Below are 57,671 nucleotides of genomic sequence, written 5' to 3' on the forward strand. Positions count from 1 at the left end.
CACTACGCTGATACTCAGGCTGATGGAGGCGCTTCACATCAGTGTCACTGAAACCACCGCCCACAGTATTGCCATTCCTGTTGCTTTTCTGACTATTACGATCCTTCATATCGTTTTTGGTGAGCTGGCGCCTAAATCCATGGCCATCCGTAAGCCACTGCCTACCACACTCACGGTGGCACTGCCACTCCGTTTCTTTTTTGTTATTTTCAGGCCCTTTATCTGGCTGTTAAATGGTCTGGCCAATAGTATCCTCCGTATGGCAGGATTAACGCCTGTAGGTGAGTCTGAAATTCACTCTGAAGAGGAATTGAAACTCATCATCTCTGAAAGCCAGGAAGGTGGTGCCATTGAAGAAACCGAACGCGAGCTGATACAAAACGTCTTCGAATTCGATGACAGCCGTGTAAAAGAAATCCTGATACACCGGAAAGACATCTCTGCCCTCGATATCAGCCAGCCCTTCCAGCAGCTGGTAGACCAGGTAATCAAAGATGGCTATTCCCGCTATCCGGTTTACAACAATTCACTCGACGAACTGAAAGGTGTTATCTATACCAAAGACCTCGTTAGAGGGGTACTGGAAAAAACACTCAACAATATCCAGGACATTCTGAAACCTTGTTTTTATGTGCCCGACAGCATGAAAATCAAGGACCTCCTGCGTACTTTCCAGAGCCAGCGCCTGCAGATGGCCATCGTAACCAATGAATTTGGTGATACCGAAGGAATTGTGACCATGGAGGATATTCTGGAAGAACTGGTAGGGGATATCCAGGATGAACACGATCAGGAAACTCCTATCGTGGAGAAAAAAGAAGAAAACATCTACCTCGTGGATGCCCATGAATACCTCGCAGATATCAACGAGCTGCTGCCGGTGCCACTGCCGGAAAGTGAACATTATGAAACCCTCTCCGGTTTGATAAACTACACCCATGGTAACATCCCGAGGGAAGGAGATGTGTTGATTATTGAAAACTATGAAGTGCTGATTCTGAAGATGTTCCGAAGCTCTGTTGAAAAAGCACGTTTAACGCTGATCCGATAAAAACTGTCATTATGGAAAAGAAAATCCTGCATGTGCTGGAAGGCCGGGAGAAACGGATTACAGACACAGAAGTGGTTAGACAGTCACTGCCTACGATGCAGTTTCGTTTTGCTAATCCATTTATTGTGGTGCATCATATGCCCGCAAAATATTTCGCACCGGGATCTCCGGAAGACAGACTGCACCCCCATCCGCACCGCGGTTTTGCTCCGGTGACGTTTATGTTGCAGGGGCAAGGCTATCACCGCGATAATGCCGGCAACGCCATGACAGTTACAGCCGGTGATGTACAATGGATGTTTGCAGGTAAAGGGATACTTCATAGTGAAGGCCCTTCGGAAGATTTTCTCAGAGAAGGCGGTACCTATGAACTGCTGCAGCTCTGGTTCAACGTGCCAGCAGCCCGTAAAGGCGAAAATCCATATTATCAGTATGTAAAGGGTACAGACATGCCTCCTGTGGCCCAGGCAGACGGGGTATCACTAACCCTCGTCAGCGGTAACTATGAAGGCAAAACAGGTCCGCTGCAGAATTATACGCCCATCACTGCCATCTGGGGCAGCATACAGGCCGGTAAAAAGGTAACGCTAAAGGCTACACCGGGTTACTGGACTTTGCTGTACGCAATAGACGGACAAATCACCGTCAATGGAACTACTGTCAACGGATACCACCTGGTGGTATTTGATAAGGACGATGCCAGCCCCGACATACAGATCACTGCCGATGAAACAACCCGCCTGCTTTATCTCTGTGCAGAGCCTATCAATGAGCCTATAGCGGCAAAAGATAATTTTGTGATGAATACGGCTGAAGAAATAGAACAAGCCTTTGCTGATTATAAGAATGGACTTTTTGGCACGCTGGAAGCCTGACGTATAGCACTACATAAAAGAACCTTGCATAAAAAAGCCCTGGCAAAACCAGGGCTTTCAGCTAGTTTACATGATGGCACTATGTTTCCGCATAGAATCTCTATTCTCTTTCTTCAGGTCCTTTTTCTTGTCTTTCATTTCTTTCTTTTTCATTTTCATACTTCGGGGACTAACGCTATCCCGCATTTTGGGAGGAAATGTGTCCTGAAACAGTTTCAATCCACTTGACTGTTTTACCAGTTCATTTTCATCCACTGGGTTGGCTTGTAATCGACGGTCCAGGTTACTCTGCAGCAGGAAGAATACGGCCAGGACCATCATCAGCCCGATTGTAGCCGGAAGATTCTTCATAAAAACTATTTTAATACTGCAGAATGCATGACAGATATCGTGCTGAATTTAACCCTGCAGGGGTAGGGCATGGTATAATGTCCTGATAATAGTTGAGTTGTGTCGGCATAAAAATCACGAAGCAGAGGCTGATCCCCGGGCATAGTGTGGATTTTGACCGTCATTAAGTGGAAGCCCTGAGACAGGAGCAGCCAGTATACCTTCATGCACACCGGACCATCAGTAAGGCACTGCTTTTGTGGCATTTTCAGTATTGATCATCAAATCTCAGATTATGAAAAATACGAGAAATGAAAATACCCATCAAAGTAAACAACAACCTATTAGCAATATGCCTAAGCCGGAAATCAGAGACAACCTCGACAGCCGTAAAAATGAAGAACAGGATTTTAAAGGAACAGATACCACCCACAACCGTAAAGAGCATAAATCCGAGAAGCACAAACATTAAATAATGAAATCCTTACAGCCCTGGTGGCTAATGGTTCTTTTAGTGATACTCGCAGCGGCCTGCGGTGGCGGGAATAAGAAAAAGAACCAAGCAAATAAGATGCAGCACGTTACACCTGAAAAGAAAGTTACACGCTGCCTGGACACTATTTTTCACGAATATCATTTCAATATTTTTACCCGTGGAGATGCTACCATGAGAAACCTTTTTGTCAGCATAGGGTCTGTCAAAGATACTACCAGGGCCGACACCGTGGTGGAAAAAGATATCAAGGGTACTGTTGCGAACGTAACAGTGGCCGATCTGGATAATGATGGAAAACCGGAGGTATATGTGTTTACTACCTCTTCAGGCTCAGACCAGTACGGGAAAGTATACGGATTGGTCATTATGGACGGGAGTGCTGTAGAAATCAATACGGACGCGATCGACAGCCTGGCTGAAAAAGATTACAGAGGCCGGGATTCCTTTTATGTAAGCGGAAAGGAACTGGTTCGTACCTTCCCGGCTTTCCGGGGAGAAGAGGACGTTGAACTAAAATCTGACTCCATACGTATGGTACACTACAAACTGATAAAATCCGGCAATACCTATGTACTGAAAGAATAAGGGCTGACCAGTGAACTGATCAGCCCTCAGCTTTTATGAACCATTAGTTTCTGTGGTAATAAATGCTACGATTGCTCCATCGTGAGTAGAAGTTGTTCAGCGCTTCTTTAAACTCCTTGAAATTTTTGTTGGAGGGTTGTGTCCATCCGTCTTCTGCATAGGCAGCGAGGCGGGGATATACCATTTCTTCCATGGCCATCTCGTCGGGAATCCATTCTCCCCACATCTGACAACCGATACCCAGTATTTTGCTGTGATATTTGGCATCCAGCCCGGCAGGGATGGGGTCAAACTTATAAGCGCCTTCCACTGATATCTGGGTATAGTTGTAGTCCAGATAGGTAGCGGCATGGTAGGAGTTAACCACATCATATCCTTTGGATACCGCGTCTGTAATCAGTTTGAGATCGCCTTTCCAGAAATGTACAATTGTACCTGGTGCCAGTTGTTTAGTGCCCACATCTTTGGTATCGTTGTATTCATGCAGTTTGGCGCCCATGATCTCATTCCAGCCCATCATACGGCGTTGTTTGCCCGCCAGGAAAACAGAGATATCATTGGTAAAGGATATTTGCAAATCAGCAGGGGAGGCCAGCTGATGGGATTTCATATAGGCCTCTACGTTGGCATCGGCTTTCCATTGGTCATATTTTACCTCATCACCGCCAATATGTATCACTTTGGAGGGGAACAGGCTGATCACTTCCTGTAAAACGTCCTGCAGGAAAGTGACCACTTTGGGATCGGTAACATTAAAGACGTCATAGTGTACGCCGAATTTGCCGGGAACGCTGATCTGCTGGTGCCTTGTGCCTAACCAGGGATAGGCTGCAATGGCGGCAGAAGAGTGGCCTGGCATTTCAATCTCAGGGATAATGGTAATATGCCGGGCAGCAGCGTAAGCGATGATATCGCGGATCTGTTCCTGGGTATAAAAGCCATCATGTGGTTTACCATCATAAACGGTACTGCTCCAGCTACCGGTTTGGGTAGAATCCCTATGGCCGCCTACCTTGGTAAGCAGCGGGTATTTTTTGATTTCTATTCGCCAGCCCTGATCGTCAGTAAGATGCCAGTGAAAGGTGTTCATCTTCAGGGCAGCCATTTCTTCTAAGAGTTTTTTGACGGCTGCAGTCCCTTTAAAATGGCGGGCTTCGTCCAGCATAAAGGCTCTCCAGCCAAAGCGGGGTTTGTCCTGTATGTCCACGCCATCGATAATATAACTGTTATCCTTAAACGTTATCAGCTGTTGCAGCGACTGGATGCCATAAAATATGCCGGCATCGGAGGCTGCAGTAATGGTAGCTCCGGCCGGAGTCACTTTCAGCAGATACCCTTCCCTGCCCAGGGTAGCGTCCAGTTTTTCGTCCAGTGATAAGCGGATATAATTGGTTTGTGCGGCCGGTTGGAGGGGGAGATTTAACCGGGTCCGGTTTTTTATAGATTCCTGTAGATATTTAGCTTCCCCGGCGCTTTTGCCGCCTATAACGGCAGTGGCGCCGGAGATTTTAAATACGCCGGTAGTGGCGGTTATCTGCGAGGGCTGCGGTATAAGGCGCTGGGCCTGCAGCCTTTGGGCAGTTGTAGCCAGCAGCAATAAACTACTGAAGACCACGGATTGAAATCTGAGCATATATGTATTTTATTGTTCACAAAGCTAAGGAACGATAAAATACAAAAAAAATCTCATATTTAAATGAACTTACGCCACCTCAGCCATTTCACGGGAGATGGTCAGGTCGGTAATTGCTTCTGAATAAAACACCGGCGGCACATGCCCCAGCGGTAGCAGACAGTCTGCTGCGTCCTTATCAGTGCTTCTGAACCAACGCTGGCTGGTTTTGGTTTTGTCGATAAAATACAGCTTGCCCAGTTTGTACTGGAATCCTTCCTCTTTATATATGCTGCTCATCTCTACAATCACTTCCAGCTGGTTTTCATCATCGGTTTTGTGATAGGCATATACGTATTTGCCATCACTGCCTTCACTGAGTTTCCAGCCTTTCTGTTCCATGTGTTTGTTGAGCAGGCTGCTTTCCAGGGCGATATCCTCAAAATCATGGACCAGCGTAGTAGTAGCCTGTTGTGGTAGCAGGGAAGCCACTGGCCGCTCCAGTTGAGGGAACACAGACACAATGCCTTCTTCGGTGAAACGCTGCTGCCATTGCCGGAGTTGTGCTCCGTCGAGGTAGAGCGGATGCAGTATCCGGATGGAAGCGCCGGAAGGTATGCTCACTGCATCGCCATGAAGATCGGTCAGGGTACCGTTGTCACGGCACTGGAAACAGGTAATCAGCTGCTCCTGTTCGTTGTACAGCGCCCATAATAACCGGTTGGCATATACGAACATCACCGGGTTATGTAAGAAACATTGCTGCCATTGTTCGGGTACCCATCTGCGCTGCATCACCAGGAAGTGTTCCAGCCTGCCGGTCTGCGACTTCACCGTTTCGGTGACCGCCTTGCCCAGCTGTTTGAAAGCTTCTTTGGTAGCAGCGGGTGTGGCTGCCGGAATGGATTTCAGGCGCTTGCGTTTGTTGTTGATATAGCCCAGCTTAAAATGCTGGTCGATGAACACATGGTAAGTATCGTCTTTTACCTGGAAGGGGAGGAACAGACCATTGAACCCGAAATCAGGTATGATACGGTCTCCCAGCTCATGCATGGTAAGGCCCAGTTCAGCAGCGGCATGTTGAAGGCCGGCTAACGCTGCCGCCCCTACGTTGGATTTGCGTACCCGGTATTTGCGGGACAAAAACTCCACTGTTGCCAGGGCTTGTTTACTGCCATGGATGGCCAGCGCGCCGGCACCATGTTCTGCCATGCGGGGCCGTTTGTCGTTGATCCACTGGTAAAGGGACTGTTCCAGCAGGGTGGCCAGCTCCTGATCGCCGGTGAGGGCTGCCAGTGCCAGCAGGTATTTTACTTTGGCATCGCCATTTCTGGCGGTGTATAAGTTGAAGAGATGTTGAGCAAAAGGTCCGCTGGTTGTACGATCTACCAGGCGAAGCAACGGTCTGGCTTCAATATCAGAGCGTATTTCTTTTACGCGCGACATGCGGTACAACAGAAAACGCAGCATATCCTGGGTAAGCTGCATACCGTTGCGCAGGAACAGTGGTGGCAGGTTGCTGTCGTCGAGCCACGTTTCCAGTGGCCGGGTAAGTTTGCCTCTTTTTTTGGCAAAGGCCACCAGCTGTTGTACGGTAGTTTCGTCGTCTGTACCTGAAATGGTGTTACCCAATGTTTCCAGCATCAGGTCGCGGGCATCGTCGTTGATTTCCTTATGCAGTGCCTGTTGGAGCAGGTCTTTGGCGGCAGGAGTGTTCAGTTTGCACAGTATCTGTACAGCAGTCAGGCGTTGTTCTGCTTTTTTATGCTGCAGCAGGACACCTGCCTTTTCCAATGCCTGCGGATGGTCTGCCAGGATAACGGCTACGAGCGTACGAACAGATTTTAGCTTGTGCAGGGTAAAATCCCAGAGCTGGTCTGCATAGAACGAAATATCCGTTTGCGTCAGTAGCGGGAAGATATGTTTGGCGTCGTAATCGTTTTCGATGGCTTTCAGCAGCAGCGGTGTTGCTGAGGAATCCAGTTCCTGCCGCAACAGTTTAAATACTTCCGGATGCAGGTATCGTTTTTCACTGAGATGTTCATCCAGGTAACGCAGGGCAGGCTGTTTGTCCAGCAACAGCAACTGTGTTACGGCCATCACATCAGGGGCCGGCAGCTGAGATGGGTTGCCCATTTCAGCCTGTTGCTGGCGGAAAGCCTGGCTGGTAAGGCTGCTGTCACTTTCCTGCAGGTAGGCATAAGCGGCCTTTATGAGCAGGGGATGATAGTGATCTGGCTGATAGTGTGCCAGCAGATAAAAGCCGTTGAGTTGTGCACTATAGTCAGACAATGTGGCCAGATGGTCTACTGCCTTCTCTATCAGCACCCGGTATTTGTCGTAGTTGGTTTGCAACAGTACCCTGGACAGCTCGGCATTGACAAAACCTTTGCCGGGCTGCATCAGTACGGGCTCCAGGTATTCCATTTCCTTATCCGGGTGTCCTTTGGCGAGGAGCCGGAAGAAAAGGGAGTTCCACCCTTTTTGTTTCCAGGTCTGTACGTAAGCATCAATGATATGCCATTCTGCACTTTTGATCAGGTCTTGCAGGAATTTCCGCAGCGGCGTGAATTTCAGCGGTGAAAGATCAAAATTGTTACCATCACCGGAGTAGCCGATCATCATGGAACCGATATCTTCGGTTGAACAGCCCCTTTGTTGCAGGTAGCTGGTAAAATAGCTGAAACGCAGCACGATGGAGGAAGCGGAGCCGGGAGTGTCCAGCATGGGCACGATGTGTTGCAGAAACCGTTCCCTGCATTGCTCCCAGACGAGTGGGTCTGAGAGCAGCTGTAATACCAGGCGGTCGTTGTCGTCCCATTGGTCCGGCAGCTTCAGCAGCTGGATAAAGACGCCCATTTCCCGGGCAATAGCCACATCCGTGTATACGGGTGGGTGGATCGTTTGTCCGGTAAGGAAATCTACCCCGTCCTGAAGCAGGGCGGAGTGCCCGCTGTCTTCATAAAGCTGTTGCTGTCGTTCGATAAAAGGTAGTATAGTTTCCTTAGTATATGGCATAAGGTTTAAATAGGTTCATTATTTTTTCAGGACCATTTCCTCTCTGGCAGCCCATTGGGCGATGTCCTGTTTGCTCAGTGCCATGGCCATCATATCCGGGAATTTATCTGGTGTGCAGGCAAATACCGGGATACCCAGTGTAGCCAGGAACTGTGCATTTTCGTGGTCATATGAGGGTGCGCCTTCATCATTGAGGGCCAGTAATACTATTACCTGTACGCCGCTGGCGGCCAGTTCTGTAAAACGTTTACGCATGCCGGCTTCATCTCCGCCTTCAAAGAGGTCGGTGATCAGTACCAGTACAGTGTCAGTAGGCCGGGAAACGACCTGCTGGCAGTATTTCAACGCAGCATTGATATCGGTGCCCCCGCCCAGCTGTACGCCAAACAGCAGTTCCACCGGGTCCTGGAGCTCTTCCGTAAGATCGGCTACTGCGGTGTCGAATACCACCATTTTCGTTTGTACGGCAGGGATAGAGGCCATCACTGCGCCAAAGATGCCGGAATATACCACTGAGGTACCCATAGAACCGCTCTGGTCGAGACAGAGCACTACATCCTTGAGGGCAGACCTTTTACGGCCGTATCCAATCAGTGTTTCCGGGATGATGGTTTTGTAATCAGGTTGATAATGTTGCAGATTTTTTTGGATGGTCAGGTTCCAGTTGATCTCATGGTGGCGGGGACGCCTGTTGCGCACACTCCTGTTAAGACTGCCGCTGATAGCCTGCTGCATAGGCTGTGACAGTTTTTTCAGGAGTTCGTCCACCACTTTTTTTACTACCTGACGGGCCGTGTCTTTGGTTTTTTCCGGGATCACGCGGCTGAGCGTCATCAGCGTGGCCACCAGATGTACGTCCGGCTCCACATTTTCCAGCATCTCTTTTTCCAGCAGCATGGCGGTGAGGTCGAGCCGTTTGATGGCATCTTTCTGCATCACCTGTACTACAGAGGCAGGAAAATAGCTGCGTATATCGCCCAGCCAGCGGCTTACATTAGGAGAAGATGCGCCCAGTCCACCTTTACGGTTGCTATCATACAGCGCCTCCAGCGTTTTGTCTATCTGCTGGTCGGCCTTATTTAAAATAAAGGCGGTGCCATCATTGTTGTCTCCTCCCAGGATCAGTCGCCACCGGCGTGTATTTTCTTCCATGATCTTCATTCTGCCTGGTTATCAATATGAAAAAATCCCAACATCTTCATGACCACCGGTATGCCCATAGCAGCCCGGACTTCGTCAACTCCGGCTTCCACGGCCACGGTGACAGGGCCGTTGCCTGTTCCCCGCTTCACTTTTTCACCCAGTTTTTTTCTTTCCGGGGCCGTAAAGTTAGAAAAGGTGCGGCGTAATAACGGCAATATCTGCATGAAAATATCATTTTCCAGTTGGGCTACCCAGCTATATACCATATTCCAGAGGGTTTCATCGAGCAGCAGGAGGGTACCGCTGCCTTTGAGGAAGCCTTCCAGCCAGGCGGCGGCAACAGCCGGCGTATTGGCTACGGACATGGCTATACTGAAACGGCTGAAGAGGGTGTCGCCGTCGAGCACTTTAAAATCAAACAGCAGCCGTGAGGCATAGCCAGCTATCATGGGCGCCGATTGACTGTTGCCGGAGATGGCCTGCAGCGTGGCAGTCCAGTCAGCCGTCAGGGTTGGATGCTGGAGCAGGCCGATGGCGTCATTCAGCGCCTGGAACTGTTCCAACAGCTCCAGGGCGGCATCTTCGGCTACCGCCGTGCAGGCCGAAGGTAAACTGACGCATATCCTGCTGATCATACTCTCCGCAATGTCCATCACCAGGTCGGCGTCTGTTTTGCGCACATTCCCGTACCGGGTAATATTTACCAGGGACGGAACTACTTCGAGTAACTGCAGCACATCACCGGAAGCGGCGGCCAGGTTATTGATACGCTGGATCAGCACATCCACTACTTTGGGCAGTTCCGCTGGCAGTGCGGATTCCAGCATGCCGCATACTTCCCGCAAGGTGGAGGTTTTGCCGGCGATATCCATCACATACTGTGTGGTTGCTTCCAGGACGGTATTACCCCAGCTGCCTTTTTCAATGATGTCTACAGAAAAAGACGGGTCCCACTGCAGGCGCCACTGTTCTTTGAAAGTGCCTTTGCCTGATGTCTCAGACCTGTCGCCCCAGCGCACACCGAGTAACTGTAACCGGTGCAGGAAGATGCTCCTTTCCAGATCAGTATCCTTCCGGAGGTCGAGTGTATAGTCTTTGAAATCGGCAGTTTGCGGCAGCCGCAGTCTTTTCTGCAGCCGTTCTATATCTGCCTGCAGGGGTGGTTTGGGTATGTCTGAAGGCACCTGTCCGATACGGTTGCTGACGATCAGCTCATCCCGTATCAGTTGCATCAGCACATCTTCCCCATTGCATAATATACTGAGGGTTGCTTCATTCAGTTCTTCCAGCCCTGGCCGGGAATATTGGCGCAGAGAGGCCAGCGCATTGGCCAGGCGTACTGCTTCGAGTACATGGGCTACGGAAGTGTCCTGTTGTTTGTCCCTGAAAAGTTTGGCTACCAGGGCCATCCAGCGGGTGCCGTCATCGGAGGGATGCTCCCAGATGTGCTGGTACCATCCGGGTGATGGCACACCGGCACCATATCCGCTCTCATAACTTAAACGGCTGTACGTCCAGGGTATCCAGGTACAGTCGATTTTTACTTTAGGCAGTCCTTTCAGCAGGTCATTATCGGCCTTTTGGGTGGGCATATTTTTAAGGGCCGGAGCATGCCAGGCGCCGCATATCACGGCTATACGGGTGTACATCTCCTTTTCGGCCTGCCGTATTATTTTACGCATCCAGGCTTCCCGCAGCTGTTCCATCCGGCTGTCGCGCTGTGGCAGCTCTTCGCGTAGCGCCTGCATGGCGTCGCTCACCGCCTCAAATACCTGTTCCTGCTCCAGCCGGTATTCAAACATATGTTCCCACCACCTTTCACCATCATCGTAACCGGCGGCATGAGCCAGGTGAACGATCGGGTCGCGGTAGAAGGCTGATTCCGGTAATGGCTGCGCCGGCAGCAGGTCTGTAAAATCATCATCCGTTTCCGGAGATGGCAGCAGTGCGACTTCGCTGGCAGCCGGCAGATCATTTACCAGCGCTTGCGCTGGATCAAAGGCATGGGGCCCAGCCTGCCTGTCGGCAGTATTTTCGGTAGCCTGGGGCAACAGCCCGCTGGCTGTACCATTCAGTTTATTTTCAACAGTTGCTCCCTCGTCACCATTGGCCGGTAACGCAGCATCCACCTCTTCCGGTGTATTGCCGGCAGCTGCAGCTTTTTCCTTCTCAAGGGCAAACACATGTGCCAGGGGCAGGTCCATAAAACGGACCGGAATATGTTGCCGCTGCGCATACCCGATGGCCTGCCACTCAGGAGAGTATTCGGCAAAAGGGTAGAAGCAGGAATGCTGTGGGTTATCGGGCTGATACACCAGTATCGCCACTGGCGGTTTCAGGTCTTCATGGCCCGCCCAGGAAAGAATGGCGTCCGCTTCCGGAGGACCTTCCACCAGCACAATATCGGGCTGTAATGCTTCCAGGAATGTTTTTACATTTCTGGCGGAGCCGGGCCCATGGTGCCGGATTCCTAATATATGAACAGACATAAATACACAGTTGGGTTATTGCAAATCGCGGCAGGCACGGTACACATCTTTCCAGTCTTCTCTTGTTTTTACTACGGTTTCAAGATATTCCTGCCATACCAGTTTGTCCTGTACCGGGTCTTTCACTACGGCACCGATGATACCGGCAGCCAGGTCGGCCGCGGTGAGCCTGCCATCACCAAAATAAGCGGCGAGGGTAAGCCCGCTGTTGACAACAGAAATAGCTTCCGCCGTGCTGAGTGTACCGCCAGGCGACTTGATCTTGGTTTTTCCGTCTTCGGTAATGCCATTGCGCAGTTCCCGAAAGATGGTAACGATCCGGCGTATCTCTTCCAGTGCAGGTTTTTCGGCCGGCAGCTCCATCACTTTTTCGAAACTTTCCACTCTTCTTTTTACAATATCTATTTCTTCTTCCATGGTGCCCGGCACTGGCAGAATCACGGTGTTGAACCTACGTTTTAAAGCGCTGGACAATTCATTGACACCTTTGTCGCGGTTGTTGGCGGTGGCAATCAGGTTAAACCCTTTGGCCGCCTGCACTTCCGTGTTTAATTCCGGAATAGGCAGTGTTTTTTCGGAGAGGATGGTGATAAGGGTATCCTGCACGTCGGCGCCTATACGCGTCAGCTCTTCAATACGGGCGATTTTGCCTTCCTGCATGGCACGCAGCACCGGTGTTTCCACCAGCGCCTGACGGGAAGGGCCTTCGGCCAGCAGCCTGGCGTAGTTCCAGCCATAACGGATACTTTCTTCGCTGGTGCCGGCAGTGCCCTGCACGATACGGGTAGAGTCACCGCTGATAGCAGCTGCAAGATGTTCGCTGACCCAGCTTTTGGCGGTACCGGGAAGACCGTAAAGCAGCAGAGCTCTGTCTGTAGCCAGTGTAGCCACTGCAATTTCCATCAGTCTTTTGCTGCCAATGTATTTGGGACTTACTTCAAAACCGTTTTTCAGTTTGCCGCCCACCAGGTAGGTTACTACTGATTGAGGTGACAGCAGCCAGTTATGTGGTCGTCTGCCGCTGTCCTGTTTTTTCAGTTCTTCCAGTTCCGGTGCATAAAGGAGTTCTGCATGTTGGCGTAAAGTGTCTGACATGGTTTAAATATTTTTTGAGAATGATTGCAGGATAAATGTTTTAATCTGTAAAAGACCTACCAGATGTAAGGAAATGGACTTCCAGTAGGTCTGGTAGTTTTCATTGCCGGAAGTAATGCTCTCCAGTGCTGATTTTACTGATACAGGTACCAGCGTCACAAAATCACCGACCGTACGCTGGGAGTAGGTGTATGGGTTGCCGGCACAGTACCGTAATACCTTCAGTGCCAGCTCTTCACTCCATACCTGTTTCATCTGCCCTACATAGTTCATCACCAGGTTGCTGTGGGCATCAAAGTGCTGGAGGATATAGGTGTCCTGCTGATCAGCGGGCAGCAGTGGCAGCAGCGCCATGTGGAAGGTATTGGTATGCTGCACAAAGGCAAGAGCCCTGCTGCTGTCACCAAACCAACTGATAGCTTCCACCAGTGAGGGGAGGAAAGGCTTCAGGGATGTCTGATGATGGAACAGGGAGACCACTTCTTCAAAAGAGCAGTTGAAATGTTGTTCCCATATCCTTGGATGTACCAGTGCCACCAGTTGTGAAAGGATATGTTCTGCATCAGAAACCCGGGCATGGTTGCTCAGCTTTTCAATACCGCTTTTAAAAATCTCTTCCGGAGGCTGAATATCGGCGGCCACTGTTATCTTGCCTTTGTCATCCGCCAGGATGGCTGTTTCCAGCACCTGTTGGTATTGTTCGTGCAGGTTGGAGCCGGGAATTTTTTTCAGCAGCTTCCATGTGGCTTCTTTTACCTGTTTGCTTTTTTCTGTTAGCAGGGATTCCAGCCAGGAGGCATCTTCCAGGCTTATCTTTGTGGCGAGAGCGCCCAGTAGTTCTCCTTTAACGGCTGCACTTTCCTTGCTCCATGCTTCCTGTAGCAATGTCCTCGCTTCAGCAGGGTTTTCTTCCCGCATGCGTACCAACGCTTCCAGGCGCTGGGCGGTAGTACCATGCTGCCACAGTTCTTCTTTGGTGTCGGCTACCACAGAGAAGTTCCATTCCCGGTTATACTGTGCGAGCCATTCGCCACGTCTGCCACAGCAGGTGGCGGCCAGGTTACGCAAGGTTTTATGGCGGCTGGCATTTTCCAGAATACGGGGCAGGTATTCCGGTGGCAGCACCTGATGGCTGCCGGCACAGCATTCCAGCCAGAGGGTCAGCAACGGGGTATTGTCGCTGTCTAGTGTATGTTGTAATGCCTGCAGGGCGGTGGGGCTGCAATATTTTTTTGTCTCTGGTTCACATACCGGCAGGGTGTCGGGGCTGCCGGCTGCCGGTTGGCTTCCGCTTTGCCGGTAGTTGAATACCAGTGCGGCTATTTGCAGGAACTGGTCTTCCCGGTCCATACCGGGAGCAGCCAGTACCTCGCTGGCTGCGGCTTGCAGTGGGGCAGGCAGACTGTCGGTATCTGCCGCTTTTTTGGCCGTGCCCAGCAGGGCTGTATTAATGATATCATTCCATGATTGCATGATCGTACTGCTGTTGTTCCTTCCTTACAATATTTTATACTCCTGCTGATGCCATACGCCGAGGGGGTCGTACTCCCTCTCCCGGCCGATGAGGGCCATGGGCATCGGTTGACCGCCGCTGAGGGCCAGTAGTTTCCATATATGCCGAAACTCCTTGCGGACCTGCATCTCCTGTTGCTGAGCATCGCGCAGCCACCATTGTCCATCGCGGAGTACCGGTGTCAGGGTATCAATCGTATATACCTGATCGTTATACAGGGGGAGCCGGCTGCTGACGGCTGTTTGGGCGGCCATTACTTCTGTCCAGTTGGCGTATCCCTGGAAGCGGTGGTCTGCAGGCATGGCCTGCTGTGTTTTGATGAGCGCCCGCATAGGTGCGGCAGAAGGATAATATACCAGTTCTGCCCGGATGGTGCTGCCGGGAGCAGGCATCAGCTGGGTTTGTGGCTGGTGTCTGACGGTAAACTGCAGCAGGAGGGCTGTCTGGCGGGTATGAAGACCGTATAGCCAGTACCGTTCGGTGATCAGCCGGTCATCTTCAGTGCTTTGTTTGCCTAGTACCTGCCAGGTGTCGGTGATACCGGCTTGTGTTTTCAGTTCCTCCTGCGATTGTGGGAACCCTATCATGGTGCGGATATCCTGCTGAAGGGCCGGGTCCAAATGGTTGGAATGGCCATAGGCTCGGGCCAGCAGATAAAGGCGTAGCAACTGGTCCATGAAGGTATGCTGCCAGCCTTCGCTGTAGTAGCTGATTTCGGCCATCTCGCGCAGGATGCCCGCCAGTCCGGGGGCCTGGGCGTCTACCATGCGTCGGGCCATGTTTTCACACATATCGGCGCCCTTGTCAGGTAGACCGATAATACCGTTGCGCACCATGTCTTTTATCCAGCGCAGCAGTTCATCCAACCCATCACTGACTTTCCTGTGCCGGGCTTCCTGCCGTTTGTTTTGCGCAGCTTCATCTACCGGTTTGTCGGCATTGTCTACCGCCTGCTGGGCTTTTTTCTCTGCTTTTTCCGTCCGCTTGCTGATCCATTCGGTCACCCAGGCCGGTTGCTCCAGGAGGGTAAACGACTGTTTCTCCCGGGCGTAGTATAATAACAGGCCTACGCCATGTTTACAGGGGAATTTGCGGCTGGGACAGCTGCATTTGAAAGCCATATTGCCGGTATCTACCTGGGTCTGATAGGGTTTGCTGCCGCTGCCCTGGCATTCGCCCCAGAGGGCGGCATCACTCATGCCTATACTAACCCATTTGGCCGGCCTGGCCAGTTCTTTTCCCGCCTTACGGGATGACTCATCGGGTGCCATCGACAGCACCTGTTCTTCCGTTAGCTCCAATGATTAAAAGATTTATATGGATAGCCATTATTTAATTTGATCATAGCGCCGCACTAAATTGGTACTTAGCACATTGCAGTTGAACTAAGGTACAAATTAAATAATTTCATAAAATAAAAGCCAAATATCAAACACGACTACGCAGTGTATTTGATATTTGGCTTAAAAAAATTTTTTTCGGCAAATCCCGTTGTTCGGAAAGGATATTTTACGCCTTCTCCGGGGAGATTTAAAGGAAACCGAGTTCCAGCTTGGCTTCTTCGCTCATCATCTCCTTATTCCAGGGTGGGTCGAAAGTCAGGTGTACATCTACCTCAGATACGCCTTCGATATTTCTGACTTTTTCATCTACCTCCCGGATAATATCGCCGGCTACAGGGCAGCCAGGCGCGGTAAGCGTCATGTCTATACCAATGCGGTTGTTTTCCTTGATCTTGATTTCGTATACCAGCCCCAGTTCCCAGATGTTCACAGGAATCTCTGGATCGTATACGGTTTTGAGCTGTTCTTCTATCTTTTCCCTTAATGTTGCTTCACTCATGACTGGTTATTTTTTGCCTGATAGGCCACCGCATAAAGTTTCATCTGTTTGAGCATGCTCAGCAGCCCGTTGGAACGGGTAGGAGAGAGGTGGCTGCTCAGACCGATGGCATCGATAAAGTAGATATCGGAGGAAGCGATGTCTTTCGGAGTATGTCCGGAAAGCACATAGATCATCAGGCTGATAAGCCCTTTGGTGATCACGGCATCGCTGTCGCCGGTAAAATACAGTTTACCATCCCTGAGCTCAGTATGCAGCCACACGCGTGACTGACAGCCCTTAATCAGGTTTTCCGGTACTTTGTATTCTTCTGCAATGAGCGGTAAATCCTTACCCAGCTGGATGATATATTCATACTTATCCTCCCAGTTGCTCATTATTTCAAAGTCGGACTTTATTTCTTCCTGTCTTTCGTTGATCGTCATAATTTCTTCTCCTGTTTACCGCAGCATGGAAACGGCCCGTTTAATGCCGGCTACCAGCTTATCTATATCTTCCTTCGTATTATAGAAAGTGAGAGAGGCCCGTACCGTGCCGGGGATTTTAAATTCGTCCATCAGCGGTTCGCAGCAATGGTGTCCTGTTCTGACGGCGATGCCCTGCTGGTCCAGCAGCTCACCCAGGTCAAACGGATGAATGTCGTGTACCAGGAAGGAGATAGCTCCGCTTCTGTGGGCAGCATTTCCGATAAATCGGAGACCCTCGATCTGCCGCAGTTGTTCCAGTGCATAGGCGAGCAGTTGCTCTTCCCATTGCTGGATCTTGTCCAGACCGACTTGCTGCAGGTATTGGATAGCTGCCCCTAAACCGATGGCACCGGCAATATTGGGTGTGCCGGCTTCAAATTTATAAGGCAGTTCATTATAAGTGGTTTTGGAAAAAGTCACGGTCTTGATCATATCGCCGCCGCCCTGGTAGGGAGGCAGTTTCTCTAACCATTCGGTGGTACCGTACAGCACCCCGATACCGGTAGGACCGTAAATTTTATGGCCCGAGAAAACGAGGAAATCCGGCTGCAGGGCCTGCACGTCGATGCTCATATGCTGGATGGCCTGAGCAGCGTCCAACAGTACGGGGATCTTCCGTGCATGCGCCAGCGCGATAATATCCTCTACCGGGTTGATAGTACCCATTGTGTTGGAAACATAAGTCACTGCTACTATTTTCACCGTATCGTCCAGCAGTTCTTCATAGGCGTCCATTCTCAGCTCGCCCCGTTCGTTGATGGGGATCACTTTCAGGGTGGCACCGCTTTCTTCACAGGCTATCTGCCAGGGAACAATGTTGGAGTGGTGTTCCATGGCTGAGATGATCACACTGTCGCCGGCTTTCAGGAAACGGCGGCCCATGGTATTGGCCACCAGGTTGATGCCGTCGGTAGTGCCTTTGGTGAAGATGACCTCGTGGGTCTGTGCTGCATTGATAAAGCCGGCTACTATTTCACGAGCTTTCTCATATGCGTTGGTGGCCACCTGACTGAGGTGGTGTACGCCACGGTGCACATTGCTGTTGTACTCCTCGTAATACCGTGCTTCTGTTTCTATTACTGACAGCGGCTTCTGAGTGGTAGCCCCGTTGTCGAGGTATACCAGCGGTTTGCCATGCACCAGTTCCTGCAGGATAGGGAAGTCCTTCCTGATCTGCTTTACGTCCAATGCTGCGGTTTCTATGTTAGCAATATGTTCCATGCAAAATGGGGGATTATTTGTTCATGATAGCTACAATCTGTTCCTGCAGGTAATGCTGCAGGGCAGGGATCTTCACTTCGTCGGTGATATCATGGGAGAAGGCATTTACCATCAGTGCTTTGGCAGCGTCTTCCCCGATACCGCGGGAACGCAGGTAGAACATGGATTCTTCGCTGAACTGGCCGGCGGTGAAACCATGGCTGCATTTTACGTCGTCCGCATATATCTCCAGCTGAGGCTGGGAGTTGATATCCGCTTTAGCGCCCAGCAGCAGGTTGTTGTTTTGCTGGAAGGCATTTGTTTTCTGCGCTTCCTGGTGTACCAGGATTCTACCGGTGAAAACACCATTGGAGGAATCCATCAGTACGCCTTTGTACAGCTCGTTGCTATGGCAGTTAGGCATGATATGGTCCATGAAGGTATGGTTGTCTACATGCTGACTGTTGTTGACAACATACAGGCCGTTCAGATTCGTTTCAGTATAACTGCCGTTCAGGGCTACGCTCAGGTTGTTGCGCGTAAACGGTGTACCCGGCAGGGTGAAATTAAAGTGATGGTAACGGCTGTTGGCTTGCTGTTGAGCGGCAGTATAATGTACTTCCCGGAAATGTTCATCTCCCTGTTGTACATTGTAGTGCCACAGCTCCGCGTTTTCATCGATCACGGTTTCCAGTACGCTATTGGCGAAAGCCACAGCGTTGGTGTCCGGATGTACAGCGCTTTCGATGATGGTGGCGGCGGCGTTTTTATTCAGCACCCACAGATGGCGGGGCTGGATAAAGGCATGTTGCGTTGACGTGTATACGTGAACGATATGTACCGGTTTATCGATAACGGTATTGGCTGCCAGTTCCAGGTACAGGCCGTCAGAGAAGAGGGCTGTATTGATGGTGGCCAGTGCTTCCTTTTCCAGGTGATGCTGCTGGTTAAACCAGGTGGTGAAACCGGGTGCCTGTGTATGCGCGCTGAGAGCGCCTACGGTAATACCTTTACCGGCAGGCAGCTCAGAGAGTTCTGCCTGGAGATGACCGTTTACCAGCACAATGCGGTAGCAGTCCAGCTCAGGAATAGCGGTCTGTGCTACTACAGCAGCCGATACGGTAGCGGTGGTGGTAACCACCTCATAAGGAAATTCCTTTAGGTAGCGTTGTATATTGGAATAACGCCACGCTTCTGTTTTCAGTGTGGGAAGACCCATCACAGAGAAGCGTTCCAAAGCCTCCTGGCGGATGCCTTGCAGATCGTCCTGGCCGGGGGCCAGCGCCGATAATGCGTTTACATCTTCAGTTAACGCCTGGTATAAAGGCAATGTAATATCACTCGTCATAGTTGTATGCTTCTTATACTGATTCTTTCAATTGTAAATCTTCCTTCAGCCAGTCATAACCTCTTTCTTCCAGTTCCAGGGCCAGTTCCTTGGTGCCGGTTTTGATGATACGGCCGTTGTACAGTACGTGTACAAAGTCAGGCACGATATATTCCAGCAGACGCTGGTAGTGGGTGATGACTACGAAAGATTTTTCTGTATCGCGAAGTCTGTTAACACCGTTGGAAACGATACGCAGGGCGTCGATATCCAGACCGGAGTCAGTTTCATCGAGGATGGCCAGCTGCGGATCCAGCATAGCGAGCTGGAAGATCTCGTTACGTTTCTTTTCACCACCGCTGAAGCCTTCGTTCAGGGAACGGTTCATCAGGTTGGCGTTAAAGTCTACCAGCTGTTGTTTTTCTTTGGTCAGTTTCAGAAACTCTCTTCCTTCAATGGCAGGCAGGCCTTTGTAGGTCCTGATTTCATTGAGGGCCGTTTTCAGAAAGTTCAGGTTGGATACGCCCGGAATTTCAACAGGATATTGAAACGCCAGGAATACGCCTTCGCGGGCACGGTCTTCGGGAGACAGTTCCAGCAGGTTTTTACCATTGAACCATACTTCCCCTTCAGTTACGGTATAGTTCTCACGACCTGCGAGCACGGAGGCCAGCGAACTTTTACCGGAACCGTTAGGGCCCATGATGGCATGTGTTTCGCCTTTACCTATTTCCAGGTTAATGCCTTTCAGAATTTGTTTCCCTTCTACTTCTGCGTGCAGATTTTTAATCGTCAGCATGATTGTTTTATTTCGTTCTGTATGTAGTTAATTGGATAAACGAATTATCCAACGCTTCCTTCAAGTGTGATAGATAATAATTTCTGTGCTTCCACGGCAAATTCCATGGGGAGCTGGTTCAGTACTTCCTTCACGTAACCGTTTACGATCAGGGCTACGGCTTTCTCCGTATCGATGCCACGGGCATTCAGATAAAATATCTGATCTTCTCCGATTTTGGAGGTGGTGGCTTCGTGTTCGATCATCGCGGTTTTATTGCGGGATTCGATATACGGGAAGGTGTGGGAGCCGCACTCGTTGCCGATCAGCAGAGAGTCGCACTGGGTAAAGTTACGGGCATTGTCTGCTCTGGGTCCTACCGCTACCAGACCGCGGTAGCTGTTGTCACCTCTGCCGGCGGAGATACCTTTGGAGATGATACGGCTTTTGGTGCCTTTACCGATATGGTGGATCTTGGTGCCGGTGTCTGCGATCTGTTTGTTACGCACCACAGCCACGGAGTAAAATTCACCTTCAGAGTAATCACCCTGGAGGATAACGCTGGGGTATTTCCAGGTGATGGCGGAACCGGTTTCTACCTGTGTCCAGGAGATCTTGCTGGCATTGCCTTTACAGATACCTCTTTTGGTCACGAAGTTGTAGATACCGCCTTTACCGTCTTTATCGCCGGGGTACCAGTTCTGAACGGTAGAATATTTGATTTCTGCATGGTCCATAGCGATCAGTTCCACTACGGCGGCGTGCAGCTGGTTTTCATCACGCATCGGGGCGGTACAGCCTTCCAGGTAGCTTACGTAGCTGCCTTCGTCTGCGATGATGAGGGTACGCTCAAACTGACCGGTGTTCTGTGCATTGATACGGAAGTAAGTGCTCAGTTCCATCGGGCAGCGTACACCCTTGGGTATATAAGTGAATGAACCGTCGGAAAATACGGCGGCATTCAGTGCAGCAAAAATATTATCGGAGTGGGGAACCACAGAACCCAGGTATTTTTTAACCAGGTCAGGGTATTCCTGAACAGCTTCACCAAAAGAGCAGAAGATAACACCCATCTCTTTCAGTTTGCCTTTAAAGGTAGTAGCTACGGAAACGCTGTCGAATACCGCGTCTACAGCTACACCAGCAAGTGCTTTCTGTTCGTTCAGCGGGATGCCCAGTTTTTCAAAAGTAGCCAGCAGTTCAGGATCTACTTCATCCAGACTGTTCAGTTGTTTTTTCTTGCGGGGAGCCGCGTAGTAGGAAATTGCCTGCAGGTCCAGTGCCGGCATCTCAAAGTGCTGCCAGCTGGGATACTGCATTTTCTTGAAGGCAGCGAATCCTTTCAGTCGCCATTCCAAAAGCCATTCCGGCTCGTTCTTTTTAGCAGAAATAAAGCGGATGATATCTTCGTTTAACCCCGTTGGAGCGATATCCATTTCAATGTCGGTGGTAAAGCCAAACTCATACTCCTTGTTGGCTATATCATCAATTATTTCGTTACTGTTTATCATACAAGTTTGATATTTATACAGCGAAGCTTTCGCCACAGCTGCATGTTCTGGTTGCATTCGGGTTGTTGAAGAAAAGGCCTTTGCCGTTGAGGCCATCAGAATAGTCCAGTTCGGTGCCGTATAGGTACAGCAGGCTCTTCATCTGTACTACTACTTTAATGCCTTTGTCTTCAAATACCTGGTCACCTTCTTCTTCTGTTGCTTCAAATTTCATCACGTATTCAAGTCCGGAGCAACCACCGCCTTTGACACCTACTCTTACAAAGGTGCCCGGTTCATGATGTTCTTTTTCCATCAATGCTTTAATATATGCTCCTGCTTTTTCTGAAACGGTTATCATAATCAGAATTGTTTTAAATGCTGTGTCCGGTCGCCCGGTAATAGCCATGATTGTGGTTACGCTGTTGTTATTCCGGCTGTCACATGCGATTTGGCAGCACATAGCAGGGAAACCATCATATCCAGCTTGTTTTTATAAAATGCAGTAAACCCGCTGGTTTGCGGGTCATAGAGATTATCTTTCAGGATAGGGAGGGAGTAAGGTAATACCCAGGCCCTCAACGCTTTCGCTACTGCATCCATCGCATTTATCCCCTGCATGGCCTGCGTGCCGTCTGCCCAGGAGAGCAAAGCTACAACCTTTCCGGTTAAATATGGCCGTTGGTGTTTGCTCGTCAGCTCCAGCCAGTCCAGGCAATTTTTCATGGCGCCGGTCATGCTTCCATGATATAAAGGCGTCATCCATATCTGAAGGTCCGCTTTACAAAACGCATCACACATAGCTGTGACTGCTTCCGGCTTCTTTGCTGCCTCCAACATCGAGAAAAACGGGATTTGTTTTTCTGCCAGACTGAAAATCTCCGGGTAAAATCCCTGCTCGCTTAATGCAGTTGACATATAGGCTGCCAGGCGATTGGAAGTAGCTTCAGGCCGGGTGTCGGTTGCGCCGTTAAATATGAGTACGTTCATTAATGCCTAAGATTTAGAGATTGAAAAGATTATGAGATTAATTTTTGATGAATTAAGGTCTCATAATCATCAAAATCTCAAATTCTTTTTTTTAGCTCCTACAAAATTACGACATTTGAAAATAAAACAAGTAATAACTTGGAAAAATATCCAACACGAACCAGAAATGCTGCTGACAGGTTTTTGATGCTGATCAAGACCAGGGGCCCCCTGTCTGCTGCCGAGCTGGCTGGTGAATTGGGTATCACCACCGAAGGTGCCCGCCTCCAGCTGGTCAAACTGGCAGAGGAAGGCCTCCTGCAAGCGGAAAGTATTTCCAAAGGGGTAGGACGCCCCATGCAGATATGGAGCCTGACTCCCATGGGCAACACCCGCTTCCCGGACAGCCATACCGAACTGACAGTTGATATCATCCAGACTATCAAAACCGTCCTGGGCCCGGAAGCCTTGGCGAATGTTATTAAAGCACGCGAAAAAAATCAGCAGGAAAAATATCATGCTGCCCTCGAAGGTGTCACTGGTATAGAAAACCGCCTCACCGCCTTTGCAGCCATCAGAACCACTGAAGGATACCTGGCAGAATGGAGAAAAGAAGGCGATATCTTCCTTTTTATAGAAAATCACTGCCCGATCTGCTGTGCCGCCGCCACCTGCGATAATATCTGCACCTCCGAAATGAACACCTTCATCAGTGTCATTGGGGAAGATGTACAGGTCACACGCCTGGACCATATTATCAATGGCGCCCGCCGCTGTGTATATAAAATCCAACCAACCACTGTACCGGTAGCCTGATAGCTCCCTCCTTATTTAATAATCAGTACCAGCGTGCCCGAAATAATCAACAGGGCACCAATCGCCGTTTTCCAGGTGATAGCCTCCTGCAGAAAAACCGCTGCCAGAATAATCGTCAGTGCCACGCTCAGTTTGTCTACCGGCGCAACCTGTGATACTTTGCCCACCTGCAGGGCCTTGAAATAAAAAATCCAGGAGAAACCAGTAGCCAGGCCCGACAATACCAGAAATAACAGGGTATGCCGCGTAAGCGTTACTCCTTTATATTCTCCCCTTGCCAGCACTATACCCCAGGCTACCAGCAAAATAATAATGGTACGTATGCCGGTGGCCAGGTTTGACGGAATATCCGCCACACCTATCTTGGCAAAAATGGCCGTGAGCGCTGCAAAGGCAGCTGATAACAAAGCGTAAATCCACCACATATATGTATTTTTTAATTGCGAATGGATGCCATCCGTAATTATTTAACCTTATATCCCAGTATTTTCAGGCTTCTTTCTACCCCGTCCAGGATAGCTACATCCGGCAAATGGGCCCATTCCTGAAATCCTTTATCGATGAACAGTTTCAGGCTGGGAAGATTGTGCGCGAAGATAAGTCCCACTATGGTGTGCACCCCATATTTAGGTGCCATGTCAATGGCATGTTGCAGGATGGCTTTGCCAAAACCCTTACCCCGGGCTGTTTCCGCAAGGTAAATGCTAATCTCTACTGTGCCGCTATAGGCCGGACGACTATGAAAAGACTGAAAACTCATCCATCCGATCAGTTGCCCTTCGTGGTACACCATCCATAACGGCCGTTGCTCCGGATTATGCTCATGAAACCAGGGAATACGGCTTTCCACGCTTACCGGCGAAGTATCGGCCGTGACCATTCTCCCTGCAATGGTACTGTTGTAAATAGCTACTATCTCAGGTAAATCCTCCAGGACTGCATCTCTGTACTGCAAATTCATATATGTCTGATAAAATAAAGATTATTGCCAGATGGCCTCCCGGTTATATTCCCGGCGCAGCAGGCTGTACAGCTCTGCATCTACAAATTTTCCCTTCTCAAAAAAAGCGTCACGCAACATACCTTCATGCTGGAAGCCCAGCCTTCCCAGCAAACGTGAAGAGGCTGTATTGACAGGGTCTACAAATGCTTCTACCCGGTTCACTTGCAGGTCTTCAAATGCAAACTGCAGAATTATTCCAATCGCTTCTGTCATAATACCTTTGCCCCAGTAAGCAGGCAACAGGTCATACCCCAGCTCAATTTTGTAATGTGTTTTATTCCAGTGATGAAAACCACAGGTGCCTATCAGCTCATCCAGGCCCCTGAGGGTAATGGCCCAGCGCATGCCTTCCTGTTTTTCCCAGTTTTCTCGGAAATAAGTGATGATCTGTGTAGCTTCAGTAATATTGGAGAAAGCATCAATGTCCATATACCGTGTCACTTCTTCTTTGGAAAAGAGGGAGAACAAAGCAGCGGTATCTTTTTCTGTGATAGGCCGGAGCACCAGCTGCTCAGTGCTTAGAAAGGGTAATTGCATGATACGGTGCCTGTTTAGGTTGCTGCAAAACTAATTGATATCGTTAAATTGTACTAACAATTGAAATAAAAGTTCATAGAGAGGCCGGGCATTTTTAATGCGGCTTTAATGCCCGCCAACATAAACATTCCTAATTTTGCATAGATCATAGTATAATAATACTGAATGTATGAAAATATTGGTTATTGAAGATGAATCCAAAGTAGGTGCCTTTATTAAAAGAGGACTGGAAGAACATCATCATCAGGTGGAAGTGTATACAGACGGACTGTTGGGACAGCAGGCCGCCATAGCAGAAGACTATGATCTGGTGATCCTCGACATCATGTTGCCCGGCATCAACGGGCTCACTATCTGCAGAAACCTCCGGGCCCGCGATGTGACAGCCCCGGTACTGATGCTGACAGCCCTTAACGCTACCCATGATATTGTGGATGGTCTCAATGCCGGCGCAGATGACTATCTCGCTAAACCCTTCCACTTCTCTGAGCTGGTAGCCAGGGTGAATGCACTGTCACGCCGTAAAAACAATTTCAAACAGGAAAAGGAAATCCTTGCCCTGGCAGACCTGCGCCTGGATACCACCTCCAAAACAGCCAGCAGGGAAGGACAGGAGATCACCCTCACCGCCAAGGAATACGCATTGCTGGAATTGTTGCTCAAAAACACCGGCAAGGTGCTGTCCCGCGCTCTTATCTCCGAAGCCGTATGGGGACTGGAGTTCGACACCGGCACTAACACAATAGATGTTTACGTGAACTATCTCCGCAACAAAATAGAAAAGGGTTTCAGCGGTGAAAAGCTGATCCACACAGTGGTGGGGATGGGGTACGTCATGAAAGTTAAAGGTACCTGGCAGCAACAGCTATGAAGATAAGACATCGTTTATCACTACAGTTTACCCTTATCACTGGTATTATCCTCACCGGGGTGTTTATCCTGATATATCTCCTGTCTGCCCAGTATATCCGCAACAGCTTCTTTAAACTGTTGCAGGTAAGGGCGCTCGTAACAGCCCAGGTATACCTCGAAAAAGATGAGCTCACCAAAAAGAAATTTCTGGAGATAGAAAAAAGCTATCGCCAGAGCATCCCCGACGAATCCAGCAATATCTACGACCAGGAAGATAAACCTGTTTTCCTGGAGAATATCAAATATACCTGGCCCAACTCTCTGCTCAACACCATCCGTAAAACAGGCACCTATCGCTTTACCTTCGGGGAAAATAAATATGGTGTAGGCATGTTTTATCCCGATAATCAGGGCGACTTTGTAGTGATCGTGACGGCCAAAAACAAGCCCGGAGAACAACAGCTGCAGTACCTGGCACTGATCCTGGGCATCATCCTCTGTATATCGCTGCTGGTCACTTACGGGCTGGGGCAGTGGTTTGCCAGCAAAGCCCTGCAGCCGATCCAAAGCATCAACCGTCAGGTAAAACGTATCCGTTCCAACAACCTGCACATGCGGGTGGAACAAGGCCGCAACAAAGATGAAATTGATGAACTGGCCAGGAACTTCAATGAATTATTGCAGCACATGGAACAGGCTTTTGAAATGCAGCGTTCTTTTGTGTCTAATGCATCCCATGAGTTGCGTACTCCCTTGACCACCATTATCGGTGAAATTGAAGTAACCCTTCACCGCGAACGAAATAAAGAAGACTACATCACCACCCTCAGCACAGTGCTGGACGAGTCAGAGAAACTCAAAATGATCACCGACGGCCTGCTGCAGCTCACCAGAGTGGATGTGATCCTTACTGCTGCCAACACAGAACTGGTGCGGCTCGACGAAATGCTGTGGGAAATACAGGAACACTGGCGTTATAAGACTCCACCGCTGCAGGCAGACGTGATCATGAACGATATGCCTGAAGATGCAGCCCGCCTGACTTTGCGGGGTAACAGAGCCTTGCTCATGCTGGCACTGCAGAACATCGTAAGGAATGGCTTTAAGTTTTCGTATAACCAGCCCGTTAGTCTCCGCCTTACCTATAACAAAAGCGGCATGGTACTGTCTGTCAGCGATAAAGGCATTGGTATCGCGCCCAGTGAACAGGATAAAATATTTATGCCCCTTTACCGGGCAGACAACGCCTATACATTTTCCGGCTATGGCATCGGACTGGCTATGGCCCAGAGAATCTTCCAGCTCCATCAGGCCTCCATTACTGTCAGCAGTGTTCTCGGTCAGGGAACAACCTTTAACATTTTTTTTCCCGCTGAGATTAAAATCTAATTTTGTTTTAACTTCATTCTAATTACTGCTTAATAGCCTATCGCCATCTTTGCAACGAAAAATATGTTGTATGACGAATAGACTAGCATTACACGCCTTATCTGTACTGTTGGGCATCCTGTGGTGTAGCTGCGTTTTTGCGCAAACACCGGATACCCTGAGAATGACACTACCAGAGGCGGAACAGCAGCTCCTCCAGAAAAATATCACCCTGCTGGCCCAGCGGTTTAATGTAGACGCGGCCAAAGCAGGAGTCATCACTGCCAAACTTTGGGACAATCCCCAAGTGACTTTCGAGAATGTTTTATACAGTCACACCACCAAAAAACTGTTTGATTTCGGCTACGATGGAGAGAATTCACTCCAGGTACAGCAGTTGATTAGGATTGCCGGCCATCGCAACAATGCGATCAAAGTGGCACAGAGCAACGTGAAAATGACAGAGTACCAGTTCTTCGATTTGTTACGTACACTGCGTTTCTCACTCCATGATAACTTCATTGATCTGTACTATAAAAAACAATCCCTTCAGACTTTTGGCCGTCAGATAGCCTTCCTGCAGCAGATTGTAAAGGTGTTTGAACAACAGAAGGCCATGGGGAATATTGCTCCCAAAGAAATCATCCGTATCAAATCATTGTTATATGATCTGCAGCATGATGCACTGGAACTGTCCAATGATATCCAGCAAACTCAGTCGGATCTGGCATTGCTGATGCGGGTGCCTGCCACTACAGTCATAGAACCACAGCTGCCGGAAGCCTTGCCGGACGTGCCTGCACAGGCCTTATCTTACCAGAACCTGCTTGATGCCGCACGTGCCAACCGCTACGATCTGAAAATAGCCCAGGAAAACGTGCAGTATAATAATCTTAATCTCCGTCTGCAAAAGTCTTTAGCTATCCCTGATATACAAATGGGATTCTCCTACGATAAACAGGGTAACTTCGAAAGAAATTACAACGGCCTCAATATATCCATGCCATTGCCCATCTTTAACCGTAACCAGGGCAATATCAAAATGGCAAAGGCCACACTGGAAAACAGCAAGCTGCAACTTACCGGAACACAGGATCAGCTGGAACATGATGTGATGAACAGCCTTCAGCAGGCACTGAAAACAGATAAGCTGATGAAGGAATTTGATCCCGGCTTCGAACAGGAATACACCGCTCTGATGCATGAAGTGGAGAAAAACTACGGACTGCATTACATTGGACTGCTGGAGTTCATCGACCTCTACGATGCTTACCGGAACAACGTGCTCAAAATGAATGAGCTCAAATACAACCGACTCAATGCACTGGAGCAGATCAACTTCGCTACCGGTTCCACTATCTACCATTTCTGATAAAACATTCCCGAATCATGCAAAATATTATGAAGCGTTATATACCTGCAGCTGTTTTTATTATATCCGTTTATGGCATTACCACCAGTTGCGGCAGCAAAAAGACTCCTGAAAAGTCCACCCAGTGGGCACTGACAGATTCTATGCTCCGCACCCTGGTGGTAGATACGGCTACCGCCATGCCACTGGAAAGCGAAATTTATCTGACCGGTAAGATCAGTGAGAATGAAGATAAGACCGCCCGTATATTCCCGATGGTAAGCGGTATCGTGACAGATGTAAAAGTACATTCCGGCGACTTTGTAAAAAAAGGCCAGGTGCTCGCTGTTATCAAAAGCCCTGAAATGGCCGGATTTACAGCCGATCAGCGTATCAATGCCAATGATATGGCCACTGCCAAACGCAATATGGAAGTAGCAGAGTCTTTTTATAAAAGCGGACTTAACTCCCAGAAAGACTACGAAGAAGCCAAACGCAACTACGACAAGGCAGTAGCTGCGTACAATAAATCCAGCGCCGTACTGGAAATTAATGGTGGTGCACATCAGACCAGCTATATGGTGAAAGCGCCGGTGCCCGGATTTGTAATCAGTAAAAAAACAGCGGAAAATATGCAATGGAGGCCCGACAACTCAGACCCCATCTTTGTGGTGGCCGATCTGAACAATGTATGGGCCGTCATCAATGTCTTTGAGTCTGATATTTCCAGTATCCGGGAAGGTGATCCGGTACAGATGTCTACCTTGTCTTATCCCGATAAAACATTTACTGGTAGAATCGATAAGATCTATAATGTACTCGACCCGGAAACGAAAGTGATGAAGGCCAGGGTAGTGGTAGACAATCCCGGCTTTTTCCTCAAACCGGAAATGTTTGTTCGCGCCCAGGCCAAACGACATGCAGATTCCAACCTGGTAAGCATTTCTTCCCGGGGTGTTATTTTCGACCACGATAAATATTATGTGCTGGTGCTGACCAACGCCAAACCAGGCGTAACGATCCGCGAGGTTAAAATATCCAGAACTGTGGAAGGCCGGACCTATATCGCCTCCGGATTACAGGACGGGGAGCGTATCATCGCTTCACGGCAGGTATTTATTTATAACACACTGAGCGATCAGCAGCAGTAAACCTAAAGGCCAGCATTATGAACAAATTCATTAAGCAAGTACTTGCTTTTTCTCTTAAGAATAAATACTTCATCTTCTTTGCTGCCGGTGTCATGGCCGTCATGGGGTACATCAGCTTCAAACAGATCGGTGTGGACGCTTTCCCGGATGTGACCAACACTACTGTGACCATTATCACCCAATGGCAGGGACGCAGTGCCGAAGAAGTGGAGAAATTTGTGACGCGTCCCATCGAAATTGCGATGAACCGGGCGCAGAAAAAAACACATATCCGTTCTTCTTCCCTGTTCGGGCTGTCTGTGATAAAAGTGATCTTCGCAGATGATGTCGACGATACTTTTGCCCGGCAACAGATCAACAACAACCTCGCATCGGCCAACCTGCCAGATGGGGTAGACCCTGAAATTGAACCGCCATACGGGCCTACAGGAGAGATCTACCGTTATACCCTGGAAAGCAGCAAGCTGACGATCGAGCAGCTGAAAACACTGCAGGACTGGGTGGTAGAACGTAACCTGCTGGCAGTACCAGGCGTGGCCGACATCGTGAGCTTCGGTGGTGAAGTGAAAATCTATCAGGTGACCATGAATCCTGATAAAGCCGTGCAATACAGCATCACCGCACAGGAGATGTTTCAGGCATTGTCAAAAAGTAATATCAACGTAGGGGGTGATGTGATCGTTAAAAACGCGCAAGCATATGTAGTGCGCGGTATCGGGATACTCAACAATGTTGAGGAAATCAAAAATATCATCGTAGACCATATCGGCGGTACGCCCATCCTGGTAAAAGACGTGGCCGAGGTGACCGTATCGGCGCTGCCCCGTCTGGGCCAGGTGGGCCGCGACCGTGATAACGACATGGTAGAAGGTATCGTGGTGATGCGTAAAGGGGAAAACCCCGCCAACGTGATTGTAGGATTGAAAGAAAAAATCGAAGAGCTCAACAGCCGTATCCTGCCCGATGACGTAAAAATCAAAACATTCTATAACAGGGAAGACCTGATCGATTTTTCTACCCACACGGTACTGCACAACATGATCGAAGGGATCATCTTTGTAACAGTCATCGTATTCATCTTCATGGCTGACTGGCGTACTACCATCATTGTATCGGTGGTAATACCGCTGGCATTGCTGTTTGCCTTCATCTGCCTGCGATTGAAAGGAATGAGTGCCAACCTGCTCTCCATGGGGGCCATCGATTTTGGTATCATCATAGACGGGGCCGTGGTAATGATGGAGGGCATCTTTGTGATGCTCGACCGAAAGGCCCATCAGGTGGGCATGGAGCGGTTCAACAAACTCAGCAAGCTGGGGATGATCCGCAAGGCCTGTATGGAAAATGGTAAAGGTATCTTCTTTGCCAAGCTGATCATTATTACAGGCCTGCTGCCGATCTTCACCTTCGAAAAAGTGGAAGGTAAAATGTTCTCGCCACTGGCCTGGACACTCGGTTTTGCCCTGCTGGGTGCTCTGATCCTCACCTTTACGCTGGTACCGGCATTAGCCAGTGTACTGCTGCGGAAGGATGTGAAGGAGAAACACAACTTTTTCCTGGAATTTGTGCATCGGACCACCTTACGCATGTTTAATTACACCTTCCGCCACAGACGGTTCGTATTCACCATTTCACTGATTATCCTGGCCATTGGACTTTACTGTTTCCGCTTTCTGGGTACGGAGTTCCTGCCGCAGCTGAACGAAGGCGCCATCTACATCCGCGCTACCGGTCCGCTGAGTACTTCGCTCGGCGAGTCGGTAAAAGTAGCAGACGAATTGCGCAAGAAAATACTGACCTTCCCGGAAGTAAGACAGGTGATGTCGCAAACAGGCCGTCCTAATGATGGTACCGATGCTACCGGTTTTTACAACATAGAGTTTCACGTAGATATCTATCCGCAGGACCAGTGGAAGAGCGGTATCTCCAAGGAAGAACTGATACGCCGTATGAACGCCAAACTGGACGGAGAGCCCGGTGTTACGCTCAACTTCTCCCAGCCTATCATGGATAACGTGGAAGAAGCTGTATCAGGTGTGAAAGGATCTATTGTGGTGAAACTGTTCGGAGATGATTTTAAAGTGGTGGAAAAACATGAAGAACAGATCGAGAAAATTCTTAAGACGGTCAGAGGTATTGAAGACCTGGGTATCATGCGTAATATCGGCCAGCCGGAGCTGAGGATCAACCTGAACCAGCAGAAAATGGCCCTTTATGGTGTTACCACAGAAGATGCCAACTCCGTGATCGAAATGGCGATCGGTGGAAAGGCCGCCACCAAAATTTACGAAGGAGAGAAAAACTTCGATCTGCGTATCCGTTATCCGGAGAGCTTCCGGGAAAACGAGATAGCTATCGGCAACCTGACCATCCCCACACTGCGTGGTAATAAAATACCACTGAAAGAAATTGCAGACATCAGCCATATCATAGGTCCGAGTATGATCTATCGCGACAAACACCAGCGTTATGGCGCGATTAAGTTCTCAGTACGTGGCCGTGACCTGGGAAGCACGATAGCAGAGGCTCAGCATAAAGTACATGAACAGATCACACTGCCTAAAGGTTATTCCCTGGAGTGGGCCGGTGATTTTGAAAACCAGGAACGCGCTACCCAAAGACTTACGCAGGTGGTGCCAATCAGTCTGTTTCTGATCTTCCTGTTCCTGTTCATCCTGTTCGGTAAGGTAAAGGATTCCCTGCTGGTATTAAACAACGTGCCTTTTGCCATCATCGGAGGTATTTTCTCGCTGTGGCTGACAGGCGTCAACTTCAGTATCTCTGCCGGTATCGGCTTCATTGCATTGTTTGGTATCTGTGTACAAAACGGGGTGATACTGCTGACAAAATTCAAAACGAATATCCGGACCATGCATCAATACTCGGATTTTAATCTCTCCAAAGCTATTCAGGAGGGGGTGGAATCCCGTATCCGTCCGGTGGTCATGACGGCCATGATGGCGGCCATCGGTTTGCTGCCCGCCGCGATGAGCCATGGCATCGGTTCTGAAACAGCCCGCCCGCTGGCCCGTGTGGTAATCGGCGGTCTGATAACAGATACTCTGTTCAACCTGTTTATTTTCCCGATAGTCTTTTATTGGGTGTACAGGAGAATGTTACGTAAAGCAGAGCAGTGATAAACTGTGATAACAGATGATTAAAAGTGATGCCCCTGATAAGTTTGTTAAATACATTAACCAAACGTATCAGGGGCATTTGTATTGATCAAAATGATCCTGGTTCAAAACATATCAGGAGTATCATTTTACATTAAATGAATCAAGTTACCGGGGGGCTTGTTCTTGTCCCTGGTCCTGATCATTCTTCTTTTCCTGAATCTTATCTTCTGTTACCTCGCTGGCTTTTTTGACCACTTCTTTTTGTTCATCACCCAGCAGAATGGCCCAGGGATTCATGTAGTCCACACTCTCGCAAACGATTTTGATAATGGCGATGATAGGGATGGCGAGGAACATGCCGGGGATACCCCATAACATATTGCCCAGTACAACACCAATGATGGTAACCAGTGCATTGATCTTCACTTTGGACCCTACGATGCGTGGCAGCAGTACGTTACTGTCGAGCAGATGAACAAGAAACAGTGCGATGCCTACCTGGAGGGCAGCGAGGGGCGTGCTGGTGGTAAGGGTTACCAGCATGCTGATGATCAGTGCGGTAAAGATGCCGATATAGGGAATGATGTTGAAGATGGCTGCCATGACCCCTAACAGGATAGCGTATTTGATGCCCAGTATCAGAAATACGGTCGTATTGAGGATTGCCACTACTACCATTTCTATCATGAGGCCGCCTACATAACTTTTGATAATGAAGCGGGTTCGTGCTACTAAGCCCAGCAGTGTTTCCCGGTGTTTCTCATGGAAAAGCCTTACCAGGAAGGTGACCAGCAGCTTGCGGTAGAACAGTATGAAAAACGAATAAAGCAATACAAAAACGATAAAGATGATCAGCGAAGACAGGGAGAGAAAGGTTTGGCTGATGAAGCTGGTGGCTGTGCCCAGGGTGCCGAGCGCAGCTTTTTGCAGATAGCTCAGCTGGGCATTGGAACTGATGTGAAACTTTTCATCGATCCAGGCCTGCAGGGAATTGACAGTAAATATCAGCTTTTTTTCCAGCTGGGGGAAGTCGGCAATAAATGACTGCATCTGTGTGCCCATCAACAGCATAATCACCACTATCACCACTATAAACAGCAGCACCGACAGCGCGGCAGCCAGGCCTCTGGGAAACTTGTACTTCTCCAGAAAAAGGGATACAGGTAGTAACATGATGGAAATCAGAAAGGCAAATAACAGCGGGATAATGATTTCCCTGCCTACATGCGCAATGTATACCATTAAAATGAGCGACAACAGGGTAAAGGTGAGTCTCGCATTAAAGGGGAGCTTAAACTCGGTCATGGATTTTTCTTTTAAGTCAAATTTATTAAAAATCAGTTGTTTTTGTATGTAAAATTGTCTAATGCCGGATTTCATTGTATATCATCCGCTCATTTGGTATTTTGTTGACCGCTAGAAAAATTTCCATTATGAAAAAACTATTTTCCATGCTGCTGCTGTTATGCAGCGTTGTACTGTACCCGTATTACACAAAAGCGCAGCCCAAAGATACCCTGCCGGTAAGAGGCTTTTGTATTGCAGCACCTACCCAGGCTGTACTGGCTCCGTTTATTAAATTTATCAGCGAGGAGCTGGCCCCGCGTAATATCAATACCCTGGTATTGCGGGTAGATTTTAATTATGAATTTACCTCTCATCCGGAGCTGAGAGACCCTGGTGCGCTGACGAAAGCCCAGGTCAAAGAGCTGGTGAAGGTCTGTAAACAGCATCATATCCGTCTGATCCCGCAGATCAACCTGTTGGGGCATCAGTCGTGGGCTACTACCACTATGAACCTGCTCAGAGTGTATCCCGAATTTGATGAGACTCCCTGGGTGAAAATGCCTGCCAAATATGAGTGGCCCAATGCTGATGGTTTGTATTGCAAGAGTTATTGCCCGCTGCATCCGGGTGTGCACAAGGTGGTATTTGAACTGGTAGATGAGATCTGTGAGGCATTTGAAGCCACCGCCTTTCATGCGGGCATGGACGAGGTATTTTATATCGGAGACAGCAAATGTCCGCGTTGCAGTGGCCTCGACAAAGCTGAGCTGTATGCCGGCGAAGTATGGACCATTCGTAATCACCTGGCCGGAAAAGGCCGCCAGCTTTGGATCTGGGGCGACCGTTTGCTGGATGGTAAAACAACCGGCATGGGTGAATGGGAAGCCAGCATGAACAATACGCACCGCGCCATAGACCTGGTGCCTAAAGATATTATGATCTGCGACTGGCACTATGAGCGGCCTGATAAAACACCGGTATATTTTGCTTCCAAAGGATTAAGTGTTATCACCTGTCCCTGGCGCAAACCCGCCAATGCCCTATTGCAACTGAAAGATATGTACGATTTCCGCAGCACCGCCACCCCCCAGATGAAACCTCGTTATCAGGGCATGATGCAAACCATCTGGTCAGATGCCGGCCATTTCCTGGACGAATTTTACGGCAGGGGCAAGCCTCAGGAAGATACGGTAAACACCAGTGCCAACTGCTTCCGGGCTGTGATGCAACCATGATGGATTATGATGGATCATGATAATATGATAAGCGAAGATTAACAGGAGATGAGTTAAGATCATTTTACTTTTAATCTTCGCTTATATCTGCTAATCATGTCCTTCATTAGCATTATACCAATCACAGTTACAATTCAGTAATGTTTACGTAATAACGGAATATATATTTCACAGCTTTGTGTACCGTTGAGTGACATGAAAAAGTGGTTTCCGCTCATTTTGAAATTACCTTCCTTGCAGTTCTGGTTAATGAAGTTGTACATGGGAATGCCGGCGGTAGCAAAGTCCATGGGAACCGGCAACCGGAGGAAGTGTCCTCCCGGAATGCGTTTTTTCATCAGGTAAGGAAAGTTATAGTCCATATGATGATGGGCAGCAACAGCCGTGAGGGGGATGCTGACACCTGCGTAGATGGAGATTTTTTCGTAGTCTGTTACTGGTACGGAGTCGAGTGTGCCGGTGATGACTTTGGCTTGTGGTACTTCTACCTGTCCGAGTATTTTGCTGAAGATGCTGTAGTACTGGTTCATTTTGGCAATCATTTCCCCGATGGGGTTCTGGCCGCGTGAGAGCAGGGAGTAGTAGAGCATACTATCGGGCAGATGTACTTTATCGCCGCGGTCGTACTGAAAGAAATTGCCGAAGATATCTGTACCAGCGACGGTGGTGATAGCCTGGATGATCTGAATGGTCCTTTTTTCGTTGGGCAGTTCCGATATACGGCGAAACTCTTTGGGGCTTTCCTTAAAATGCTGTTTGAAAGCTTTGCTGAAAGCCGCAGTGGTGGCATAACCACAAAGGTCGGCAATGACACCGATGGAGTGACCACTATGTCGGAGTAGACCGGCGGAGAGTTCGAGGCGATGACGTTTTACATAATGCCAGAAGGGTTCTCCCATATAGTCTGCGAAGCTGTGATAGAAGTAGGAGTAAGAGATTCCCAGGCGGTCAGACACATCTTTGATGCTGAAAACATCGCTTACATGGTCATCAGCAAAGGAAAGTCCTTGCAGGGCAAGCTGTTCAAGTTGTTGTTTGGTAGGATTGGCGGATTTTGACATACACGGTTTTTGGTTACTTCATGGGATGTTTTGGGTGGTGTTACTTCCTTATAAGACTTATCAGGGCGCGGTTGATTGAACTTATCAACCAATTTAATTTTTTTTGAGCGTAACGTCCTTGTTTTTTTGAAAAAAAAATTAAAGATTGACAACCAATGATCTATAACGTGAAAGCTTGAATTTTTGTTCCGCTGATGTAATTTTTCCAGTCGATTTACCCCCAATGTTACTAACAATTTGCATCAAAAAAAGCCAGAATGGACAAATTTTTCTCTGTCTGATTCAATAATTTTAGCCATAGGGTTATTTAACCAGGAACGCCATTAAAAGACATTGCAACTTTCATCTTACATCCGATATTTAGTCCTGCCATTACTCTTAGGGGGATGTGCCAGCAGTGATACTGTACAGGACGGGGTTGTGCCGTTACAGGAGTCCGGCAGCAGTCTTGCCACGGTATTGTATATACTGGTGCCCTTGTTGTTACTGCTGGGGACAGTGCTCTATCTATGCTGGAGGGTACTGGTCCATCAGCGGAAATCATTGTTGGCGGCAGAGGTGAATCTTCACCAGCAGGAGATCCGGTCGGCTTCCCTGGTATTCCAGTTGAGGGAAGCTACCCGAAAGTATAAGGAGTTGCAGGAAAGGCTGAACAGCCTGCAGTTGCAGAATCATAAAGACCCCAACGGACCGGCACGGGATGCCGGCGGATTACCTGAAGATCAGGGGTAACATCCACCAGTATTTTTTTTCTTGTATTACCTGTATTTCAGTAGGTTTGTTCCCATGAAAGTAGTTTTCCAGATCACTTCTTCCACCCCGGAGGCCCAGAAAGCCATGTTGGGACAGTTAAACAACCTGCTCCAGTATTATCATGACCGGCAGGTGCGTATAACCGTGGAAGTAGTAGTGCATGGAGATGCCTATGGACTGTTGTTTGCTGCCGGCAATCCCCTGGCCGGCAGGGTGGAGGATCTTTACGACAGGGCCGTCAGCTGGCTGATCTGCCAGAACACAATCAATGGTAAACAGCTGCAGATGGACCAGCTGCTTTCCTTTGTGCAGGTAGTGCCGGCAGCGGTAGCCCACCTGGTAGAAAGACAGGCTGAAGGATGGTCGTATATCCGTTGTTGATGGGTTTTTCTCCTTATTTGTTTGATCTGCGTATTACTTAATTGGTTTATTAGTTTATTTTTACATCTTTAACGGCTTTTTGTTGGGGCTGAAACTTTTGTAAAAGGCCGAACCAAATAAAACTGTTACCAGAGACGTTAAATTAAGCAGTTAATTAGGACTAACCTCTTAAAACCAAATACTTTGAAATTGAGAAAATTTACCGGAACACTGTTGTTGTCCATGGCTTTACCCATTTTCAGCTTTGCGCAGGATTGGCATATAGGTGCTTTTGCCGGTATTAGTAATTACAGTGGAGATCTTGTACAGCAAAAGGTAGACATGCGGTATACCCGTCCGGCGCTTGGCCTGCTTGTCAGAAAAGACATCAACCCTTACCTCACCCTTCGTGCCGGATTTACCTGGGGCATTGCCACTGGTGCCGACAGTACCAACGCATCAGATGCGCTCAAAGCCCGTAACCTCAGTTTTAAATCCAATATTTTTGAAGGCAGCCTGATTGCGGAAGTTAATTTTCTTGATTTAGATGAAAAAGGATTTACCCCTTACGTGTTCATAGGTGTGGGAGGCTTTGGTTTTGATCCTACGGCCAAAGACATATCCGGTAACAGGGTGCGTTTACGCCCGCTGGGCACCGAAGGACAGGGCCTTCCGCAGTATCCTCAGCGTCAGCCCTACGATCTTTTTGCTTTCTCCTTCCCGATGGGAGCCGGTTTTAAAGCAATGCTCAACGACAACTGGACATTGGGTTTTGAAATAGGTTTAAGGCCTACCACCACGGATTACCTGGATGATGTAAGTACTAACTACGTAGACCAGAACACGCTGTTGGCCTACCGTGGTCAGAAAGCGGTAGACATGGCCTTCCGTGGCGACGAACTTACCGGCAAACAAACCCCCGGCGTATATCCGTCAGATGGTAGTCAACGTGGCTCTGCCAAACATAAAGACTGGTATGCCTTCTCTGGCATTACCATTACCTATCGCCTCGGTGGCGGAAGTGGCGGATGGGGTAAGGTGAAAGCCACCAGATGCCCGGTCAGACTGTAACGGTGACGAATACTGATTTTTCTGATACTCCTGATAGGGAGATTAATGTAGAAGATTAATATCGAAGATAAAAGCGAAGCCCTCATTGACACCAATGAGGGCTTCGCTTTTATCTTCGATATCAGGAACATCAGAAGAATCATCCATCACAGTTGGCATAATGTTTGACAAACTCGACCTGACTTTCAACCCCCAATAAAGTCCATTTATAAACTGTATCCCGGCCCTGTTGAGCCGGGATTTTTTTATTGGCATAGTTGTTGAATTTATTTGTTTAAACAGGTAAAGAATCGCAGCCACCAGCTTAAAGTAGCCGGAGAATGGTTCACAAATCGCGGAGAGAGTAATGAAACAAGATGACTGTAAAATAAGCTGGTATGCATTCACCTGTATTTATTAAAAATGAGTAGTGCCATGAAGAAGATCATATATTTAGCTGTGCTGATGTTGTTGGTTGGTACTGTCAGCTTATTTGCACAGCATCGCCCACCGGCACCACCACTGCCGCCAGCGCCTCCGGTCCCAAGGCATCTTCCGCATCCGCCGCTGCCACCAAGACCGCCGTTTCCGCCAAGGCCTCTGAGACCACCGCATCTGCACCGGCCACCGAGACCAATTCCACCAGGACACCGCAAACACTACAAAAAACACAAACACCATCATCACAAATACAGGTATAGCTACGCCGGATATCCGGGCGCTTATTACGCTTCCAATACCGTCGTTACACTGTATAACCTGTAAGAACAACACACTACAACATTTATTTGCCAACCGATCTTAAAAAAAACCAAAAACATGAAAAAAGTATTCCTCCTCATGCTGCTCCTGGGTGGCACAGTAGCAACTACTTATGCCCAAAGAGGCTGGGGCCACGGCTATGGACATGAAAAACATTGCGACAAATGGGAACGTAAATACTGGAAGGAAAGAGACAGGGACTGCCGCCGCTGGGAAGACGACGATTGTTATCGCCCGAGAAGAAGGGTGGTATATGCAGAACCAGCCTATTACCCGGTAGCAGTACCGGTACCGGTTCCGCCACCACCTCCAAGACCATACTACGCACCAAGACCCAGAGCGGTTTTCCACGCAGGTGTGACCATTGCCAATTGATAACTGAGGACAGATAAATGGGATGCCTCCTGGTATAATACCAGGGGGCATTTTTTATTGCGGCGCGGGATCTTTACTTTTGTTGACTGGTTTATTAGAATATTTAACATGGCATATAAAAATCTCAGGCATTTTATAGAGAAACTGGAACAGGAAGGTGAACTGTTGCGCATCAGCACATTTGTAGACCCAAAGCTCGAAATAGCGGAAATTACCGACAGGGTAAGTAAAATGCCCGGCGGGGGCAAAGCCCTGCTGTTTGAAAATACCGGCTATGATTTCCCGGTACTGATCAACTCCATGGGCAGCTATAAACGTATGTGCATGGCTCTGGGCGTACAGGAACTGGATGATGTGACCAGGGAAATAGAAGATCTCTTTAAAATGCTGTCCAAACCCAAGGAGAGCATCCTCGACAAACTGGCCATGCTGCCCAAGCTGGGACAGTTTGCCTCCTGGATGCCCAAGGTAGTCAGCGGCAAAGGCAGCTGCCAGGAAGTAGTAATGGCTAACCCCGATTTAGGAAAGCTGCCCGTACTCACCTGCTGGCCCAAAGACGGCGGCCCCTTTATCACCCTGCCCGTGATACATACCAAAGATCCTCTCACCGGCAGCCGCAACGTAGGCATGTACCGCATGCAGGTCTTCGAAAAAGATATGACCGGCATGCACTGGCACAAACACAAGGTATCGGCCAAACACTTCATGGAATATAAAAAGCTGAATAAACGGATGCCGGTAGCAGTAGTGCTGGGCGGCGATCCGGTATATACTTATTCGGCCACCGCACCACTCCCCGAAAACGTGGATGAATACATGCTGGCAGGCTTCCTCCGTAAAAAGAAGGTAGAACTGGTAAAATGTATCACCCAGCCGGAGATAGAAGTGCCGGCAGATGCAGACTTTGTGATCGAAGGATATGTAGACCCTGGGGAAGACCTGATATGGGAAGGCCCGTTTGGTGACCATACCGGTTATTATTCACTGGCCGACTGGTACCCCCGCTTCCATGTAACCGCCATCACCCATCGTAAAGATGCCGTATATCCGTCTACGATAGTAGGTATCCCACCACAGGAAGACGCCTGGATTGGTAAAGCCACCGAGCGTATTTTCCTGGCACCTATCAAAATGACGCTGGTACCCGAGATCATCAACATGGAAATGCCGGTGGAAGGTGTATTCCATAACCTGGTAATCGCCCAGATCAAAAAAGACTATGCCGGCCAGGCACAGAAAGTGATGAATGCCATGTGGGGCGCCGGACAAATGATGTTTAACAAAATACTGGTCGTTTCTGATGAAGGTGAAGATATAACGGATTATAAAAAGCTGGCGCAGTACGTGTTCCGTCATCTCAATCCTGCTACAGACATCTACCTGAGCCAGGGCCCAATGGACGTATTGGACCACTCTTGTTCCAAAATGGGCTTTGGTGGTAAAATGTGCATCGACGGTACCCGTAAATACGAGGAAGAAACAGATAATACCTACCTGGAGGCAGCCGCCCCGCGTGATATAGACAAAGCTTCTATCATGCAGCAGTTTCCGGAGATAAAGGATATCAACAGCAGCCTGCTGGCCATGGATATCCCCTGTATCCTTGTTGCTGTACAGAAAAACCGTCCTTTCCATGTACGGGAACTGAATGAGCAGCTGTATGCCCTGCCGGTGCTGGCAGGTGTGAAAATGGTGCTGTATGTGGAGCATACAGTAGACGTGACCGACCTGGCATCCGCCCTGTGGCGTTTCTGTAATAACATGGACCCTAAACGCGACAGTTTTGTGATCAACAAACCTGCAGGCCAGGCTGGCCGCTATATTGGCGCCATTGGTATGGACGGGACGTTGAAAACCAGGCTGCTCGATAATTTCGAACGTGACTGGCCTAACATCATTGTGGCTGATGACGCTACTATCCGTAAGGTGGATGCCATCTGGAAGGACCTGCAGATAGGCCCCTTTGTGGCTTCACCTTCCCTTAAATATAAACATCAGATCTATGGAGAAGAAGCTGTGGTGGAGCAGTAGCCTTGTGCTGCTCCTCCTGCTGGCAGGCAGTGTGACCACTGCTGCGCAGGTACGTCCTGCTGATTTCGGGATGCTCAATAAACTCGCCGGCACCTGGGTATACAAAACCCGGAGAGGCACGGTAGTGGAGACCTGGAGCCGGGCCAACGACTCTACCTGGGCCGGCAAGACCTGGCGGGTCGCAGGGGCTGATAGTGCCCTGCAGCAATCTGTTCAGCTGGTGCGCCACGGCAATGATATCTTCTTTATTCCAGCCTATGTGGGCCTGACTTCTCCGTTGCCCATACGGTTGAAACTACGGGTGTTGAAAGTGATCGGTTTTGTGGCAGAAGACCTGGAGAATGATTTCCCGCAGAAGGTGACCTACCGGTTTAAAGATGAAGATCATCTGGAAGCCAGGGTAATAGGGAAGAGGGACGGGACTACGGAAGAGTATATTTTCCCGTACCAAAGAGCAGAATAAGCTTATGCTAATAAAAAGAGAGAGGGTGTATCACTAGTGATACACCCTCTCTCTTTTTATTATTAGATAGAATTATTTATGTATTTCGGAAGTGAAGTTGAACTGAATGTCCGGGTTGTTGGTTCTTTCAGTGTTGAGGTACCATTCGGACTGGGCGAGATAAACGAGGTGGCCATCTTTGTCTTCCACGATATTGGAAGATTTGAAGCGGATGAAGTCCTCGATTTTGTTTTTAGGTCCGGTGATCCAGCAGGCCTTATAAAAAGGCAGGGTATTGAACTGGGCTGCGGCACCATATTCCTGCAGGAGACGGTACTGGATAACTTCAAACTGGAGGTCGCCTACGCAGCCGATGATTTTGCGGTTGCCACCATGTTGGGTGAACAGCTGGGCAACTCCTTCATCTGTGAGCTGACGGATACCTTTTTCGAGCTGTTTGGTTTTCATCGGGTCTTTATTGACCAGTTCCTTAAACAGTTCGGGTGAGAAGCTGGGGATACCGGTGATGTAGAAGTTTTCGCCTTCGGTGAGGGTATCACCGATTTTGAAGTTGCCGGTATCGAACAGACCTACTACGTCGCCAGGGAAGGCATCGTCCACAATATTTTTTTCACGGGCCAGGAAGCTGTAAGGGTTGCTGAAGCGCACGTCTTTGTCGAGGCGAACGTGATGATAGAATTTATTTCTTTCGAATTTGCCGGAGCAAACGCGGAGGAAGGCGATACGGTCGCGGTGACGAGGGTCCAGGTTGGCGTGGATTTTAAATATAAATCCGCTGAATTTTTCTTCGTGAACATCGATTTCGCGGGTGGAGGATTCCCGGTTGCGGGGGATGGGGGCAATTTCCACGAAGGTGTCCAGGAGGTCCTTTACACCGAAGTTGTTAACGGCACTACCGAAGAATACGGGTGCTAGTTTGCCTTCGAGGTATTCTTCCTTGTTGAAGGTGTCGTACACGCCTTCTATCAGTTCCACATCGCCACGGAGCTGAGCGGCATCGATCTTGTCGAAGTGCTCATCTACAAAGCTGCTGCTGAGGTCGGGGAGTGCCACCACATCTTCGTCGGTAGCTTTTTTATTGGGCTGGAAAGCGACGAAGCTTTTGTCGTACAGGTTGTATACACCTTTGAAGTCCTTACCCATATTGATGGGCCAGCTGAGGGGCCTTACGCGGATACTCAGTTTTTCTTCCAGTTCATCGAGCAGGTCGAAGGGATACTTACCATCGCGGTCCATTTTATTGACGAAGATGATTACCGGAGTATCGCGCATGCGGCAGACTTCCATCAGTCTTTCGGTTTGTGCTTCCACCCCTTTTACGCAGTCGATTACCAGCACTACGCTGTCTACTGCGGTGAGGGTGCGGTAGGTATCTTCCGCAAAGTCTTTGTGACCGGGGGTATCCAGCAGGTTGACCAGGATATCGCGATATTCGAAGGTCATTACGGAAGTAGCTACGGAGATACCTCTTTGCCGTTCTATTTCCATGAAGTCGGAAGTGGTGTGCTTCTTGATTTTGTTGGATTTCACCGCGCCGGCAGTCTGAATGGCGCCGCCAAACAGGAGGAATTTCTCTGTGAGGGTGGTTTTACCGGCGTCCGGGTGGGCGATGATAGCAAAGGATTTTCTTTTATTTATTTCGTTAGCGTACTTCATATAGAACCAAAAAATGGCTGCAAAGGTAACTAAATTTTTTTTCCGGCTATATTTCGTGTTTATTGGCTTGAAGTGAGTAGATAAATCCGTTAAATTTGGAATATGATAGCAACCCTAAAAATATTAGTGACTAGTTTGAAGATGGCTATACAGGAGCTGCGGGTGAATAAGTTGCGTACTTTTTTGTCGCTGCTGGGTATCACGATCGGTATCTTCTGTATTATTGCTGTTTTTACGCTCACCAACAGCCTCGAAAGGAATATCCGTACAGACCTTGCCCAGTTGGGAGATGATGTTATATACGTCCAGAAATGGCCCTGGGGGGGTAACGGAGATTATCCCTGGTGGAAATATATGAACCGGCCGGTGCCGGAGTACAAAGATTTCCGGATAATACAGGATAAGGTGCAGAGCGCCAGTTTTTCCTCTTTCAACTTTGATGTAGCTGGCAAAAAGGTGGAATATGGGAATGATTATATGGAGGGTGTGTCCCTGATGGCGGTGAGCAATGATTTTGACCGGATTCAGCAGCTGCAGATCTCTCATGGGCGTTTTTTCGCCAATACGGAGTGCAACAGCGGTGTTAATGTGGGCATCCTGGGCGCAACCGTCTGGGATGGACTTTTCCCTTCTGCGGAGCAGGCATTGGGTAAAACCGTGCGGGTGATGGGCCGGGATGTGAAGATTGTAGGGGTGTTGAAGAAAAAGGGAGAGAGTATGATAGGCGGGCTGAATTATGATAACGGGATTATGGTGCCATACCGTTTTGCCCGCACCCTGGTGGATGAGCGTCGTAATGCGGACCCGTATATTCTGGTGAAGGCCAGGCCCGGTGCATCTATGTCCCAGCTGAAAGATGAGCTGAAAGGGGTTTTGCGGGCAGCCCACCGGTTGAAACCCAGGGAGGACGATGATTTTGCCTTGAATGAGATCAGTTCTGCCAGTGACAGCCTTAATTCCATCTTTAGTGCGATCAACGCAGGAGGTTTTTTTATTGGGATCTTCGCCCTGATCGTAGGAGCTTTCGGGATAGCCAATATTATGTTTGTGACGGTGAAGGAGAGAACAAGCATTATTGGCCTGAAAAAAGCCATAGGAGCCAAAAGGGGTATTATCCTGGCGGAATTTCTGATGGAAGCGGTGCTTTTATGTCTTATCGGGGGAGCTTTTGGGCTGGTGCTGGTATATGTCTGTACAGTTGTCATAAATTTGGTCAGCCCCTTCGAGATGTTCCTTTCCCTGAACAACATTGTGCTGGGATTGGTTTTTTCTGCGGTGGTGGGTATCCTGGCGGGCTTTATACCTGCATATTTTGCCAGCAAACTGGATCCGGTAGTGGCCATCAGGAGCAATTAATGATCATCCCTCAAATAATCTGTTATGAAAACAGTGCGGCTATTAACTGTTCTGATTATATTTGCAGCGTGCAAGACGTCACCGCCGATCAGTACATGCCGATATACGGGCGAGGTAAAGGATATGAGTGGTATTGACGGCTGCGGGTTGGTGATAGCCATGAAAGACGGCACCACACTGGAACCGGTAGAGTTTGCCAATCCGGGGTTTACCCTGAAGGCGGGTCAGGTGATAAAGTTTGATTTTATGGAGTTGAAAGACCGGATGTCGAACTGCATGGGAGGCCGGGTGGTGCGGATAGATTGCATACAGGAAACGAAATAATGGATAGTAAGTATATAGAAGAGGCGGGAGTTTTCCCGCCTTTTTTGTTTATTTTTGCCGCTTATGTCAGTGAAAATACTAGCGATTGAATCTTCCTGTGACGACACCGGTGCGGCAGTGCTGGTAGACGGAAAGATCCTTTCCAACCATATAGCGAACCAGAAAGTACATGAACAGTACGGAGGTGTGATTCCTGAGCTGGCCTCCCGGGCTCATCAGGAGAACATCGTGCCGGTAGTGGATATTGCCCTGCGTACAGCGGGGGTGAAAGCGGAGGAGCTGAGTGCCATTGCGTTTACCCAGTCTCCGGGCCTGATAGGCTCTCTGCTGGTAGGCAGTTGTTTTGCCAAATCCATGGCTATGGCCCTGGATATTCCGTTGATAGGGGTGCACCATATGCAGGCACATGTACTGGCTAATTTTATTGACGATCCCAAACCTTCCTTCCCTTTTCTTTGCCTGACGGTGTCCGGAGGACATACCCAGATTGTGTTGTGTGAGAGTCCGCTTAAAATGCGGGTTATCGGGGAAACCCTGGATGACGCAGCCGGCGAAGCCTTTGATAAAAGTGCCAAAATCCTGGGCCTGCCTTATCCCGGCGGTCCGTTGATCGATAAATATGCCAAAACAGGAGACCCTAACCGTTTTAAGTTTCCGGAGCCGCGTATCCCTGAGCTGAACTTCAGTTTCAGCGGTCTGAAAACAGCCATTCTGTATTTCCTGCAGGAGAATCTGCAGAAGGACCCGGATTTCATCAGCAAAAACCTGCCTGATATCTGTGCTTCCATCCAGGGGCGTATCATCAGCATCCTGCTCAACAAGGTGCTGAAAGCCACCAAGGAAACGGGAGTGCGGGATGTGGCCATCGCCGGCGGGGTGAGTGCCAACAGTGGACTGAGGGCCGCTTTGCAGGAGTATGGTGAAAAATATAACTGGCGCACCTTTATCCCTAAATTTGAGTACTGTACTGATAATGCCGGTATGATCGGCATTACAGCGTATTACAAGTACCTGGCCGGTGAGTTTTCCCCGCTGGATGCCGTACCTACGGCCAGGGCTGCATTTTAATATAACCGACAGATACTGTGGATGTAAGGTGAGGAATGCCAGCACGTTATGGGCTGTGGCAGGCAATTTACCACTACTAAAAGAGAAGATGCTATCCCTTTCTTTTAGTTTAACGATTTAGCTTTAACCCTTTCCTACAGGATCTGTAGGCATATCAAAAGGACTTGTTTGTATTATGAAGAAGATCATCATTTTTTTATGGGGGTTGTCTGTCTCCACTGCGGCCCTGGCACAAGACACGGTATTGCAGAACAGCTGGAAGAACCAGAAGTATTCCATGTTCATCCACTGGGGAGCTATTTATTCCACCCTGGGTGGCGTATGGGAGGGGAAGCCTGTTACCCGTGGCTACAGTGAGCAGATACAGTCACATGCCGGGATTTACAGCGATGTGTATGGTGATGTGGCCAAACAGTTTAATCCGCAGTACTGGAATGCCGACTCTATTGTGCTGCTGGCCAAAGCGGCTGGAATGAAGTCGGTAGTGATGACCTCCAAACATCATGATGGTTTTTGTATGTTCCATTCCGCCTACACCGATTATAACGTGGTAGATGCCACCCCGTTTAAGCGGGATGTGCTGAAGGAACTGTCAGATGCCTGCCGGCGGCATGGCCTGAAATTCGGGATGTATTTTTCCCTGATAGACTGGCATTTCCCGCAGGCTTATCCTATCTCCAGCAGTAACAGTGATCCTATCACTCCCGAACATCATGAGTTCAATAAAAAACAGGTGACGGAGCTGATGACCAACTACGGTCCTGTATCTGAGATATGGTTTGATATGGGCTCTTTGACATCTGCCCAGAGTGAGGACCTGGCAGAAATCGTCCATCATCTGCAGCCTGGTTGTATGGTAAGCGGCCGGCTGGGCAATGATGCCGGTGATTTTTGTGTAATGGGCGACAACCAGTATCCGGACTATAAAATTGCTTCTGCCTGGCAAACACCGGCTTCTGTATATGATGAGACCTGGGGATACCGCTCCTGGCAACAACACGGTCCTGTGGCAGACAAGGCGCATGAGAAGCTGGCAGGACTTATCAAAGTGGTGAGTCGTGGCGGCAACTACCTGCTGAACATTGGCCCACGCGGAGATGGATCAGTAGTGGACTTTGAAAAAGAAGTGCTGCTGGCCAACGGCGAGTGGCTGAAACATAACGGGGAGGCCATTTATGGCGCGCAGGCTAACCCCTTTGATACTACGTTTGCCTGGGGAGAGATCACAACCAAACCTGGAAAATTATATCTGCACCTGCTACAAGCGCCTGCAGGCGGGATTATCACGTTGCCGGGGCTGACCAGCCAGGTGACGCAGGTGAGCCTGCTGGATGGTAATAAAAAGCTGCAGTGTAAAGTGTCCGTTAAAAACGGTGCGACTGTTATCCAGCTGCCTGCCGGATTCCAGGTACCAGACAAAACCGTTCAGGTGCTGACGCTCAGCTGTAAGGATAGGGTAGACATTGTGCCGGTGCACCTGTTGAAAAACCCGGCTGTACTGAGCAGGGCTAATGCTACTCCTTTATACAGCTTCTCTGGTATTGATTACGACAGTTACTATCGCAGCCAGGTAGGTGACCGCTGGACTTTCACCGCCGGTAAACCTGCACGCCTCAGCGTGGTGTACAGTGCCGCAGAACAGGACAGGGCAGTGCGTTTCACACTCAATGGTATGGCGCGTGAAATTACCCTTAACAAAGGAGTGCCCAAAAAACTGAACAACCATCCGGAACAGCTGCAATGGGGCCCGATGTATTATTCCGGTCCTTACTGGTCAGGTATTGACGGTGTACACGGGGATTTACGGCATATTGATGTGTCGAAGCCATTGTCTGCCAAAGCCGGTAAGCCATGGACATTGCGTGCTGACTGGAAAAATGATGAATTACAAACCACGCCGGGTGACCGTAACCTGGGCTGGTACATATTACAGGAAATTACCGCTCCGGTGGCGGGCAGCTACCTGGTAGGATTTACCAGCGGAGATGGTATCGCCGTATATTTGAACGGAGAAGAACAGGTAGTATATAACAATCCTGAAAGGGGTGGTAAACAAACGGAAGTGCTGCTGTTGCCTTTAAAAGCAGGTAAAAACCAGCTGGTGGTGAAGTTTTACAGCCGTTTTGCGAAGCAGTCAGTATGGGCTATTCACCGTAATGTGCCGCAGGTAATGTATATACAGCCATTGCCACAGCAGGTAGCCGGTAGCGAGGATATACAAGCCCTGGAGGTAAGGCAGGCGAGGCCGGTGTCTGTGCACCGTAATCTGCGGATGCCTAATTTGTCAATTGAGATGGAGCAAAAATAAGAATGGGCAATACATTTTTTCAATTCAAGCAGTTTAAGGTAGATCAGGCGCATTGCGCGATGAAAGTATGTACAGACGCCTGTATACAGGGTGCTTTCACTGCGCAGTACCTATCTGCCTCCGATATAACGGTGTCGGCTATACTGGATATAGGAGCCGGCACCGGTCTGCTTAGTCTGATGTTGGCACAGGAGGTGTCTGTACCCGTAACGGCTGTGGAACTGGACCCGGCAGCTGCCATGCAGGCTGCGGCCAATTTTCAGGCTTCGCCGTGGGCGGACCGTCTGGTGCTAACGCAGGAGGATATACGAAAAATGACAGCCCCGCAGCCTTTTGATTTTATTATCACCAACCCACCGTTTTATGAAGCCGCTCTGAAGAGCGGGCATGCGCAGAAAGACCAGGCGATGCATGCCACCAATCTCAGTTATGCCGACCTGCTGGACGCTATCGGCCGTAATCTCCGGGAGGGTGGTGAGTTTTCGGTGTTATTGCCCTATGTGCAGTTTGAAGTGTTCACGGCATTGGCATCAACAAAAGGTTATCATCCCCGGAAAGTATTACGTGTAAAACAAAGTGTAAAACACGGGTATTTCCGGGCCACCGGTATCTTCAGCAAAACCCCGGGCCATACTGACACAGAGGAGTTGGCCATTTATGATGAAAACAACCGTTATACTCCTGCCTTTGAGGCCTTGCTGCGGCCTTATTACCTGAAGTTATAAGGGATGTACATAGTCTTCCAGATAGGCGAACGGCTCGGTAAGCATTCCGTTGGCTGCGATGGTAGCCTGGGCTATCATGGGGCTTTGTTCCTTCAGTAATTCTTCAAAAACATATTTCATGATCTGGTCACCGAAGTACTGGGAGGCGTCCCGGGGCAGTTCGTTGGGCAGGTTGCTCACGCACATCATATCCACTGTATCAGGGAGATAGGGGGCTGTTTGTTGCATGGTGGTTTTTACAATGCCATATACAGGGTCTTCGATGGTGCTGTCGCCCAGGTTGCAGGGCACGGAGCCGTTGGTATCGTCTGTAATGTCGGCGATCACCCGGATGCGGAAGTTTTCCTTTTTCAGGTCTTCCGGAGAGAACAGAGGAGGGATGTTGTGGTCCCAGTAAATACCGTTCATTAGTATATCGCTGACCGTTAGATACGGGCGGAAGCGGCATTCGTAGTTTTCCGGGTGGGCGTGGAAGTCGGCCCGGCTGTATGTTTTATCGTTTTTACGCAGATAAAGTTCTCCTGCTTTCAGCTGGGTATAAACGGGATAGGCGTATTGATTAACCAGATATTCTTCCGGCGGGATGTATTTGATACCCAGCAGTCCCATGATCTCCAGCACGCCTGCAGCCACGCGACCGGAGCCGGTGAGGACGATTTTCATCGGTGGCAGCTTGATGCCGAAATAGTGTGAGATCAGTTCCTGAAAGTCGTGGCAGGTATGCACTGGTTTAAAAGAGAAGGTGCCGGTTTTCCGGCCTAAAGCCTGCAGGCCGTTATGCGCGCCCACTACTCCCGCAAAGAAGCCGAAGCCCAGGATCCGCTGTCCGTCAGGGTGTACGAGGCATTCATAATCTATCAGCGTGATATTTTTTTCCAGGATCACCTGCAGCATATGCTGGTTATGCGGTTGTTTCTTTTTGGTGTGGCTAAAGAAAAGGTAGGTTTTATTGGGAATGAGATATTCCGGCGGTACTTCCTTGATACCCAGCAGCAGCTGGCACTGGCTGAGATCTTCCTGCAGCGTGATGCCTGCCCTTTGGTATTCTTCATCCTTAAAACAGCGATGGGCGGAGGGTTGTACCAGTATTTCCACCTGCGGAAAATGGTGCATGATCCATTGGCATTGTTTGGGCGCAAAAGCCACGCGGTTATCGTGTGGTTGTTTTTCTTCCCTGATAAGTCCTATTGAGATCTTTTTTTCCATACTTCAATTTACTGTAAATTCTTACGCAAGAATTTTTTGCAGATAGTTGAAATTTATTTTGCAGATTAAAAAAAGATTTTCTACATTTGCATCCCGCAATTGACGCGGAAAGGTCTTGTAAAAGATTGCCCAGATGGCGGAATTGGTAGACGCGCTAGACTCAAAATCTTGTTTCGGCAACGGAGTGCAGGTTCGATTCCTGTTCTGGGCACAAGATAAAGCCTTCATAATCAGTAGATTATGAAGGCTTTTTTGTTTTCCGCAACTTTCAATCCTGCCACTTTTATTCACTTTCAATCACTTACTCCCGTTTTTCTGACACACATGCCGGCACTTACATGGTACATCATTTGGCGCACATAAAGGAAAATGAAAGTCATAGTAACTCCGCTTGTATCACGTGATCACAGCAAGGTATTCTACTCTTTTGAGTGGGGTAAGAAAGCAGGACAACGTATAGCCACTGGCGTATTTACCTATGCGCATCCTGAGAATGCAATTCAAAAGAAATATAATAGCGAAACGCTTAAATTGTTGGAGATTAAGAAGTCTTAGTTAATCCTGGATGGAGTTTCAGTCGGTTCTGATTTTACCGCTTCGTATAGATTTGAACGTAATTTTCTAGATTACTACGAAAACTATGTAGGGCATAACAAAACTTTCGGCAATAGGCATCTTGTATGCAGTTACAATCAGTTTCGACGATTTTTTAGTTCTAATTATTTATCTCCTAAAGATCTTACGGAAGAACTTTGCACTAAATTCCAAAAGTCCCTGTTAGGCCATGTTCTAGATGACCATCGCCTTGTTTTTAACCTACCAACAGCAAATGGAGCGAATAAAGTACCTGGCGTTTGGTGTAAATCCGCAGCCATAGAAAAACATATTATCTGGAATTGTGCAAGACTGAGCTTTAGTATTTTACTTCATGATGCAAATGTTGATGCTGCAACAGTGTCTTTGCTTTTGGGACATACAACAACGAAATATGTTAACTTGACTTACAAGAGATATCGACCTAAAGATCAGAATGAAGCGATTTTGAAACTGCCTAAATAAAATTTTCAACAAAACACGAATAGCAAATAGCTTAATGTGATAGAATCTATATCATTTCTTCGCCTCTGCTCTATATTCTTTATCGGTAACAGCCTGAAGCCATATGGTAGGTCCATTTTGTGTGTTGGTGATAGCGACCTGAATAAACCCGGTATCAGCGCTTGCTCCATGCCAATGAGGAACATTAGGCGGGCACTTTATTACATCACCTTTGCGGAGAATAACTTTTGGCCGTCCTTTTTCCTGATAATATCCCACACCTCCGGTAGCCAACAGTATTTGACCACCGGGATGATAATGCCATTTGGTCCTGGCACCAGGCGCAAAGGTCACGTTTCCCACCTGCGTACTATTAAGGCTATCGGGGCTTACCAATTGTTGCAGGTAGACGTTTCCCTCGAAATTATCATTGGTGATTCTTTCTCCTTTGGGAAAAATAAGCTGTGTATTCTCTGAATGCTGTCCAGGAAGTGAGCCACAGGAGGCAACTAATATTGCCAACATTGGAAAGCTGATGCTAAAAATATGCTTCATTTTCATTTCAGATAATGCTTAAAGAAATTATCCAATTTTTTCACCGCCTGCGGTACATATTCCGGCCTGTCGTACATATCAATATGGGACGCACCGGGAACCTCGAACAGTTCTTTCGGAGCTGCCGCCCTGGCAAAGGCATCATCGCTGAAATAGCGGGAGTCTGCCTCTTTACCAATAATCAGCAGCAAGGGACGAGGTGAGATCATTTCCACATGGTCCAGTGCTGTAAATGCCATCAGCTTATCCAGACTGGTAAATACATACTTGTTCTGCGAATTCGGATGCTGTCCTCTGGGAGTACGGTAATACTCATATCCTTCTCTGTACATGCCAGTAGCGCCGGCGGGAATTTCTTCACGGGAGTTAAATACATAGTTCACGTACTTTATCGGCTCCCCATGCGCTTCCCGTGTCCGTTGTTTACCTACTTCATCCAGGCGTTGCTGCATCTGCGGTTTTAACACACCATTCAGTCCCTCGCGGCGAAGCTGACCAAGATCCACCATGCTAACAGTAGCCACAGCTTTTAAACGGTGTTCCGTCTGTGCCGCCTTTATGGCGAAGCCGCCACCGGCACAGATGCCCAGTACACCAATGCGGTCCGGATTAATCGATGGATGGTTGCTCAGATAATCTGTTGCTGCACGATAGTCCTCTGTACGTACCGCTGGGTCCTCCAGAAATCTGGGCTCGCCGCCACTTTCTCCCTGATAGGATGCGTCAAACGCCAGAGTAACATATCCCTGCTCCGCAAGTTTCTGCGCATACAATCCGGCTGTTTGTTCCTTCACACCACCAGCAGGGTGTCCCACCAGTATGGCCGGATACTGTTTATGCCGGTCGAAGTTCTTAGGAAGGAACAGATTGCCGACAACAGTAATATTCTGATTGGGGAAAGTCACCTTTTCCATAGCAACGCCATTTTCTGTTTTTATCATATCAGCGGATGCCGTATTGAACATCTCATTCAGCATATCTGTAGCAGTATTGCCTTCCCGCCATCCCACTTTGGTAGAAATCAGGAACGCCATACGTCGCAGCTGCTGTTCCGTAAATCCAACATTCCTGCCTACATTCAGATGCGCCCGTAATTGTGCCGCTGTACCGCTCATACTCGCCAGCGCTGAAATCGTGGCAATCTCCCGGTTTTGATAATCCAGGTTGTCTCTGCCGAAAATATCTGCAAATAAGTGTTCCTTTAAAAAAGTATCTATAACAGGAACATATTTTTGAGGGGCGCCAATGTTCGTTGTGCCGGTTAACTTAGTTTGTACCCTCTTCCCAAATACAAACTTTGACGGTATGAAATTGACGGCTGCAGGTGTGTTCCCGACAGCATCATTTATTCCTCTTTGTTTCCTGCCGCTCACAACGTTCTCCAGTGTGCCTATAGCGTTCAGGCTGCGGGGAAAACCGGCATAGGCATACAATTGTACCAGTATTTCCTTTACCTCATTAATGCTCAATCCTGCATCTAATCCGTTGTTCAGCGCCTGATTCAAAAACGCCTGATTACCGGTTGCCGCATGAGCAGCAATAGGAATGATGCTTTCCTGCTTATCTGTAAGTACTTTACCTGTATCTGCCGGCTGTTGGGCATTCGCAGATCCACACATTCCGACAAACGTAGTGAACAATGCCATCACAGAAATATTTTTGAATAGTTTCATCTCATCTTTTTTATTTCAACAAATTGATGCTGCGTAGCCATTCTACTACTTTCGCTTCCGCCTCCGCAGCTTCTTTTTCTTTAATGACGAGCAGTTTCCCATCTCTTTCGGAACCACCTCTGATGGAAAATCCTTTCAGTATTTTACTTTTCGGGCAAAGCTGCTTTACCGTATCAAAACTGCTACCTATACCATACCCGCCATTAGTATTAAAAGGAATAACTGTTTTGCCGCTTAAATCATATTGGTGTAAAAAACTCTTTATCGGCGGTGGTAACTGCATCCCCCAGGTAGGAAAGCCAATAAAAACTACATCGTAGTTCTCAATATTGTCAATCTTCGTTTTTAGCGCTGGCAGGTAGCCCTTCTCATTTTCAGACGATACCTGCTGCACCGTTGCCTGATAATTGGAAGGGTCTTTGACTGGTTACAGCCTGCTGCGCTTTAGAGCAACCGGACAGCAACAGAATCGACATACCTAGTAACCAGGTGGCTATTATTTTCATTGAACAAAAAGTTTAATCAAGTCCCTTCTCCTTTAAAAATTTCGATAGCAGGTCGGCAATCTGGACATTGTTTAAGTCTGAAAAAGGGAAATGGGTGTTACCATGAATGCCTATTTCAGGTAAGTGAATCAGTGTTACATCGCCACCGTGTTTATTGACCACATCCCTCCATTTTCGGGCAATGTCCAGGAATACCCGCCATTGTTCCTGTCCGGGGTTCGTACTAGGGCTGTCGGGAATATTGTCACCATAGTAAATGGCTATGGGAATCTTTGTGAGCTGCTGGAACTCCGGCAGCGGAATAGTAGCCGGCTTGATAACACGACTGCCTAATACGATGGAGTGCGGGGCTTCCCCTTCCGGAAATACAAAGTCACCGCCCGGTTCATAGGAAACTACAGCCTTGATACGAGGATTTTTTAGTGCAGTACGCCATCCCAAGCCGCCGCTTTGCGAGTGCGTCACCAGAATTCCGGCGCCAATCTTATTAAACAGTTCAGATACCGCATTCGTATTTACTTCCGGATTATAAGGCCCAATATTGGAGGCCGTCTGACGGAAAAACTGATTCAATGCTTCCGGGTCTTTGGAGAACTGAACACCAGGATAAAAGTCGGGCCACACACCTAAACGAAATATTCCAAACCAAAGTTGATCGTCGGCAGTAGGTGCAAGGTTGATAGGCTGAGGGCTTTTGCCGCCATGTCCACGTCTGGGCTGATCGATCAGGTACACCGGAAACCTGCGCCGCAGAAAGATCGTTTGAAACCCTTCCCGCCCATCGGGTGTCGTTTCCCATGTTTTCGTGAACTGTCCATGCCCGTGCCAGAATACCAGCGGCAGTTTTCTGGGACGCTCCGGCACCTGGTAGAAAACGTAGGCATGATCTACATGGAGTGTTTGCCCTGCGCTGCTGGGATTGACAGGATTGTAAGCCCCGTCTTTGATCGGGTCAAAGGTCCCTGGGTTGGTTACAACAGTGCCACCTACTGCAAAGCTGCCTTGCTGCCGCAGTACTAACTGTCCTGTATCGATGCTTGCCTTGTTGGAAGCACAGCCCGTGATGAATATAGGGGCGATCAACAACGAAAAATATATTTTCCTTGATATCTTACTGATAAGCATATACGATAATTTGAATCTGCATGAGAAAAGCGTCTGCTGAAATGTTATTGTGTTAACAGCCGGGTGAATGACATAGAACCTAACGACCAGCCGTTTTCCTGCTTTACATACACTTCTGTCACAACAAATGGATTAGTGACTTCATTGCCGCCAACAACGGCCAGCAACCGGATTTTATTCAATAGAATAGCAGTGTTCCCAATCAATTGTACAGATGTTTCCTGAATATCGGCCTGCTTATACTGGATGGATCCTGATCTAATAACATTTAGTTCCTGCGCCTTCGCCATTGTATCACCCATGTGAACGAAAACAGCTTTTTCATTGAACAGCGCATCCCAGAGAATCCACCTGGCGGTCAGCCATCCGCTTTATTCAGCGCCTGCCCGTATCCATAACTTAATCCCATACAACCAAGCCCCAAAGCAGATACTTCCAGACGGATTTTCCCAATATTCTTTTTTTCATATGATGATCGGGTTAATGAGTTATATATTCATTTGCCTTTCCCCCAACCATTTTACCATCGCAGGGTCGCGGTGATCGAAGAAACTGCTGGTGGCAGAGTCCAGGGCTTTTATGGCATCCAAGTCCTGGTCACTAAGTTCAAAGTCGAAAATGTTGAAATTTTCTTCCATTCGTTCTTTCCGGACAGATTTAGGAATAGCGATCACACCGCGTTGAGTAAGCCATCTTAGAATCACCTGCGCAATTGATTTTTTGTATTTATCAGCAATACCACCCAGCAGGTCATTATGGAAAATATTATTCTTTCCTTCTGCGAACGGTCCCCAGGATTCAATTTGTATATGATTTTCCAGCAGGAATTGCTGCGCAGCAGTTTGCTGGTGAAAAGGGTGGGTTTCTACCTGGTTTACGGCGGGTACCACCTCATTATGGATGAGCAGGTCCATCAGTCGGTCAGGATGAAAATTACTGACACCAATGGCCCTTATACGGCCTTCTTTATACAGTTCCTCCATTGCCCTCCATTCGCCGTAAACATCGCCATAAGGCTGGTGTATCAGGTACAGGTCGAGGTAATCCAGCTGCAGTCTTTTTAGAGAATTCTCAAAAGCCTTTTTAGTACTGGTATAGCCATCAGATTGTATCCATAACTTAGTCGTAATAAACAGCTCCTCCCTGGCTACACCAGATTTCTTTATGGCGGCGCCTACCGCTTCTTCATTACCATAGGAGGCAGCAGTATCAATAAGCCTGTATCCGGTGGCAATCGCATCCAGCACGCCTCTCTCGCACTCTGCCAGGTCTGTCACCTGAAAAACGCCATATCCAAGAATAGGCATTTGTACTCCGTTGTTCAGCGTTACGTTTTTCATACTTTAGTGTATGTAGTTTACTTTGACTTTACAAAGGTGACTCACATTTTCTGCATCGTTCTTATACCTATTACGGGTCTTTTTACCATTATTACCGAAGTGGGGGACTCAGCCGGGGCGCAGTGCGATTATTCAGTAATTTTAACAAGTAAATACCTATGGTTGTTTATGGATAATATGTTGAAATTCAATACAATTAGCGATTATAACTCCTTTAATAATAACGAAACACTGCACCCTTTGGTCAGCGTGGTGGACCTCTCAAAGGCTGATCCCAGAAGCGGTTCCCGCATGTACTTTGGGTTTTACACCATTTTCCTGAAGGAGGTGAAATGTGGCGACATCACCTATGGCCGGAATACCTACGACTATCAGGAAGGTACGCTGGTCTTTCTGGCTCCCGGACAGGTAGCAGGCGTTAACAGCAACGGAGAGATGTACCAGCCCAAAGGGTACGCACTGGTATTCCATCCGGATTTAATACATGGTACAGCGCTGGGACGCCGCATCCATGATTATACCTTCTTCACGTATGATACGCGGGAAGCGCTGCATTTATCTGAACGGGAGCGTCAGATCGTGATGGACTGTTTCTCAAAAATCAGCTACGAACTACAACATGCGATTGATAAGCACAGTAAAAAACTGATCGCCTCCAACATTGAACTGCTGCTGGATTATTGTGTGAGGTTCTATGATCGGCAGTTCATTACACGGGAACATGTTTATAAGGGCGTACTGGAACGGTTTGAGCAGCTGTTGAATGATTATTTTGAATCCGACAAGTCCCAAAATCTGGGATTACCGTCAGTCGCATATTGTGCCAGTGAATTGAATCTGTCAGCCAATTACTTTGGTGATCTTGTGAAGAAGGAAACAGGAAAGACAGCGCAGGAATACATCCAGACCAAAATAATAAACATCGCCAAGGAAAGAA

General features: G+C 48.6%; 53 protein-coding genes and 1 tRNA gene (2 of these 54 running past the window's edge). 25 read left to right on the forward strand and 29 right to left on the reverse strand.

Annotated elements, in window-relative coordinates; genetic code table 11:
- Together KD145_RS31285 and KD145_RS31290 are read left to right on the forward strand one after the other, a co-directional pair.
- Positions 1-1,051, forward strand: partial view of a hemolysin family protein gene (locus tag KD145_RS31285; RefSeq protein WP_212003716.1) — the 3' portion only. Its footprint begins 236 nt before the window's first position; 1,051 of the gene's 1,287 nt are visible here — the last part of the coding sequence; its start codon lies off the left edge, out of view; its stop codon occupies positions 1,049-1,051.
- Positions 1,052-1,062: 11 nt separating this feature from the next.
- Entirely contained in the window at positions 1,063-1,926 is an 864-nt protein-coding gene (locus tag KD145_RS31290; RefSeq protein WP_212003717.1) for a pirin family protein, read from the forward strand.
- Positions 1,927-1,992: 66 nt separating this feature from the next.
- Here KD145_RS31290 and KD145_RS31295 read toward each other — a convergent pair whose 3' ends face one another.
- Positions 1,993-2,277, reverse strand: a complete 285-nt coding sequence (locus KD145_RS31295) for a hypothetical protein (protein WP_212003718.1) — start codon at positions 2,275-2,277, stop codon at positions 1,993-1,995.
- 274 nt (positions 2,278-2,551) lie between these two features.
- Between KD145_RS31295 and KD145_RS31300 the strand changes: the two genes are divergently transcribed.
- Positions 2,552-2,728, forward strand: coding sequence for a hypothetical protein (locus KD145_RS31300; protein WP_212003719.1), 177 nt, complete (start codon positions 2,552-2,554; stop codon positions 2,726-2,728).
- A 3-nt stretch (positions 2,729-2,731) separates the two neighbouring features.
- Positions 2,732-3,337: a hypothetical protein gene (locus tag KD145_RS31305; RefSeq protein WP_212003720.1), complete on the forward strand. Its 606-nt coding sequence runs from the start codon at positions 2,732-2,734 to the stop codon at positions 3,335-3,337.
- Positions 3,338-3,380: 43 nt separating this feature from the next.
- On the opposite strand, the gene KD145_RS31310 is transcribed toward KD145_RS31305, so the two are convergent.
- The 15 genes from KD145_RS31310 to KD145_RS31380 all read right to left on the reverse strand — a co-directional run bounded on the left by KD145_RS31310 (position 3,381) and on the right by KD145_RS31380 (position 22,301).
- Complete coding sequence (locus KD145_RS31310; protein ID WP_212003721.1) at positions 3,381-4,970, reverse strand: beta-N-acetylhexosaminidase; 1,590 nt, start codon at positions 4,968-4,970, stop codon at positions 3,381-3,383.
- 69 nt (positions 4,971-5,039) lie between these two features.
- The gene (locus tag KD145_RS31315; RefSeq protein WP_212003722.1) at positions 5,040-7,967 is read right to left on the reverse strand and encodes a DUF4132 domain-containing protein; all 2,928 of its coding nucleotides are present in this window, start codon (positions 7,965-7,967) and stop codon (positions 5,040-5,042) included.
- A gap of 18 nt (positions 7,968-7,985) precedes the next feature.
- Positions 7,986-9,128: a VWA domain-containing protein gene (locus KD145_RS31320; RefSeq protein ID WP_212003723.1), complete on the reverse strand. Its 1,143-nt coding sequence runs from the start codon at positions 9,126-9,128 to the stop codon at positions 7,986-7,988.
- Complete coding sequence (locus KD145_RS32385) at positions 9,125-11,599, reverse strand: DUF5682 family protein (protein WP_249219673.1); 2,475 nt, start codon at positions 11,597-11,599, stop codon at positions 9,125-9,127. Before KD145_RS32385 ends, KD145_RS31320 begins: the two co-directional genes overlap by 4 nt.
- 15 nt (positions 11,600-11,614) lie before the next feature.
- Entirely contained in the window at positions 11,615-12,694 is a 1,080-nt protein-coding gene (locus KD145_RS31330) for an AAA family ATPase (RefSeq protein WP_212003724.1), read from the reverse strand.
- A 3-nt stretch (positions 12,695-12,697) separates the two neighbouring features.
- Positions 12,698-14,167 (reverse strand): DUF5691 domain-containing protein, encoded by a 1,470-nt coding sequence (locus KD145_RS31335; protein ID WP_212003725.1) that lies wholly within the window; start codon positions 14,165-14,167, stop codon positions 12,698-12,700.
- Positions 14,168-14,191: 24 nt separating this feature from the next.
- Positions 14,192-15,508 carry an SWIM zinc finger domain-containing protein gene (locus KD145_RS31340; protein WP_212003726.1) on the reverse strand — a complete coding sequence of 439 codons (1,317 nt, stop codon included), beginning with the start codon at positions 15,506-15,508 and terminating at the stop codon, positions 14,192-14,194.
- A gap of 229 nt (positions 15,509-15,737) precedes the next feature.
- Positions 15,738-16,049 carry an iron-sulfur cluster assembly protein gene (locus KD145_RS31345; RefSeq protein ID WP_212003727.1) on the reverse strand — a complete coding sequence of 104 codons (312 nt, stop codon included), beginning with the start codon at positions 16,047-16,049 and terminating at the stop codon, positions 15,738-15,740.
- Positions 16,046-16,474 carry a SufE family protein gene (locus KD145_RS31350; RefSeq protein WP_212003728.1) on the reverse strand — a complete coding sequence of 143 codons (429 nt, stop codon included), beginning with the start codon at positions 16,472-16,474 and terminating at the stop codon, positions 16,046-16,048. Before KD145_RS31350 ends, KD145_RS31345 begins: the two co-directional genes overlap by 4 nt.
- 15 nt (positions 16,475-16,489) lie before the next feature.
- On the reverse strand, positions 16,490-17,737 hold the full coding sequence (locus KD145_RS31355; protein WP_308219039.1) for a cysteine desulfurase: 1,248 nt from the start codon (positions 17,735-17,737) through the stop codon (positions 16,490-16,492).
- Between the two features lie 13 nt (positions 17,738-17,750).
- Complete coding sequence (gene sufD, locus KD145_RS31360) at positions 17,751-19,064, reverse strand: Fe-S cluster assembly protein SufD (protein ID WP_212003729.1); 1,314 nt, start codon at positions 19,062-19,064, stop codon at positions 17,751-17,753.
- A 13-nt stretch (positions 19,065-19,077) separates the two neighbouring features.
- Positions 19,078-19,842, reverse strand: a complete 765-nt coding sequence (sufC, locus tag KD145_RS31365) for a Fe-S cluster assembly ATPase SufC (RefSeq protein ID WP_212003730.1) — start codon at positions 19,840-19,842, stop codon at positions 19,078-19,080.
- 44 nt (positions 19,843-19,886) lie between these two features.
- Positions 19,887-21,332 (reverse strand): Fe-S cluster assembly protein SufB, encoded by a 1,446-nt coding sequence (gene sufB / locus KD145_RS31370; RefSeq protein WP_113613879.1) that lies wholly within the window; start codon positions 21,330-21,332, stop codon positions 19,887-19,889.
- A gap of 13 nt (positions 21,333-21,345) precedes the next feature.
- Entirely contained in the window at positions 21,346-21,672 is a 327-nt protein-coding gene (locus KD145_RS31375) for an iron-sulfur cluster assembly accessory protein (RefSeq protein WP_212003731.1), read from the reverse strand.
- A gap of 56 nt (positions 21,673-21,728) precedes the next feature.
- Positions 21,729-22,301, reverse strand: a complete 573-nt coding sequence (locus KD145_RS31380) for an NADPH-dependent FMN reductase (RefSeq protein ID WP_212003732.1) — start codon at positions 22,299-22,301, stop codon at positions 21,729-21,731.
- A gap of 138 nt (positions 22,302-22,439) precedes the next feature.
- Between KD145_RS31380 and KD145_RS31385 the strand changes: the two genes are divergently transcribed.
- Positions 22,440-23,096, forward strand: a complete 657-nt coding sequence (locus KD145_RS31385; RefSeq protein WP_249219674.1) for a metalloregulator ArsR/SmtB family transcription factor — start codon at positions 22,440-22,442, stop codon at positions 23,094-23,096.
- Positions 23,097-23,107: 11 nt separating this feature from the next.
- Here the strand turns inward: KD145_RS31385 and KD145_RS31390 are convergent, their stop codons facing one another.
- The 3 genes from KD145_RS31390 to KD145_RS31400 are packed head-to-tail and all read right to left on the reverse strand — an operon-like array spanning position 23,108 to position 24,636.
- A complete protein-coding gene (locus KD145_RS31390) occupies positions 23,108-23,521 on the reverse strand; it encodes an EamA family transporter (RefSeq protein WP_212003733.1) in 414 nt (137 codons plus the stop codon).
- A gap of 38 nt (positions 23,522-23,559) precedes the next feature.
- Positions 23,560-24,057: a GNAT family N-acetyltransferase gene (locus tag KD145_RS31395; RefSeq protein WP_249219675.1), complete on the reverse strand. Its 498-nt coding sequence runs from the start codon at positions 24,055-24,057 to the stop codon at positions 23,560-23,562.
- Between the two features lie 21 nt (positions 24,058-24,078).
- A complete protein-coding gene (locus KD145_RS31400) occupies positions 24,079-24,636 on the reverse strand; it encodes a GNAT family N-acetyltransferase (protein ID WP_212003734.1) in 558 nt (185 codons plus the stop codon).
- 169 nt (positions 24,637-24,805) lie between these two features.
- On the opposite strand from KD145_RS31400, the gene KD145_RS31405 reads away from it, so the two are divergent.
- The 5 genes from KD145_RS31405 (at position 24,806) to KD145_RS31425 (ending at position 32,495) form a co-directional block, all read left to right on the forward strand.
- Positions 24,806-25,507: a response regulator transcription factor gene (locus KD145_RS31405; RefSeq protein WP_212003735.1), complete on the forward strand. Its 702-nt coding sequence runs from the start codon at positions 24,806-24,808 to the stop codon at positions 25,505-25,507.
- Complete coding sequence (locus KD145_RS31410) at positions 25,504-26,877, forward strand: HAMP domain-containing sensor histidine kinase (protein ID WP_212003736.1); 1,374 nt, start codon at positions 25,504-25,506, stop codon at positions 26,875-26,877. The genes KD145_RS31405 and KD145_RS31410 overlap by 4 nt, the downstream gene beginning before the upstream one ends.
- Positions 26,878-26,947: 70 nt before the next feature.
- Positions 26,948-28,228, forward strand: a complete 1,281-nt coding sequence (locus KD145_RS31415) for a TolC family protein (RefSeq protein WP_212003737.1) — start codon at positions 26,948-26,950, stop codon at positions 28,226-28,228.
- A gap of 17 nt (positions 28,229-28,245) precedes the next feature.
- Complete coding sequence (locus tag KD145_RS31420) at positions 28,246-29,358, forward strand: efflux RND transporter periplasmic adaptor subunit (protein ID WP_212003738.1); 1,113 nt, start codon at positions 28,246-28,248, stop codon at positions 29,356-29,358.
- 17 nt (positions 29,359-29,375) lie between these two features.
- Complete coding sequence (locus KD145_RS31425; protein ID WP_212003739.1) at positions 29,376-32,495, forward strand: efflux RND transporter permease subunit; 3,120 nt, start codon at positions 29,376-29,378, stop codon at positions 32,493-32,495.
- Between the two features lie 147 nt (positions 32,496-32,642).
- Here the strand turns inward: KD145_RS31425 and KD145_RS31430 are convergent, their stop codons facing one another.
- On the reverse strand, positions 32,643-33,782 hold the full coding sequence (locus tag KD145_RS31430; RefSeq protein WP_212003740.1) for an AI-2E family transporter: 1,140 nt from the start codon (positions 33,780-33,782) through the stop codon (positions 32,643-32,645).
- A gap of 128 nt (positions 33,783-33,910) precedes the next feature.
- Here KD145_RS31430 and KD145_RS31435 point away from each other — a divergent pair, with 128 nt between their 5' ends.
- Positions 33,911-34,999 (forward strand): family 20 glycosylhydrolase, encoded by a 1,089-nt coding sequence (locus KD145_RS31435; protein ID WP_212003741.1) that lies wholly within the window; start codon positions 33,911-33,913, stop codon positions 34,997-34,999.
- Between the two features lie 134 nt (positions 35,000-35,133).
- Here the strand turns inward: KD145_RS31435 and KD145_RS31440 are convergent, their stop codons facing one another.
- On the reverse strand, positions 35,134-36,060 hold the full coding sequence (locus KD145_RS31440) for a helix-turn-helix transcriptional regulator (RefSeq protein ID WP_212003742.1): 927 nt from the start codon (positions 36,058-36,060) through the stop codon (positions 35,134-35,136).
- Between the two features lie 420 nt (positions 36,061-36,480).
- Here KD145_RS31440 and KD145_RS31445 point away from each other — a divergent pair, with 420 nt between their 5' ends.
- From KD145_RS31445 to KD145_RS31475, 7 genes are all read left to right on the forward strand, one after another.
- On the forward strand, positions 36,481-36,792 hold the full coding sequence (locus KD145_RS31445) for a hypothetical protein (protein ID WP_212003743.1): 312 nt from the start codon (positions 36,481-36,483) through the stop codon (positions 36,790-36,792).
- A gap of 54 nt (positions 36,793-36,846) precedes the next feature.
- A complete protein-coding gene (locus KD145_RS31450; protein ID WP_212003744.1) occupies positions 36,847-37,194 on the forward strand; it encodes a DsrE family protein in 348 nt (115 codons plus the stop codon).
- A gap of 183 nt (positions 37,195-37,377) precedes the next feature.
- A complete protein-coding gene (locus KD145_RS31455) occupies positions 37,378-38,244 on the forward strand; it encodes a DUF6089 family protein (RefSeq protein WP_212003745.1) in 867 nt (288 codons plus the stop codon).
- A gap of 414 nt (positions 38,245-38,658) precedes the next feature.
- The gene (locus KD145_RS31460) at positions 38,659-38,988 is read left to right on the forward strand and encodes a hypothetical protein (protein ID WP_212003746.1); all 330 of its coding nucleotides are present in this window, start codon (positions 38,659-38,661) and stop codon (positions 38,986-38,988) included.
- 54 nt (positions 38,989-39,042) lie between these two features.
- Positions 39,043-39,360: a hypothetical protein gene (locus KD145_RS31465; protein ID WP_212003747.1), complete on the forward strand. Its 318-nt coding sequence runs from the start codon at positions 39,043-39,045 to the stop codon at positions 39,358-39,360.
- 108 nt (positions 39,361-39,468) lie between these two features.
- Positions 39,469-41,391 (forward strand): menaquinone biosynthesis decarboxylase, encoded by a 1,923-nt coding sequence (locus KD145_RS31470; RefSeq protein WP_212003748.1) that lies wholly within the window; start codon positions 39,469-39,471, stop codon positions 41,389-41,391.
- Positions 41,363-41,854: a DUF6265 family protein gene (locus KD145_RS31475; protein WP_212003749.1), complete on the forward strand. Its 492-nt coding sequence runs from the start codon at positions 41,363-41,365 to the stop codon at positions 41,852-41,854. The genes KD145_RS31470 and KD145_RS31475 overlap by 29 nt, the downstream gene beginning before the upstream one ends.
- 72 nt (positions 41,855-41,926) lie before the next feature.
- Here KD145_RS31475 and KD145_RS31480 read toward each other — a convergent pair whose 3' ends face one another.
- Positions 41,927-43,510, reverse strand: coding sequence for a peptide chain release factor 3 (locus tag KD145_RS31480; protein ID WP_212003750.1), 1,584 nt, complete (start codon positions 43,508-43,510; stop codon positions 41,927-41,929).
- A gap of 102 nt (positions 43,511-43,612) precedes the next feature.
- On the opposite strand from KD145_RS31480, the gene KD145_RS31485 reads away from it, so the two are divergent.
- The 5 genes from KD145_RS31485 (at position 43,613) to KD145_RS31505 (ending at position 49,291) form a co-directional block, all read left to right on the forward strand.
- Positions 43,613-44,866: an ABC transporter permease gene (locus tag KD145_RS31485; protein ID WP_212003751.1), complete on the forward strand. Its 1,254-nt coding sequence runs from the start codon at positions 43,613-43,615 to the stop codon at positions 44,864-44,866.
- A 123-nt stretch (positions 44,867-44,989) separates the two neighbouring features.
- Positions 44,990-45,190: a hypothetical protein gene (locus tag KD145_RS31490; protein WP_212003752.1), complete on the forward strand. Its 201-nt coding sequence runs from the start codon at positions 44,990-44,992 to the stop codon at positions 45,188-45,190.
- Positions 45,191-45,253: 63 nt separating this feature from the next.
- Entirely contained in the window at positions 45,254-46,258 is a 1,005-nt protein-coding gene (gene tsaD / locus KD145_RS31495; RefSeq protein WP_212003753.1) for a tRNA (adenosine(37)-N6)-threonylcarbamoyltransferase complex transferase subunit TsaD, read from the forward strand.
- Between the two features lie 175 nt (positions 46,259-46,433).
- Positions 46,434-48,566 (forward strand): alpha-L-fucosidase, encoded by a 2,133-nt coding sequence (locus KD145_RS31500; RefSeq protein ID WP_212003754.1) that lies wholly within the window; start codon positions 46,434-46,436, stop codon positions 48,564-48,566.
- A 2-nt stretch (positions 48,567-48,568) separates the two neighbouring features.
- Positions 48,569-49,291, forward strand: coding sequence for a tRNA1(Val) (adenine(37)-N6)-methyltransferase (locus KD145_RS31505; RefSeq protein WP_212003755.1), 723 nt, complete (start codon positions 48,569-48,571; stop codon positions 49,289-49,291).
- Here KD145_RS31505 and KD145_RS31510 read toward each other — a convergent pair.
- Positions 49,286-50,497 carry an NAD(P)-dependent oxidoreductase gene (locus KD145_RS31510; protein ID WP_212003756.1) on the reverse strand — a complete coding sequence of 404 codons (1,212 nt, stop codon included), beginning with the start codon at positions 50,495-50,497 and terminating at the stop codon, positions 49,286-49,288. The two genes, KD145_RS31505 and KD145_RS31510, sit on opposite strands and share 6 nt — an antisense overlap.
- Before the next feature lie 127 nt (positions 50,498-50,624).
- Between KD145_RS31510 and KD145_RS31515 the strand changes: the two genes are divergently transcribed.
- Positions 50,625-50,708, forward strand: a tRNA-Leu gene (locus KD145_RS31515).
- Between the two features lie 899 nt (positions 50,709-51,607).
- Here KD145_RS31515 and KD145_RS31520 read toward each other — a convergent pair.
- The 6 genes from KD145_RS31520 to KD145_RS31545 all read right to left on the reverse strand — a co-directional run bounded on the left by KD145_RS31520 (position 51,608) and on the right by KD145_RS31545 (position 56,734).
- Positions 51,608-52,060, reverse strand: coding sequence for a cupin domain-containing protein (locus KD145_RS31520; protein WP_249219676.1), 453 nt, complete (start codon positions 52,058-52,060; stop codon positions 51,608-51,610).
- Positions 52,061-52,092: 32 nt separating this feature from the next.
- Positions 52,093-53,763: an alpha/beta fold hydrolase gene (locus KD145_RS31525; RefSeq protein ID WP_212003758.1), complete on the reverse strand. Its 1,671-nt coding sequence runs from the start codon at positions 53,761-53,763 to the stop codon at positions 52,093-52,095.
- 10 nt (positions 53,764-53,773) lie between these two features.
- The gene (locus tag KD145_RS31530; protein WP_212003759.1) at positions 53,774-54,157 is read right to left on the reverse strand and encodes a flavodoxin; all 384 of its coding nucleotides are present in this window, start codon (positions 54,155-54,157) and stop codon (positions 53,774-53,776) included.
- Positions 54,158-54,281: 124 nt separating this feature from the next.
- Positions 54,282-55,394, reverse strand: coding sequence for an alpha/beta fold hydrolase (locus KD145_RS31535; RefSeq protein ID WP_212003760.1), 1,113 nt, complete (start codon positions 55,392-55,394; stop codon positions 54,282-54,284).
- A gap of 44 nt (positions 55,395-55,438) precedes the next feature.
- A complete protein-coding gene (locus KD145_RS31540; protein ID WP_308219054.1) occupies positions 55,439-55,756 on the reverse strand; it encodes a nuclear transport factor 2 family protein in 318 nt (105 codons plus the stop codon).
- 126 nt (positions 55,757-55,882) lie between these two features.
- A complete protein-coding gene (locus KD145_RS31545; RefSeq protein WP_212003762.1) occupies positions 55,883-56,734 on the reverse strand; it encodes an aldo/keto reductase in 852 nt (283 codons plus the stop codon).
- A gap of 168 nt (positions 56,735-56,902) precedes the next feature.
- On the opposite strand from KD145_RS31545, the gene KD145_RS31550 reads away from it, so the two are divergent.
- Positions 56,903-57,671, forward strand: partial view of an AraC family transcriptional regulator gene (locus KD145_RS31550; RefSeq protein WP_212003763.1) — the 5' portion only. The gene runs 128 nt beyond the window's last position; only the first 769 of its 897 coding nucleotides appear in the window; the start codon lies at positions 56,903-56,905; its stop codon lies beyond the right edge, outside the window.

It is taken from the genome of Chitinophaga sp. HK235, assembly GCF_018255755.1.
Taxonomy (GTDB): Bacteria; Bacteroidota; Bacteroidia; order Chitinophagales; family Chitinophagaceae; genus Chitinophaga.

Coding starts and splice junctions, on each gene's coding strand:
- KD145_RS31290 (WP_212003717.1), top strand. CDS start 1,063: ATGGAAAAGAAAATCCTGCATGTGCTGGAAGGCCGGGAGAAACGGATT.
- KD145_RS31295 (WP_212003718.1), bottom strand. CDS start 2,277: ATGAAGAATCTTCCGGCTACAATCGGGCTGATGATGGTCCTGGCCGTA.
- KD145_RS31300 (WP_212003719.1), top strand. CDS start 2,552: ATGAAAAATACGAGAAATGAAAATACCCATCAAAGTAAACAACAACCT.
- KD145_RS31305 (WP_212003720.1), top strand. CDS start 2,732: ATGAAATCCTTACAGCCCTGGTGGCTAATGGTTCTTTTAGTGATACTC.
- KD145_RS31310 (WP_212003721.1), bottom strand. CDS start 4,970: ATGCTCAGATTTCAATCCGTGGTCTTCAGTAGTTTATTGCTGCTGGCT.
- KD145_RS31315 (WP_212003722.1), bottom strand. CDS start 7,967: ATGCCATATACTAAGGAAACTATACTACCTTTTATCGAACGACAGCAA.
- KD145_RS31320 (WP_212003723.1), bottom strand. CDS start 9,128: ATGAAGATCATGGAAGAAAATACACGCCGGTGGCGACTGATCCTGGGA.
- KD145_RS32385 (WP_249219673.1), bottom strand. CDS start 11,599: ATGTCTGTTCATATATTAGGAATCCGGCACCATGGGCCCGGCTCCGCC.
- KD145_RS31330 (WP_212003724.1), bottom strand. CDS start 12,694: ATGTCAGACACTTTACGCCAACATGCAGAACTCCTTTATGCACCGGAA.
- KD145_RS31335 (WP_212003725.1), bottom strand. CDS start 14,167: ATGCAATCATGGAATGATATCATTAATACAGCCCTGCTGGGCACGGCC.
- KD145_RS31345 (WP_212003727.1), bottom strand. CDS start 16,049: ATGAGTGAAGCAACATTAAGGGAAAAGATAGAAGAACAGCTCAAAACC.
- KD145_RS31350 (WP_212003728.1), bottom strand. CDS start 16,474: ATGACGATCAACGAAAGACAGGAAGAAATAAAGTCCGACTTTGAAATA.
- KD145_RS31355 (WP_308219039.1), bottom strand. CDS start 17,737: ATGGAACATATTGCTAACATAGAAACCGCAGCATTGGACGTAAAGCAG.
- sufD (WP_212003729.1), bottom strand. CDS start 19,064: ATGACGAGTGATATTACATTGCCTTTATACCAGGCGTTAACTGAAGAT.
- sufC (WP_212003730.1), bottom strand. CDS start 19,842: ATGCTGACGATTAAAAATCTGCACGCAGAAGTAGAAGGGAAACAAATT.
- sufB (WP_113613879.1), bottom strand. CDS start 21,332: ATGATAAACAGTAACGAAATAATTGATGATATAGCCAACAAGGAGTAT.
- KD145_RS31375 (WP_212003731.1), bottom strand. CDS start 21,672: ATGATAACCGTTTCAGAAAAAGCAGGAGCATATATTAAAGCATTGATG.
- KD145_RS31380 (WP_212003732.1), bottom strand. CDS start 22,301: ATGAACGTACTCATATTTAACGGCGCAACCGACACCCGGCCTGAAGCT.
- KD145_RS31390 (WP_212003733.1), bottom strand. CDS start 23,521: ATGTGGTGGATTTACGCTTTGTTATCAGCTGCCTTTGCAGCGCTCACG.
- KD145_RS31395 (WP_249219675.1), bottom strand. CDS start 24,057: ATGAATTTGCAGTACAGAGATGCAGTCCTGGAGGATTTACCTGAGATA.
- KD145_RS31400 (WP_212003734.1), bottom strand. CDS start 24,636: ATGCAATTACCCTTTCTAAGCACTGAGCAGCTGGTGCTCCGGCCTATC.
- KD145_RS31405 (WP_212003735.1), top strand. CDS start 24,806: ATGAAAATATTGGTTATTGAAGATGAATCCAAAGTAGGTGCCTTTATT.
- KD145_RS31410 (WP_212003736.1), top strand. CDS start 25,504: ATGAAGATAAGACATCGTTTATCACTACAGTTTACCCTTATCACTGGT.
- KD145_RS31415 (WP_212003737.1), top strand. CDS start 26,948: ATGACGAATAGACTAGCATTACACGCCTTATCTGTACTGTTGGGCATC.
- KD145_RS31420 (WP_212003738.1), top strand. CDS start 28,246: ATGCAAAATATTATGAAGCGTTATATACCTGCAGCTGTTTTTATTATA.
- KD145_RS31425 (WP_212003739.1), top strand. CDS start 29,376: ATGAACAAATTCATTAAGCAAGTACTTGCTTTTTCTCTTAAGAATAAA.
- KD145_RS31430 (WP_212003740.1), bottom strand. CDS start 33,782: ATGACCGAGTTTAAGCTCCCCTTTAATGCGAGACTCACCTTTACCCTG.
- KD145_RS31435 (WP_212003741.1), top strand. CDS start 33,911: ATGAAAAAACTATTTTCCATGCTGCTGCTGTTATGCAGCGTTGTACTG.
- KD145_RS31440 (WP_212003742.1), bottom strand. CDS start 36,060: ATGTCAAAATCCGCCAATCCTACCAAACAACAACTTGAACAGCTTGCC.
- KD145_RS31450 (WP_212003744.1), top strand. CDS start 36,847: ATGAAAGTAGTTTTCCAGATCACTTCTTCCACCCCGGAGGCCCAGAAA.
- KD145_RS31460 (WP_212003746.1), top strand. CDS start 38,659: ATGAAGAAGATCATATATTTAGCTGTGCTGATGTTGTTGGTTGGTACT.
- KD145_RS31465 (WP_212003747.1), top strand. CDS start 39,043: ATGAAAAAAGTATTCCTCCTCATGCTGCTCCTGGGTGGCACAGTAGCA.
- KD145_RS31470 (WP_212003748.1), top strand. CDS start 39,469: ATGGCATATAAAAATCTCAGGCATTTTATAGAGAAACTGGAACAGGAA.
- KD145_RS31475 (WP_212003749.1), top strand. CDS start 41,363: ATGGAGAAGAAGCTGTGGTGGAGCAGTAGCCTTGTGCTGCTCCTCCTG.
- KD145_RS31480 (WP_212003750.1), bottom strand. CDS start 43,510: ATGAAGTACGCTAACGAAATAAATAAAAGAAAATCCTTTGCTATCATC.
- KD145_RS31485 (WP_212003751.1), top strand. CDS start 43,613: ATGATAGCAACCCTAAAAATATTAGTGACTAGTTTGAAGATGGCTATA.
- KD145_RS31490 (WP_212003752.1), top strand. CDS start 44,990: ATGAGTGGTATTGACGGCTGCGGGTTGGTGATAGCCATGAAAGACGGC.
- tsaD (WP_212003753.1), top strand. CDS start 45,254: ATGTCAGTGAAAATACTAGCGATTGAATCTTCCTGTGACGACACCGGT.
- KD145_RS31500 (WP_212003754.1), top strand. CDS start 46,434: ATGAAGAAGATCATCATTTTTTTATGGGGGTTGTCTGTCTCCACTGCG.
- KD145_RS31505 (WP_212003755.1), top strand. CDS start 48,569: ATGGGCAATACATTTTTTCAATTCAAGCAGTTTAAGGTAGATCAGGCG.
- KD145_RS31510 (WP_212003756.1), bottom strand. CDS start 50,497: ATGGAAAAAAAGATCTCAATAGGACTTATCAGGGAAGAAAAACAACCA.
- KD145_RS31520 (WP_249219676.1), bottom strand. CDS start 52,060: ATGTTGGCAATATTAGTTGCCTCCTGTGGCTCACTTCCTGGACAGCAT.
- KD145_RS31525 (WP_212003758.1), bottom strand. CDS start 53,763: ATGAAACTATTCAAAAATATTTCTGTGATGGCATTGTTCACTACGTTT.
- KD145_RS31535 (WP_212003760.1), bottom strand. CDS start 55,394: ATGCTTATCAGTAAGATATCAAGGAAAATATATTTTTCGTTGTTGATC.
- KD145_RS31545 (WP_212003762.1), bottom strand. CDS start 56,734: ATGAAAAACGTAACGCTGAACAACGGAGTACAAATGCCTATTCTTGGA.